This window comes from Parahoeflea halophila (assembly GCF_900220985.1).
GTDB lineage: Bacteria > Pseudomonadota > Alphaproteobacteria > Rhizobiales > Rhizobiaceae > Hoeflea > Hoeflea halophila.
This window is the reverse complement of the sequence record NZ_OCPC01000002.1, coordinates 1-55,999: the sequence shown is the minus strand read 5'-3', so window position 1 is coordinate 55,999 and position 55,999 is coordinate 1. Positions and strand designations below refer to the sequence as shown.

The window sequence follows — 55,999 nt, the reverse complement described above, 5'->3', positions numbered from 1 at the left end:
GGTCTGCGTCAGTCCCGCGATGTTCGAAGCCTCTGCCTCAGGCCCGATCACCTTCGGCGCATAGTCCCGGGCCAGAGCCGGTATGCCTTCCACATGGTCGGGGTGGTGATGGGTGATCAGCAGGTGGGTCAGTTTCCACTCGTCATCACCCAAGCGTCCGGCGACCTTCGCACCATCGGGTGCATCGATGCTAGCCGTTTCGCCGGACAGGGGGTCGTGCAGGATCACGCCGAAATTGTCCTGCCTGCAGGTAAACTGCTCGATCATGAGACTGGTCATATTGGCCACCATCGCAATAATTGAATCAACCGGCAAAGCATAACTGGCAGACAGAGTTCCGTCACCTTTGGCGGCGACAAAAAGGCACCGGCCGGTTTGCAAACCGGCAAGACATTGCTTCGAAGATGGCTTTCCCCGGCGATACGGGTGTAAGCTTGCATCCAAGATCAGCCGTTACTTTCAGGTCCGCCGCCATGCATGCAGACATTGTTGATTTGAGACAGTTTTATCATTCCCGTCTAGGCGTGGTTGCCGAGCATTCGGTTGCCATGGCGTTGTCGTCGATCTGGGCGAACCTGCCGGGGGAACGGTTGATGGGGCTTGGCTATGCGACGCCTTATCTCGACCGGTTCCGCCCCGACACCGAAAGGACCTTCGCCTTCATGCCAGCGGGCCAGGGGGCGGTGAACTGGCCTGCAGGCGGACCTTCGGCCACGGCGCTGGTCTTCGACGAGGAATTGCCCTTGCCGGACGCGTCCCTCGATCGTGTCCTGATGGTGCACTCGCTGGAATTTGCCGAGAACCCGCGAGAAACCCTGAAGGAATTGTGGCGGGTGCTGGCGCCCGGCGGGCGGCTGGTGATTGTCGCGCCCAACCGGCGGGGCATGTGGGCCCGGTTCGAGCACACCCCCTTCGGGGCCGGACGCCCCTATTCCCGGGGACAGCTGGTGACGCTCCTGCGGGAAAGCAATTTCACACCTGGCGCTTTTGCCGAAGCGCTGTTCTTTCCACCCTCGAAACGCGGCGTGGTGTTGCGAATGCAGCAGGTTTTCGAGCGGTTGGGGCGGAGGCTCTGGCCGGTTTTTTCCGGTGTCATCATTGTCGAGGCGCAGAAGCGGCTCTATCAGGGTTTGCCTGTGGCCCAGCGCGCGTCGCGGCGGGTGTTTGTCCCGGTGCTCTCGCCGCAGACCTCTCGGGCCGTGCATCGGCAAGCCAAGGCCTCCGAGACGCCGGTGTCGGCAAAGCCGCTCTCGACAAGATAGCTGCAAAGGGCTATCCCGGCGGTTCCCGCCTTGGTTCATAGCTTGCAAGGATAGCCTCGATGAGCAGCTCAGACATGCCCCGCCCCAAACCCGGCGTTATGGATATCGCGCCCTATGTGCCGGGGCGTGAGACCGTTCATGGGGTGGCCAAGGTCTACAAGCTGTCCTCCAACGAATCCCCGCTCGGGCCGAGCCCGAAGGTTGCCGAAGCGATCGCGGCAAAGAATGCGAATCTGGCGATCTATCCGGACGGTTCCGCCCATGTGCTGCGCGAGGCAATAAGCCGCGCCCATGGGCTCAACCCGAACAACATCATGTGCGGCAACGGATCGGATGAACTGCTTGGCCTGTTGTGTCAGACCTATCTGGCACCTGGCGACGAGGGCTTGTTCACCGATCATGGTTTCCTTGTCTACAAGATCCAGATCGTGGCTGCCGGTGCGACCCCGGTTTCGGTTCCCGATACCGATGATCTGACTGCCGATGTCGACAAGATCCTGGGTGCGGTGAGCGAACGGACCAAGCTGGTGTTCCTGGCCAATCCGAACAATCCGACAGGCACCTATCTCCCGGTCAATGAAGTGCGGCGGCTGCATGCGGGCCTGCCGCGGCACGTGATCCTGGTGCTCGACGCGGCCTATGCCGAATATGTCCGGCGCAATGACTACGAGGCGGGTATCGAGCTGGTGTCAAGCAACAGCAATGTGGTGATGACGCGGACGTTTTCTAAGATCCACGGGCTTGCCGGCCTGAGGATTGGCTGGATGTATGCGCCGGAAGCCATCATTGATGCTTGCAACCGGGTGCGTGGACCATTCAATGTCAATGCGCTGGCAATAACCGCGGGCACTGCTGCCATTGCCGACCGCCAGCATGTCGAGCGCGCTGTCGAGCACAATGAAAAATGGCTCGGGCGTGTGGTCGAAGCGGTCGAGGCGATCGGCCTGTCGGTAACGCCGTCGGTCGGCAACTTCATTCTCATTCACTTCCCGACCACACCCGGCAAGACCGCCGCCGAAGCCGACGAGTATCTGGCCGCACGCGGCTATGTATTGCGCCGCGTGGCGGGCTACGGCCTGCCGGATGCGCTGAGAATGACAATCGGTAGCGAGGAAGCCAATCTCGGCGTTATCGACGCGCTGAAGACCTTTATGGCCTGAAGATCATGACAAAACCGCTGTTTGAGACCATCGCGCTGATCGGCATCGGCCTCATCGGTTCGTCCCTGGCGCGCGTGATCCGCGCCGAGGGGCTGGCCGGTCATGTCGCAATTGCCACGCGAAGTGAAGCAACGCTCGAGGCCGCACGGAAGCTCGGCTTGGGCGACAGCTATTTCAGCTCGAACGCAGAAGCCGTCGCCAATGCCGATCTGGTGATAGTCTCCGTCCCCGTGGGCGCTTCGGAAGCGGTGGCGCGTGAGATCGGACCCCATCTCAAGCCGGGCGCAATCGTGACTGATGTCGGCTCGACCAAGGCCTCGGTGGTGCGGCAGATGCAGCCGCACATGCCTGAGACGGTCCATTTCATTCCCGGGCACCCGATCGCCGGTACCGAGCAGAGCGGCCCGGAAGCAGGCTTTGCACAGCTGTTCAAAGGCCGCTGGTGCATTCTGACCCCGGCGGCAGATGTCGATGCACAGGCCGTCGATCGTCTCGCCGCATTCTGGGGGGCTTGCGGGTCGACGGTCGAACGGATGGATCCGGATCATCACGACATGGTTCTGGCGATCGTCTCGCACCTGCCGCACATCATCGCCTACAACATTGTCGGGACCGCAGATGACCTGGAGGCGGTGACCCAGTCGGAGGTGATCAAGTACTCTGCGTCGGGTTTCCGCGACTTCACCCGTCTGGCGGCCTCCGACCCGGTGATGTGGCGCGACGTCTGCCTTCACAACAAGGACGCGATCCTCGAGATGCTGGCGCGGTTTTCCGAGGACCTTTCATCGCTGCAACGGGCTATCCGCTGGGGCGACGGCGACAAGCTGTTCGATTTGTTTACCCGCACCCGCGGCATTCGCCGCTCCATCATCGAAGCCGGTCAGGACACCGATGCGCCGGACTTTGGACGAAATGCCGGCAAGGCGGACGTTCCCGGAGCAGCCGAATAATCTCAAAAGGCCGGCAGCTGGCCAAGCGGGATGAAGCCGAGTGAGACCTGATTGTTGTTGATCGTCAGGGGCAGGCTCACGGCGTCATCGCCGGGCCTGGTGTCGAGCGCTGCAATCGCCGGACCGAACTGCTTGAAGAGATCGGCGGTTTTCTGGTCAAGATCCGCTGCCCGCTCGGTGAAGCGCTGAAGATCGCTGATCGTCAGTTCGAGATCGCCTGAGATCCGGTTGCCGGCGTCGATCCGGACAGGGCCAGTCAGTTCGATTGAAGTGGTTTCATCAAAACCGATCTTCAAACTGTGCAGCACCGCGTCAAATGGGCCCTGGAGCGGAACGAAGGGGATTTCGAGAAGGCTTGACCGATCCGTCAGCGTGGCTTCGAGCACGAGGGTTCTGGCCGTCAGCCCGGCAATAAGATCACTGCGCAGATCCTCGGCATAGGTGGCGAGGTCGAGGTCTGGCCCGTTGCGCCGCGCGTGGGCGGTGATCTTTTCCGCTTGAAAGCCGAACCGCCCGGCCAGCCTGGCCCAGTCCATGTCGAAATTGATGTTACGCGCCTCGACTGAACCGCGTTCAAGCCCGTTGGTCGTCGCCCGCGCACTGGCCTTGAGCACTTGCCAGTCAGCGCGCAGCGAAAGGCCGGTGGAGCTGAGCACAAAGGGGCCGTCGATCTCGGCGACTGCATGTTGCGGGCGGTAAACCTGGGCCGCCGAGCGGAAGGCGCCGGCATTGGCGCTGATTCCCTCGGCCGCATTTTCATAGCTCAAGCTTTCGCAGAACACGCCGAAGCGGAACGGGTAACCGCGGACATCCGCGCTGATGCACTCGGCGCTGGCAGCGGGTCCGGCAAGTTGCGCCAGCCTTGCGGGCAGATCGGCCTCGACCTTGGCTGCGAAAGCGTACCAACCCGCCGTCCAGAGCACTCCGCCGGCAATGATTGCGCCTGCAAGCCACATAAATTTCCGTGATACAGAGGATGAGGCGTTGGTGGCTGAGGGCATTGCGTTCTCCATGTGCGGCCTGCAATAAGGGCCAGCATGCGAATAGGTGCGGGCTGGATCTACGAGGCTGGCTGCGTGCGCACGAAACATGGGCTGGGATATGGACGATTTTTGGGTGTTTGGCTACGGATCGCTGATGTGGCGGCCAGAATTCGAACATGAGGAAGCCCGGCAGGCGCAGCTGTTTGGCTATCACCGGGCGTTATGTGTTCGCTCCTTCGTTCACCGCGGCACGCCGGAGCGGCCAGGGCTGGTGCTGGGGCTTGACCGTGGCGGTTCGTGCCACGGAGTGGCGTTCAGGGTCCGGCCCGCAAACCGGGAAATGGTGACCGCCTATCTGCGCGAACGCGAACTCGTGACCAATGTGTATCTCGAGACAATCCGCAAGGTTCGGCTGGACGATGGCCGCGCTGTCCGCGCTCTGACCTATGTGGTTGACCGGACCCACGAGCAGTATGCCGGCGCCCTGTCGATCGAGGAGGCCTATATGCAAGTCTCGGGTGCTGTGGGCCAGTCAGGCCCGAATGAGGACTATGTGATCAACACGGTCGATCACCTCAAGACGCTGCGGATCAGCGACCATCATCTTGAAGCGATCGTGCAGCGGCTTGGCAGCTGATACCTTCACCGCCCGTCACTGAAGGCGGGGATCAGAGGGCAGCGCGCCAAGCTCGCGCAAGCGGCGCTTCGCATGTTCGCGCAATGGAATTTGCGGATTGGCCTCGACGGTCTCGACCAGGAGCTTGTCGCTGGCGGTTTCCATGACCTCGACGAGCTTCTCCATGAAGGCGTCAGGATCCATGCCAGGTGCGATCGGCGGCAAAACCCGCACCTTGAAATGGCCAGGAAAGCGCAGGAACTTGCGCCGCGGCCAGAACAGGCCCGGATGCATGACCACGGGGACCACCGGGACCTGAAGGTCACGATACAGCCGGGCAATGCCGTATTTGTAATCGGGCGGAGCGCCGGCCGGCCGACGCGTACCCTCGGGATAGATGATCAGCTGGCGGCCGCTGTCGATCTCGCGCTTGGTGCGCTCCAGCACCTCGGCCATGACTTTGCCGCGGGCGCCGCGATTGACCGGGATCATCTTCATCTTCGAGACGTACTGGCCGAAAAGCGGGATCCACATCAGTTCCCGTTTGAGGATGTAGACCGGATCGTCGAGCCAGGGCAGCAAAGCATAGGCATCCCAGAAGGACTGATGCTTGGGTGCGAAAATGTAGCCGCCCTCGGGGATATTTTCGAGACCTTCGATCTCGAATGTAGTCCCGGCAATCTTCGCCTGCAGCCAGTGGTTGGCGCGCACCCAATTCTTCGGCACGCTCCAGGCTTTCTTGCGTTCAGCAAGAAAGTAATAGGGCGAGAACACGATCATCCGGACGATCAGGTTGATGTAGAATGCGAGATTGAAAAGTATGGACCGAAGGGCAAGCATCGAAAATTCCGGATTAGCATCTGGCTCGTTCAACCTGTCAGACCGAGCCTTGCGTCCGGGTTACACCATCGAAGGTCGGCGGAAAACCTGCAGCGCGGGAAAAATCATTCAAGCCTGGCGGATATCGGCTCTCTGCCTGCAGCATCAGCACGCAACCCGCTGCCTGGCTTGGCGCCACTCCAGTAGCGCAGCCGGGCGAGCGAGTACTTGGCATATTCCATGAACAGCGTGCGCAAGGCGATCGGGTCGGACAGCCAGGTCTCGGTTTTCAGATCCGTGTGGGTGACAGGATAGGCCAGAAACGTGACGTCGGGGCTTGCCTGGGAGAGCTCCAGAAGGCTGCGCGGCATGTGGTAATTGTTGGTCACCACCAGAATGCGGTCATAGTTCCGCTGGCGTATCCAACCGGCGGTTTCATTGGCGTTGCCGATGGTATCGAGCGCTTCGTAACCGATGTCGACACAGCAGTCGAAAGTGGCCAGTTTGGTCCCGGTCGCGCGGCGCAAGGCGGCGCTGCTGGTGGATGGATTGACGCCCGAGATCAGCAACCGTTCGCCAACGCCCTCTTCCAGGAGCGCCAGGGCCTGATCGATTCGCTGATACCCGCCTGTGAGGACCACGATTGCGTCGACCTCGCTGGGAATGCCGGTTGCCTTCAATTCGGAGATCGTGTCGGTGAACCGGAAAAATCCCATTGCAATCAACGCCACCGCGACAATGGCTGCAACCGTGGCAATGCGCAGGCCATGGTCACCCACCCGCCGCAGACGATGCAACGCGCCCGTCTTGGCAGTCGCGGCCGGGGCCGGTTCAGATTGTGCGTTGTCCACGCTCATGATCCATGAATACCTTGAGATTCCGGCAAGGACCAGTCGGATTTGCGGCAAAAGCCGGGCAAGCTAACCTATTTCTGCGAGTGAGGGATCGGCGCGCTGACGGTCAATCTCGCGGATGGTGCGGATGACGGTCAGTCGGGTCGTTACGGCGGTCATCGCGGAGATGAGGATGACGATGCCGACGATACCGAAATAGCCCGCACCGCTCAGGGTGAAACGGCCGAACAGGGCTGTGACCTGATCGTTCAAGGCGGTTGCCATCGAATTGGATTGCCATGCGGCAAGCAGAAGAAAACCGAGCGCAGCTACGCTGCCGCCGGCAGCCGCACCCTTAAGGCCGATCAACAGAAAGCGCTTCTGGAACTCGGCGCCGATAAAGCTGGTTTCTGCGCCGACGAAATGCAGAACCTCGACGATGTGACGATTTCCGGCCATGACGCCGCGGGTGGCGAAGATGACCGTCAGCATGGTGGTGGCAAACATCAGCGTCAGGATGCCGACCCCGATGAGGACCGTGATCCGAGCCATCGAAATCAGGCGGTTGGCCCAGGCCCTGTGATCATCGAGCACCGCGGCAGGAACTGCCTCGGCAAGCTTCTGCCGGATGGCCGCAAAGTCCGGGGGGGCGGTCTCGTCGATGGTGACGATCACCAGCCGTGGCACCGGCAGTTCGTCCATGTCGAACCCTTCGCCGAGCCAAGGCTCCAGGAGCCGGGAGGTGGCGGCACGGTCGACAATGTCGGCACTCAGCGTGCCGGGGAAGGAAAGAGCGATGGTTCTGGCCTCCGAGAGCGCGGTCTCCATCTCAAGCCCGTCATCGGGCTTGATCTGGATGGTGATTTCGCGGGAGACATCGCTCTGCCAGGCTTCGGCCTTTTCCTGCACCATGGTAACCGCACCGAGGGTCAGCGCACAGAGAAATGACATGATGGCGATGACCACCATCAGAGCACGGCCGGAGACATTGACCGGCGGAACGATCGGCGCCATCGGGCGCAAGCTGACCAGGCGGTCCCGCTTCGGATCGGCGCGGCGCTTGCTGCGGTTTTGGTTGGTTGCGCGCTCAGTCATGGATGTCGAGCCGCCCTCCCGTCAGAATCATCCGGCGTGCATCGACCCGGTCCATCAGGGTCAGGTCGTGGGTTGCGATCACGACGGCGGTTCCGAGCCGGTTGAGTTCGGTAAACAGGTTCAGCAGGCGCCTTGCCATCGGCGGGTCGACGTTGCCGGTGGGCTCGTCGGCAAGCAGCACCTCGGGCTGATCGATCAAGGCGCGGGCGATGGCGACCCGCTGTTTCTCCCCGCCCGAGAGGACCGGAGGGAGCACGTTGATGCGCTCGCCAAGTCCGACCCATTTGAGCAGCTCGATCACGTCGGAGCGATAGCTTGCCTCATCCTTGCCGCGCACGCGCAACGGCAGGGCGACGTTTTCGTAGGTGGTCATGTGGTCAAGCAGCCGGAAATCCTGAAATACGATTCCGATGCGTCGGCGCAACAGGGGCAACTCCTCGCCGGGGATAACGGCAATGTCGCGGCCGAACATGCGAATCAGTCCACGTGTCGGTTTGAGCGACATGAAAAGAAGCCGCATTAACGTGGTCTTGCCTGCGCCGGAGGGGCCGGTGAGAAACTGGAACGATCCCTTGGGGATGTCGAAAGTGAGGTCACGAAGGACCTCGGGGCCCATCCCGTAACGCAAACCGACATTTTCGAAATGGATCAACAGTCACTTCCTGTCCTGGTGGTGGTTTTGCGCAGCGACCGTCCGCACACTCGCCGGGCATGGTTAATGCCGCGTTAATACGTCCGCCTTGCGGGCTGGTACACGCGGCTTGTTCGCCAAGCGTTAACCATTTTCATTTACGGATCGGTAAGAGATGTTTCAATGCCCCCGGGCAGCGCGGGGGCGGAAAAGGAGTGCATGATGGGCGTTTCACATCGCGCGGCACATGCCATTGAGCCGGGAACCGCTGACCTGCTGATGCCGGAGCGAACCAGGCAACCTCGGATAAAGCGTGTCCGCGATGTCGAGGACGCCAGTTTCGAAGCGATTTCCGCGCCTCGTGACCTGTTTTTGACACGCTCGAACACTGCTCGATCCGGCAATGTTTTCAAATCCCGACTGGTGCAGCCCGAAGCTGATGGTCCGGTGCCGCGCGATTTTGCGGTGAGAACGATGTCCCAGGGGGAGCGTCTCGATGTGTTCAGTCATGCGAAAGCCACGGTCCGGGTGGGCCGGACGATATCACAGGGGATGTTGCTTGCCTTCTTGATCTCAGCCATGGCGGCAGGGATTGCCTTCTGGCTGGCTGGCGGCCATGCGCTGATTGCGGAGGCCGGCAACCTGAAGCAGGGCCACAGGATCAGCACGACGGCTCAGGTGGTTGGAACCCCGGCTGCGGTTCTGCCCGATCCGGTGGTTACCTCGGCTGTTCCGCTGGAAACGCCACCGGCCTCGGCAGGTGGTTACACCGCGGCGCTGCCGCGCCCCGCCCGGATTGAGCGCGCGGGGTCTATCCTGATGATTCGGCCGGCCGGCAATTGAGCAACGGCCCGCTTTAACGGCGCCTTGTTGCCGTCGCAATTCTGTAAAACCTGATCGCCACCATGCCGCGGACCGGGGTTTGCAAGATCAAAGTGCTTCCAATTGCGAGCGAAGGGCTCTAGGAGTGGGCGCTCACACTAGACGGAATGTCCTGGAGAGCGCGAATGCCGGTTGTGCGCGGAAAAAACATCGAACCCCTGTTTACGCCGGATGTGATTGCGGCCCGCAATCGCGCCATGGCGAAAGAGATCGCCGCCAGCCCGAAAAAAGATCTGCTGGTGATTTCCATCCTCAAGGGATCGTTCATTTTTGCAGCCGATCTGATCCGTGCCCTGCACGATGCCGGGCTTGCGCCGGAGGTCGAGTTCATCACGCTGTCGAGCTATGGCCGTGGAACCACCAGCCAGGGCGTTAAGATCATCAAGGACATCGACAGCGACGTGAAGGGGCGTGATGTCCTGCTGATCGACGATATTCTCGAATCTGGCCGCACGCTGCGATTCGCCCGCGATCTGATGTATGAACGTGGTGCCAATCACGTGGATATTGCGGTGTTGCTCGACAAACGCTCCCGCCGCGAGGGCAATCTCGATGCCGACTATGTCGGTTTTGAATGCCCGGATTATTTCGTCGTCGGCTATGGAATGGACGTGGCCTACGCTTTCCGCGAGCTGCCGTTTGTCGGCGTGGTCAAGGGCGACGCTTGAGCCGGTTACGCGGCAGCGACCAGGTGACGGACGCTGTCAAAATGCGTAATGTGTTCATCTTGCGGCAAGATTTGCGTCCTAGTTTCCTCTCCTGAACAAGGGAAGAACACCATGGCAAAGATTCTGATCGCCGAAGACGAAGACTCGCTCAGGCGCTTTGTGGCGCGGGCGCTTGTCATGGATGGGCACGAAGTGGTCGAGGCGGGTGATGGCGCCGAGGCACTGGATTACCTTCTGGAGACCAGCTTCGATCTGCTTCTTTCCGATATCCGAATGCCGGTGATGGACGGGATTGCCCTTGCCACCGCCTCGGCGGAGAACAACCCGGCTATGCCGATCCTGCTGATGACCGGCTATGCCGAACAGCGCGAGCGGGCCGAGCCGCTGATGAAGATCGTGGTCGATGTGGTGCCGAAACCATTTACGCTGCCCGACATCCGGCAAGCGGTCGCAGAGGCGCTGACCCAGCAGGCGGCCTGAGGCTCCCAGTCCTACTGCAGGTCGAGCAGGCGCTCGAGATAGCGTTTCTCCAGCTCCGGCGAGAGTTGATCACCCAGCCGCTTGCGGATGGCGTCGAGGATCTCGCGGGCGCGCTGGATATCGATTTCGTCGGGAACCTTGACCCGGCTGCCGAAATCCGGACCGGTGGTTGCCCGCGGGCGGCCCAGCGGATCGCGGTCATCCGCCGCGCGGTTTCCGTTGCGGTCCGGTCCCTGGCCCTCGGCCTCACCCTGCTCATTGCCCATGGCCTGCATCATCTGGTTCATCATGTCCTCGGCGCCCTGCCTGAGCGCCTGCAGGGCTCGGCCCTGATCGTTGAGCGCCTGACCGGTTTCTCCACCTTGAAGGTTGCCCGCGGCATCGCCCATGGCCTCTCCGGCCTCGCCAAAACCTTCCGAGGGCTGAATGCCCATGCCTTCCAGGTCGCTCTGCAATTGACCGAGGGCATCGCGGAGCTGCTGCTGGCTGCGGCCGAGCGCGCCCAGCATGTCTTCGAGTGACTGCTGGCCTTCACCCTGCTGACCCTGGTCCTGCCCCTGGCCTGGATTCTGCTGACCCTGCTGCTGGCGGTCGCGGCCTTCGCCGGACTGGCTCTGGCGTTCCCGGTCGGCGCGCATGGTTTCATCCATCAGCTGCTGCTGCTCGCGCATCAATTCGCCGAGCTTGTCCATCTGCTGGCGCATCGGGCCGCCCTGCTGTTGCTGGCGCTGCTGCCTTCCGGCCTGCAGATTGTTCATCATCCGCTGCAGTTCCTGCAGCATCTGCTGGGCCTGATCGCGGGCGCCGGAACGAGCCAGGTTCTCAATCTGGTCGAGCATGTTGTCGAGGTCGCGCTGGCGCAGCATGTTCTGGGGCATCGCCTGCTGCTCCTGGTTCTGGCTGTTTGGCGCCTGCCGGGCCAGTTCGCGCATGTATTCCTGCATGGCCTGGCGGAGTTCATCCATCAAACGGGCGATTTCTTCGTCGCTGGCGCCGTTTTCCAGAGCTTCGGCAAGCGCATTCTGGGCATCGCGCAGGCGGCGCTCCGCAAGCGACAGGTTGCCGTCCTCCATCTGCAGGGCGACGCTCCACATGTAGTCGATGGCGTCACGCAGGTCGTCTTCCGTGCGGGAATAGACGAGCCGGCCGCGGATCGATTCAAGCAACAGGTAGTGGGTCAGGTTGGGAATGGTTTCTTCCGGCGCGATGGTCAGTGCTTCGTAAAGGTCAAACACACGGCCTATGTTGTTGGCATCGAGCGCCAGCACGCCGCGCTGTTCCACCACCGCGGCTGCGAGCGGCTCTGAAAAACGCCTGCCGGGAAGCACGGTTTCAACGGTTTCGCTGCGGCCCTGCTGTCCAGCGCCGTCTGTGGCGACCAGGGTGATGCGGACTTTCTGACCGGCCAGCGGGTGTTCGGTCAGATCATGGCTTGCCACCGCGCGGTTGTCCTCCGAAGAGCGGCGCGGCAGACGCAGGCGATATCTGGGCGGATCAAACAGCGGCCGGGCGTCAGGAGAAGGGTCGGCGGCCGGAACGATTTCGGCCTCGGCGCTGGCAAGGCCGTGATCGTCTGACAACGTGTAGTCGAGTTCCAGCGCACCATTGACGGCACGGCGCGGCGTGTCGGCGAAGCTGGCAACAGGCGGTTCGTCCGCAAGCAGGTTGATGGCGAAGGCAGCCTCGGACCGGCCGGCCATGATTTTCAGTTCGCCACCGGATTTCGGTGTGATCGTCCAGCTCGAAGCACCTGCCGGCAGGACCCGGTTTGCCGTGGCGGCATCAACCGGCTCGATCGGGACCAGTGACTGGCTGTCAGCGCCCCACAGAACCTGCGCGTCTTCGGCGCTGCCGCCGACGCGGACGGTGATCTGGCTGCCTTCGATGGCGTTGACCGGTTCTCCCGGCTCGCGTTCCAGCCCGGTGAGGAAGACGGGCGGCTGGTTGACATAGGATGGCGGCGTGATCCAGGCATCGATGCGGTATTCGGCAGGCTGGGTGCCGCTGTGGCTGACAAAGGCATCGGACGGTCTGCCGGACTGTCCGGAGAACGAGTAGCCAAAAGCCACGAACAGCAACAGAGCGATGGCGACACGGATGCCCCAGGGATCTCGCTCCGGCAGGCTCGAGCGAGGAATACCGGTCTCCAGCGTGCCGATCTTCTCGGCCATCCGGCGGCGATGTTCGAGCCAGAGTGCACGGGCGAAAGGGTCTTTCGCCGCGATGGTGTCGTCCTGGGTGGTGATGGCCTGGTTGGCGATGCGGTTCTGTGCTTCGAGACGCTCGTCAATCTCGCGGACGGTCGGTTGCCGGAACCCCATGAGAGGCCGGAGCGCTGCCAGAAAGCCGAGCCCGAAAAGACCGAGGCCTGCCAGACGAAGCCAGTCTGGCACGATCCGGAAAACCCCGAACCAGGAAAGGCTCAGAAAGATGGCTGCGACACCCAGAAGCGGGGCCGCGAGGGTGAGCATGCGACCGAGCGACAGGTTCAGACGCATGCGCAGACGGGCGAACGCCACGGACCGGGGCGCTCCCTTGCCGGGGCCCACGGAACCGGAGCCATCCGAGTGGTTTCGCGTGCTGTCGGCCTTGCCTGCCATCTTACGTTCCTTCAGCGTCGGAAAAGAAGATAGCAGTCTTTGCGGCCAAGGCGAGGCAATTGCCGAAAAAGTGAAGCGCCATTGTCACCCTCCGGGGATCTTGTCCCGGAAGTGGGCGCCGGTGGCTGCAAAGCCCGGTGCTCAATCGAGCCAGTCAGGCAGTGAATCAAGACCGATCAGATCGTCATAGGATGGGCGCGGGCGAACGACGTGAAACTGATTTTCATGCACCAGTACTTCGGGAACCAGCAGCCTGGTGTTGTAGGTTCCCGCCTGCACGGCCCCATAGGCCCCGGCCGAGCCGACAGCGATCAGGTCGCCAGACTTTAACGCCGACATCTCACGGTCCCTGGCCAAGTAATCGCCGCTTTCGCACACCGGGCCGACAATATCGGCGCGGATGCGGGGTGCGTTTGCGGCTGACAGCCTGACCGGGCGGATCTCGTGCCAGGCCTCGTAGAGCGTCGGCCGGATGAGATCGTTCATGGCGGTGTCGACGATGACGAAGGTCTTGTCGCCGCCATCCTTGATGTAGATGACTTCGGACACCAGCACGCCGGCATTGGCGACAATCAGGCGGCCCGGTTCGAGGATGACCTTGCAGCCGAGATCGCGCAGCCGCGCCTTGACCATCTGGCCATAGGCATCCGGATCGGGGGGTGTCGAATTGTCGTCGCGGTAGGGCACGCCAAGGCCGCCGCCGATGTCGAAATGGTCGATGGTGTGGCCGTCGGCGCGGAGCGTGCCGATCAGTTCGACCATCAGCTTGAGGGCGTCGTCAAAGGGTTGCAGATCAGTGATCTGGCTGCCGATATGCATGTCGATGCCGGTGACACGGACGCCTTCCAGGCTGGCCGCGTGTGCATAGACGGCCCGGGCGCGCTGCCAGGAAATGCCAAACTTGTCTTCCTTCTTGCCGGTCGAGATCTTGGCATGGGTCCTGGCGTCGACATCCGGGTTGATGCGGAAGGAGATCGGCGCCACCTTGCCCATGCTCAGGGCACGGGCATTGAGCAATTCGAGCTCGGGTTCGGATTCGATGTTGAAGCAGTAGATCCCAGCAGTCAGTGCAGCATCGATCTCGCGAATGGTCTTGCCGACGCCGGAAAACATGATCTTCGAGGCGGGAATGCCTGCAGCCAGCGCGCGGCGCAATTCTCCCTCCGAGACCACGTCGACACCAGAGCCCAGCTGCGCCAGGGTCTTCAGCACCGCCTGGTTGGAATTGGCCTTCATGGCGTAGCAGACCATCGAATCGATGTCTGAGAACGCGCAGGAAAACACCTTGTAGTGGCGGCTCAGTGTCGCGGTCGAATAGCAATAGAACGGGGTGCCGACCTGGGCTGCAATGTCGGGCAGGCTGACGCCTTCGGCATGCAGGATGCCATCGCGATATTCAAAGTGGTTCACTGGGCGTGCCTATTCGAGAAGACCATCAAGGATGAAAGACCGCTCCTTGACCGGGGCGGCGGGGGCAGCTTCCTGAGCGGTGCCGGCGGGTGCTGGGGCGACGTTCGGGCGCTCCAGGTCGCCCTTGCGGCCGCACCCGGTCAGAACCGCACCGAGCAGGGCCACTGCGCAGGTCGTTTTTATCCATGGGCCGGTCGTCATTCGCTGTTCCTCGCAATAGCCCGCGGTTCGTCTGGTGCGGGAGCCAAAATACAGAATTGGGCATACAGGTTTTTGGTGCGCTGTGCACCCGGTTTGTCGCCCCGGATCCTAGACGCGGGCGCGCCACCAGGCGATTTGCTTGCGGACCTGCGACGGTGCGGTGCCGCCAAAACTCTGGCGGCTGGCTACGGAGGCATCGACGGTCAGCACGTCGAAGATACCTTCGGTGATGGCCGGATTGATGGACTGCAGGTCAGCCAATGTCAGCTCGGCAAGATCGCAGCCCTTCTGCTCGGCCATGGCGACGGCACGGCCGGTGGCGTGATGAGCGTCGCGGAATGGCAGGCCCGCCTCGCGCACCAGCCAGTCGGCCAGATCGGTTGCTGTCGAATAACCGGAGCCGGCAGCCCTGCGCATCTGGTCTGCACGGATCTCCATGTCGCTGACCATGCCAGTCATGGCTGCAAGCGACAGTTCCAGGCTTTCCGCGGCGTCGAAGACCTGCTCCTTGTCTTCCTGCATGTCCTTGGAATAGGCCAGCGGCAGGCCCTTCATGATGGTCAGCAGGCCGATCAGCGAGCCGTTGATGCGGCCGGTCTTGGCGCGGACCAGCTCAGCCGCATCGGGGTTCTTCTTCTGCGGCATGATCGAGGAGCCGGTGGAGAAGGCATCCGAAAGCCGGACAAAACCGAATTGCGGCGTCGACCAGATGACGATTTCTTCCGCCAGGCGCGACATGTGCATGGCGCAGATCGAAGCGAGCGAGAGGAACTCGAGCGCGAAATCGCGGTCGGAGACGGTGTCGATCGAGTTGCGGGTAGGTTCGCGGAAGCCAAGCGCCTTTGCGGTCATCTCGCGGTCGATGGGAAAGCCGGTGCCGGCAAGAGCTGCCGAGCCGAGCGGGCTTTCATCCATGTGCTCGATGGCGTGGCGCACACGCTGGCGGTCACGGCCGAACATCTCGACATAGGCCATGCAGTGATGGCCGAAGGTGACCGGCTGGGCCGACTGAAGATGGGTGAAGCCGGGCATGACGGTGTCGGCATACTGCTCTGCCTTGTCGAGAAAGGCAGTGATCAGCCGGGTCAGCGCAGCATCGGTGCGTCCCAGTTCTTCCTTGACCCAGAGGCGGAAGTCGAGGGCGACCTGGTCGTTGCGCGAGCGTGCCGTGTGCAACCGGCCGGCGGTCGGGCCGATCAGTTCGGCGAGGCGGGATTCGATGTTCATGTGGATGTCTTCGAGCTGACGCGAGAAGACAAACTTGCCGTTCTCGATCTCTGACAGGATCGTGTTCAGCCCGTGAGAAATCTTGTCGCAGTCCTCGGACGAAATTATGCCAGTCTTGGCAAGCATGGCCGCATGTGCGAGGGAACCGCGAATGTCCTGGGCATAGAGCTTGCGGTCGAAATCGATGCTGGCGTTGATTTCTTCCATGATGGCATCTGGTCCGGAGGCAAATCGGCCACCCCACATCTGGTTTGACGCCTGTTTGTCCTTATCTGTCGACATGAGCCTGCCTTGGAGTTTGTCATGAGCCAATCGCGCAAAAGCCTGTCCACCGGTGCCCTGGTTGCAATTGCAATCGGTCTGGGCGCCGCTGTCGGGGCAGCCGGGATATACTGGAAAGCATCGCCGTCTGGCAATGCGCCGGGGCAGGAAAGTCTGGCCTCGGCTGGCGCCGCCGCCTGCAAGGCCGATCCGGCGATGCCTGCCGCGCTCAAGCCGCTCGCCAAGGGCGAGGTGGCGGCGATGACTGTCCGCGACGAGCCGGTCGTACTTCCCGAGCTTGCTTTCGTGTCCGAGCAGGGTGAAGGGCTGACGCTGGCCGATTTTTCCGGTCAGGCTTTGCTGGTCAATCTGTGGGCGACCTGGTGTGCGCCATGCCGGGCGGAGATGCCGGCGCTGGCCGAGCTGCAGTCAGAGCTGGGCGATGAGGATTTCAAGGTGCTGGCGATCAACATCGACACCGGTGATGTCGCCAAGCCAAAGGCGTTTCTCGACGAAATCGGGGTTGCCAATCTGGGGCTTTATCGTGACGCGTCGATGGGTGTGTTCAACACGCTGAAGAAGGTAGGTCTCGCTTTCGGGCTGCCGGTGACGCTGATGATCGGCAAGGATGGCTGCATGCTGGGCGCCATGAACGGCCCTGCGGAGTGGGCCAGCGCTGACGCCAAGGCCCTGGTCGAGGGTCTCAAGGACATTTGAGGAAGCGCCGCGAGCGAAGCCTGCGTCCACGCCTTTGCAGCAATCCGGTTGGTTCCGTGCCACAAATGCCCGTGGCTTCACGAAGCGCTGGTCGCGGGGGACCGGAGGCAGGTCAGCCGCCGATGCGGCTGCGGGTATCGGCCTTACGGCGGATGTGCAGGGTCTTGGTCACGCGGGCGACGGGATCGCCGTTGTCGTTGACGATATCGACCGGCAAAGAGCGCAGATGGACGTCGCCTTCGGAACGTGTGTTGGCCCGAATGTCTTCGAGGTCCTCGTCCGTAAGCCGGAAACTGGCGGTGACTGTTCCGCGGCCGGGCCGGAGGAATTCGATCTCGCCCGATTTGTCCCAGACGGTGTAACTGCGATCGAGACTGCGCATCACCATCAGCATCCAGAACGGATCCGTCATGGCAAACAGGGAGCCGCCAAAATGGCAGCCGACATAGTTCTTGTTGTAGAAGCGCTCGCGCAGTTCGACATCCACGGCGCGAAAATCAGCGCTGATCTGGCGAATGCGGATTCCGGAAAACAGAAACGGCGGCCACAGGTTCATGCCGCGGCGCAAGGTACTGGCTTTCATCGGGCTTACCGTGTCGCAATGGGCGTCTCGCCGCGGTAATCGTAAAAGCCGCGGCCGGATTTGCGGCCCAGCCATCCAGCCTCGACATATTTGACCAGCAGGGGGCAAGGCCGGTATTTCGAATCCGATAGACCGTCGTGCAGCACCTGCATGATCGACAGGCAGGTATCGAGCCCGATGAAATCGGCGAGCTGCAGCGGCCCCATCGGGTGGTTGGCGCCAAGCTTCATGGCTGTGTCGATGGCATCGACAGATCCGACACCTTCATAGAGCGTGTAGATGGCCTCGTTGATCATCGGCAGCAGGATGCGGTTGACGATGAAGGCCGGGAAATCTTCAGCAACGGTAATGGTCTTGTCGAGCGTGTCGATAAAGCTGCGGGCCGTGTTGAAGGTGACTTCTTCGGTGGCGATGCCGCGCACCAGCTCGACCAGCTTCATCACCGGAACCGGGTTCATGAAATGAATGCCGATGAAGCGCTCCGGGCGATCGGTTGCAGAGGCAAGCCGGGTGATCGACAGCGACGATGTATTGGTGGCGAGAATGGCTTCGGGATTGAGCAGCGGGCAGAGCTGCTGATAGATCTTGCGTTTGACGGTCTCGTCTTCGGTTGCCGCCTCGATGACGAGATCCATCGCCGCAAGGCCGCTCATCTCAGGCGCGAAGCTGATCCGGGACAGGGCTGCCTCGCGTTCGGCTTCGGTTGTCTTTCCGGAAGAAACCTGCCGGGCGAGATTGCCGCTGATGGTTGCCAGCATGTCCTGAAGCGTATCTTCAGAGACGTCGTGCACGCTGACATCGTAACCCGCCATGGCGCAGACATGTGCAATGCCGCCGCCCATCTGTCCCGCGCCAATAATGCCGACACTCTTGATCTGGTTGCCCATTTGACCCGCCTGACTGATTTTAGGATGCCATCCTGTGCGCTCGCTGCAGCGCACCCAGAGCAAGAACCTAAATGGCCGGGATGGAGACGTCCAGCCCGGCCATTGATCTTGGGGTCAAATTCTGATGGTTCAGAGCGCTTTTTCAAACTCCGGCAAGGCTTCGAAGAGGTCAGCGACCAGCCCGTAGTCCGCCACCTGGAAGATCGGCGCTTCCTCGTCCTTGTTGATGGCGACGATGACCTTGGAGTCCTTCATGCCGGCAAGGTGCTGAATGGCGCCCGAAATACCGCAAGCGATGTACAGCTCGGGTGCAACGACCTTGCCGGTCTGGCCGACCTGCCAGTCGTTGGGCGCGTAGCCCGCGTCGACGGCAGCACGCGATGCACCGACGGCGGCTCCGAGCTTGTCCGCCACCGGCAGGATGACTTCCTGGAACTTCTCGGAGGAACCGAGCGCGCGGCCGCCGGAGATGATGACCTTGGCGGAGGTCAGTTCGGGACGATCGCTTTCGGCGATTGCGTCCTTGACGAAACTGGACAGGCCGGGATCGCCAGCCGAAGCGGTGCTCTCGACCGAAGCCGAGCCGCCTTCGCCCGCAGCCGAGAAAGAGGCCGTGCGAACCGTGATGACCCGCTTTGCGTCGGACGACTTGACCGTCTGCAGCGCGTTGCCGGCATAGATCGGACGCTTGAAGGTGTCCGCCGAGATGACCTCAATGATGTCGGAGATCTGCATCACGTCGAGAAGGGCCGCAACCCGCGGCATGACGTTCTTGCCACTCGTGGTGGCAGGCGCCATCAGCGTGTCGTAGCCGTCAGCCAGCGAGACAACGAGATCGGCAAGCGGTTCTGCCAGCCGGTTGGCATACTCGTCGCCCTCGGCATGCAGCACCTTGGCGACGCCATCGAGCTTCGCGGCTGCTTCGGCGGCTGCCTTGGCGTCCTTGCCAGCGACGAGGATGTGGACCTCGCCGCCGATCTGGGTGGCTGCGCTGACGGCCTTTGCGGTCTGGTCGGACAGCGAAGCGTGGTCATGTTCGGCAATAATGAGAATGGCCATGGTTTTTCTTCCTTTCCCGCGCTTACAGCACGCCTGCTTCGTTCTTGAGCTTGTCGACAAGTTCGGCAACTGAGCCGACCTTGACGCCGGCCTTGCGGCCGCCCGGCTCCTCGGTCTTGATGACCTCGAGACGCGGCGCGGTGTCGACGCCGTAATCAGCCGTGGTCTTCTTGTCGAGCGGCTTCTTCTTGGCCTTCATGATGTTGGGCAGCGAGGCATAGCGCGGCTCGTTCAGGCGCAGGTCGGTGGTGACGATTGCGGGCAGCTTCACCGAGATGGTCTGCAGACCGCCATCGACTTCACGGGTGACGTCGGCCGAACCGTCGCCGATCTCGACCTTGGAAGCGAATGTGGCCTGGCTCCAGCCGAGCAGGGCGGAGAGCATCTGGCCGGTCTGGTTGGAGTCGTCATCAATCGCCTGCTTGCCGAGGATGACCATGTCCGGGTTTTCCTCGCCGATAATCGCCTTGAGGATCTTGGCCACAGCAAGCGGTTCAACGATCCCGTCTGCTTCCACCAGGATTGCCCGGTCGGCGCCCATGGCGAGAGCCGTGCGCAAGGTTTCCTCTGCCTTGGCCGGTCCGATCGACACCGCGACCACTTCGGTCGCCTTGCCGGCTTCGCGAAGCCGCAGGGCTTCTTCGACGGCGATTTCGTCGAACGGGTTCATCGACATCTTCACATTGGCGAGATCGACGCCGCTGCCATCTGGTTTGACCCGGATCTTGACATTGTAGTCAACAACCCGCTTGACCGGCACGAGAATTTTCATCGGTTTGCCTTCCTCAATTTACTAGGCCTCATTGTTTCGGCCGTGTCCTGATGGGCCCGGAACCTCCGGCATTCAGACCATCGATCCGGTTTTTGCCTGTCCTGACGCCAACCGGATAGTCGATTGGCGACATGGATACGCGTTTTTTCTCCAAATTCAATCGCAACAGCACAGGAGATTTTGCAATGCGAGATAAATGACGTTTACGTGTTCGTCAATTTTCTACCTGACCAGCTACCGCCCCCACTTTGGAGGAGACGCTGGCGATGCTGCGTTCACAGGTTCCGGTTTCGTCGTTTTATGGACGACTGCCTTTGGACTGTCGATTCTGCGGTCGAACAATGGCACCCCTGAGCGGCGGAACACCAGAACCAGTGCCGCACCGGCAATCATGCCACCGACGTGGGCCGCCCATGACACGTCGCCGTCGATATCCGTGACCAGCATGTAAAACTGGAACACCACCCAGATCAGCAGCGGAATGAAGGCCGGCAGCGGCAGCGGAATGCGTCCGAGCACAAGAACCCAGATCCGGACCTTGGGGTGCAGCATCAGATAGGCGGTAACGATGCCGGCGACCGCACCGGATGCGCCGATCAGCGGGCTGTCGGATGTGGGCAGCATCAAACCGTGAGCGAGGGCTCCCGCGGCCGCGCAGGCGAAATAGAAAATGAGGAACTTGATATGGCCCAAGGCGTCTTCGACATTGTCGCCGAAAACCCAGAGAAAGATCATGTTCGAGCCCAGATGCAAAAGGTCTCCGTGCAGGAAACTGTAAGTGACGTAGGTGGCGTTTTCGGGGACCAGAACCAGTGACGGGGGCAGCTCGGCAATGTCGTTGACAACCGAGGGGATGAAGCCGAGGCCCAGAACGGTGGCGGTGGTAAATTCGCTGTAGGCGCCGGCGAGCTCGGTGATACCCCAGACAATCGCGTTGAGCGCGATCAGTGACCAGGTGACCCATTGCAGCCTGATGTACTTGAGATCGTTGGTATCATGCAAGGGAATGAACATCGCGAGGTATCCGTCTGGGCCAGTCCGGCGGGTGAGTGGTTGGACAGAGGCTACCTGTTCTTGCCGGGAACCCAAAGCACATCCGTTCGGCCGCGATCATTGACCCAGCGTGCGGCAACGAAAAGAAAGTCGGACAGGCGATTGGCGTAGCGGATGGCGGCCGGGTTTACGGCCTCGCCCTCCCGGTCTGAGAGTTCGACCATCAGGCGTTCCGCCCGGCGGGCCACGGTGCGGGCGTGGTGGAGATGGGCCGAGGCGGCTGTTCCGCCCGGCAGAACAAAGGAGCGAAGGGGTTCGAGATCGGCGTTGAGCTGATCGATGTCGGATTCGATGCGATCAACCTGGGCATCGACAATCCGCAAAGGCTCGTATTCCGGTTTTTCGCCGGTTTCGGGTGTTGCAAGATCGGCACCAAGGTCGAAGCAGTCGTTCTGGATGCGCATCAGCATGGCGTCGAGATCGGCATGCCCGGCCGTATGCAGCCGCGCCAGGCCGATCACAGCGTTGGTCTCGTCGATGGTGCCGTAGGCCTCGATCCGGAGATCGTATTTCGGGCGGCGGTCGCCGGCCACCAGGCCTGTCGTGCCGTCATCGCCGGTTCGGGTGTAGATCTTGTTGAGCTTGACCATGGAAGAGGCTTTCTGAAACGGGGGCAGGGCGCGGAAGGTGTTATCGCTGCGGTGTCAGGCTCAGCGACCGCCACCGGTCAGCCAGACGGTCACGACGATCAGCACCACCGCGACAAATTGCAGCAAGACGCGCATCTGCATCAGTTTGTTGGAGAGATTGCCCGAGCCGCCGCGCGCCATGTTGACGAGGCCGCGCACCAGAACGGCGGCTACGGCCATCATGACGATGATGGAAAGGACATAGGTTACGGATGACATCTGGTCGTTCCCTTGTGATGAAATACGAAGGGGAACATAGGAGCTTTTGCCCGCAAGTCCATCGGCGGTCAGGGCTCAATCCTGCCGGGCGAGAAACGGATAGAACAGCCGTGCCGGCACAAGCCTTCGCGCGATGACGCCAATTTTCGCCTCCCGAGTTACCGGGTAATGGTAGCGCGGGCGCGGTGCGGTGAGAGCCTGCCGCAACACGGCGTGGACGGCCTCGGGCCCGAGTTTGCCGCTGTCCGAGCGCTCCTGCTTTTCCAAACGGCGGAGCTGGGCCCGATAATCCTCACGATGTACCGAATTGTCGATGTCGATATGGCGGTGAAACAGCTTCAGCGCATTGGCCCTGAACCTGCTTTTGATTGCGCCGGGCTCGATCAGGCTGACATGGATGCCGGTGCCTTCCAGTTCCAGCGCGAGCGTGACCGAAAGGCCCTCAAGCGCGTGCTTGGAGGCGTTGTAGGCGCCGCGGAAGCGCATGGGAACCAGACCAAGGATCGAGGAACATTGCACGATGCGGCCATGGCCTTGCGCCCGCATCACTGGGAGCACCCGGTGGGTGAGGTCGTGCCAGCCGAAGAAGTTTGCTTCGAACTGGGCCCGTAGTGCCTCCACCGGGAGATCCTCCTCCGCGCCGACCTGGCCGTAGCCGCCATTGTTGAACAGCGCATCGCAACGTCCGCCGGTGGACTGCATGGCGCTGGCAAAAAAGGCGGCGATGCTGTCGGCGTCGGCATAGTCGAGATGATAGGCCTCGATGCCGTCACGCGTAAGGGCTCCGATGTCCTCTTGCGTTCGGGCCGAGGCGATCACATGCCAGCCCTCGGCCTTGAGTGCGCGGGCGCAGTAAGCGCCGATACCGCTCGAACTGCCGGTCACCAGAATGGTCTTTTGTTGGCTATTCTTGCTCATTTCGCGATCCACCCTGTTCCCGAGACGGTTCAGATCCCATAATCATGGCGGGCTGACAATGCCGGCCCGGTTCGTATGTCGGTCAGACAGGGAGTAAACATTGCGACGCATGCGCGCAGTCATCCTCGATGCGGTGACCCATTTCAACAATGATGATGGCTGGGCAATGGCCAGTCATGTCGCCCTGTCGATCCTGATGGCGCTGTTTCCGTTCATGATCTTCGGAACGGCGATGGCAAGTTTTCTCGGCGCCAATGCCTATGCGGACACCGCGTCGCACCTGATTTTTGATACCTGGCCTGAATCCATCGCTGCGCCGATCTCGCGCGAGGTGGTCAATGTGCTCACGATCGAACGCGGTGGATTGCTGACCGTGTCGGTGCTGGCGGCAGCGTTCTTTTCTGCCAATGGCGTGGAAGCGCTGAGGGTGTCGCTCAACCGCGCCTACCGGATGACCGAGACGCGGGCCTGGTATGTCACACGGGCCCAAAGCCTCGGGTTTGTTGTGATCGCGGTGATGGTGATCATGGCCATCAGTTTCCTGCTGGTGCTGGCTCCGCTGGCACTGAGGCTGGCGCGGCAGTTTGCGCCCTGGATGGAAACCCTGATCACCGCTGTCGATGACTGGCGCATCCTGGTCGCGGTCTCGGTACTGGTCGCGGGCCTCGTGCTGTCGCATCTGTGGCTGCCGGCAGGCAAGCGCAAGCTGCGTGACGTGATACCGGGTATCTGCGTGACGCTGATCGCCTGGATCGCCGGGGCGCTGGCCTTCGCCCGCTATCTGGAGGAATTCGCGACTTATGTTTCCACCTATGCCGGGCTCGCTTCGATCATGGTGGCGCTGGTGTTTCTCTACATCATTGCGGCGATCTTCATTCTCGGGGCCGAGATCAATGCGGCCATCCTCAAGGCGCGGGTGCGGGCGACGATCGAGCTCGAGCGCGAAAAAGCGCACGAAACCTGAGCCGCGGCACTGCCACAATCAGTCCGTGAGTCCCGCAAGGGTCAGGATATCCCCGCGGCTGGCGCCCTCATGCCGCAACGAGGCGATCGAGGTGGAGCCATCGCTCTTTGACAGTTTGCGTCCGGCATCATCGCGGACAAGCCCGTGATGATGATAGCGCGGCGCGGGCAGGCCGAGCAGGTGCTGAAGCAGCCGGTGCACGGATGTTGCGGCGAACAGGTCTTCGCCGCGGATGACGTCGGTGATGTTCTGAAGGGAGTCATCGAGCGTGACTGCGAGATGATAGCTTGCCGGAACGTCCCTTCTGGCCAGAATGACATCGCCCCACGCCCCCGGGTCCCCCCTGATTTCACCAGTTTCGCCGGATGGACCGGAGCCGTGTTCCGCCCATAAGAGGGGCTTGCCGAGGCCGTCGAGCACGGCTTGCATGTCGAGCCGCCAGGCGTGGGGCTCTCCGGCCGCGATCCTTCGCGCGCGCTCGGATGCGGACAGGGTGCGGTCCTCGCCGGGATAGTGTGGCGCGCCATCGGGATCGCGCGGCCAGACCCGGCCAGTGGCTTCGATCTCTGAGATCCGGGCCGTGGTTTCGGCGCGGCTGAGAAAGGCCGGATAGATAAGCCCGAGCTTGCGCAGTTCGGTCAGTGCCGCCTCGTATTCCGCGAAATGCTGCGACTGGCGCCGGACGGGCTCAGGCCAGTCGAGGCCGAGCCATTGAAGATCCTCAAAGATAGCTGCTTCAAACTCGGGCCGCGCGCGGGTGAAATCGATGTCTTCGATGCGCAGCAGGAAGGTGCCGTCACGGGCCTTGGCAAAACGCCAGTTGAGCACGGCCGATCTCGCGTGCCCCACATGCAGAAGGCCGTTGGGGCTGGGGGCAAATCGGACAACCGGGCCCTTGATGACTGGATTGGCTGTGGTGTTGTCAGCTGGCATGGTGTTTGATGTCGGTTCCGGGTGAGCCGCGTCACGATACATGCCGACGGCCTAAGTGCTGATCCTGATTAGCGGAATATGTGAGCCAGATCCAACCAGCAGACGGGAAAGCGGGAATGCGCCGGATCGACAGTCTCCACGATATCGCCGACGGACTGGGCGAGCTGGCGCAGGCCGATTTACGGCTGGCGCGGGCGATCGAACTTTCCGGGCCGGTGCCGCTCAGGCGCAAACCGCCCGGCTTTGCTGCACTCGCAGAGATCATCCTGTCGCAAATGGTGTCCAAGGCCAGCGCCAATGCGCTGTGGCGGAAGCTGGAACTGGCGGCAGGCGAGATCACACCGGCCGCGGTGCTTGCGCTCAGCCCCGACGCCCTGCGCGAGACCGGGCTGTCACGGGCCAAGGCCGAAACGCTGCGCCGGGTGGGCGAGGCGGTGATCTGCGGTGAACTCGACCTTGAGCACTTGTGCCGGCTCGAGGCTCGGGCTGCGATCCGCACCATTACGGCAATCAAGGGTGTGGGGCCGTGGACGGCGGAAGTCTACCTGCTGTTCTGCGCCGGTCATCCGGACGTGTTCCCTGCCGGTGATGTTGCGCTGCAAAGCGCCGCCGCGAAGATTCTGGGGCTCGAAGCCCGGCCGGGCAGCAAGGATCTTTACAGACTGGCAGAAGTCTGGAGCCCGTGGCGGGGCGTGGCAGCGCGGCTGTTGTGGGCGTATTACGCCGCCGTCATGCGCCGCGATGTGCTCCCGGTCGGGGCCGGCTGAAAGCCGGGCGTGCAGGCGAAAATGATTCGAGAATCAGGCGCTTCACATTCCTGACATGTCCAGCCTAATATGGTCACTGCAGATAGAGAATCGCTCGGGAGAATCACGTGACGATTTTTGTATCCCCGCAGTCCTTGCCGGCGCTCGTTCTGAACGCTGACTACAGGCCGCTGAGTTATTACCCCCTGTCGCTGTGGTCGTGGCAGGATGCGGTGAAGGCCGTGTTTCTCGACCGGGTGCAGATCGTGGCGGAGTATGATCAGGCAGTTTCGTCGCCGTCTTTTTCGATGCGGCTGCCCAGCGTTGTCTGCCTCAAATCCTACATCAAGCCATCGCGGTCGCCGGCGTTCACACGGTTCAATGTCTTTCTCAGGGACCGCTTCGAATGCCAGTATTGCGGCTCCAGGGACGAGCTGACATTCGATCACGTAATCCCACGCCGGTGCGGCGGCCAGACGACCTGGGATAATGTCGTGGCTGCATGCTCACCCTGCAATCTCAAGAAGGGCGGGGCCATGCCCAAGCAGGCGGGCATGATCCCGCAGCAAAAGCCCTATCAGCCCAGTGTTCAGGATCTGCACAACAACGGACGTATGTTTCCGCCCAACTTCCTGCATGAAAGCTGGATGGATTATCTCTACTGGGATGTCGAGCTGCAGCCCTGAGGTGAACTCAGCGCCTGGCCGCAGCGCGCAGGGCAATGGCAGCCAGGGCGGCGCTTGCCAGCACATTCCATCCGGCAAAGGACAGACCAAGCACGCGCAGGGCGGCGGCATCGCAGGATGGCGGCTTTTTCGAGCTGAGGTCGCCGAGCAGGGAGCCGGCATCGGTGGTCACGGCATCAGCCGATGTTGCGCAGGAGGCCGGGCCTTCCCACCAGTGCCATTCAACGCCTGAATGGTAGACACCCAGCACGAGACCATAAAGCATCAGCAACCCGCCCACTGCCAGAAGGCCGCGCACCGCCCAGGATGGACCGCCGGCCCTGGAGATGACGGCGGCAACGAGCATCAGCGGTGCGCCGATATAATAGGGAGTGCGCTGCTCGAGACACAGCGCGCAGGGAATATAGCCGCCGACATGCTCGAAACCGAGGGCCGAGCCGACCACCAGGGCCATGGCCACGGCCAGAAAAAGCGCGGAGAGGGTATGGTGAGGCCGGGTGGCAGCGGGTGTCATTGACTTGTTCCGTGTGTTCTCGTTCCGAGGGATTGTGCCGCGATAATATCGATTGAATGACGCGCACCATCTTCAGCGCTCGCATAGTGTCCCATCCAGAGGCGTTTCCAGCAGCTCAGGCCGGAGCGCCCCTGTTGAGCAGGAAACTGATCAGGAAATAGATCAGTGCCGGACCGCCGATCACGAGGATGGCGACCCAGATCAGGGCGGCGAGAAGGCCGAGAACGACAAACAGCGCGTCGCGCTCGATCAAGCCAACGGCGGTCAACGCAACGCCGATCCCCGGCACGGTGTTGGTGAGCGGCAGTGGCACCAGAATCGAGAGGCAGGGCACAATCAGCAGCGCGCCGATGATGCGGGTCGCCCGGTCGCCGGTGACGGCGGGAAACCGCGGATGCGCAAACCGCTCCAGCCAGCCGCCATAGCGCTGCGCGCGGGTGACGACATCGAGCAGCGAAGCCACCGGCAGGCGGCGCTTGCGCAAAGTCTCGGGCAACCATGGCGCCCGCCGGCCGGTAGCCATCTGGCCGGCAAGAACCACCATGGGCAGCGCCACAAGTTGCGGCAGGATATACACGAATGGCAGGCAACAGGGCAAAGCCAGAACCAGCAGCAACAGGCCGAAGGCGCGCTCTTCCATCAGATCACTCAAGGCTCCCAGGCTGATGGTTGCCTTTGCGCCGGGACCAGCCTCGGCGGATGCCTCCCGAGAATCGAGATGCGGCCTGAGGATGGCCTCGATCTTTGCAAGCGCGCCGCGCGGCGTGGGTGAAGCTTGAGATGCAGTCATGGAGCATGCGCCCTTGTTGAAGTGGGTTTCGCGGGGTGTCTTATCAGAGCGATGGGGCGCATTCCATCGCCATCAATGGAAGATGGTCAATTCCATCGCCAGCTGAATGCAGGCCAATGGATTTCGCCCGAGCTTATCTATCGGCTTGACCTGCGCGCCCGCTGATAATAATGGACTGAACCCAGTGGTTTGCCCCTTTGGCGGAATTGGTAGACGCGCCGCACTCAAAATGCGGTTCCGCAAGGAGTTCCGGTTCGAGTCCGGAAGGGGGCACCATTCACGTATCCGACACATCACCGGCCAATGCAGCCCTCCACCGTAAACGGGCGCCCGCCGCCGTTGTCTCTTCAATCCTGATCGCGCGCCTGATACAGCTTCTGTCGAGCTACAGTCGCTTTGCCACTGACCGCGTGCGGCAGGCAGGTTGGCGCGGGGCCTTGTGCAGGGATTTGCGGTGATGTTGTTGCCTGAGGGAAATACGCTTGAAGAGGTTGCGGCCCGGTTTTCCTGGGAGGTGCCGGAGTTTTTCAACATCGGCAGCGCGGTGTCGGATGCGTGGGCGGCGCGGGAGCCGGACCGGGTCTGTCTCGAACATTTCCATCCGGACCGCGCGCCTGACCGGCTGACTTATGGGGAACTGGCCCGCCGGTCGAATGCCTTTGCCCGTGGACTTGCCTCGCTGGGCGTGAGAACCGGCGACCGGGTGGCGCTGATGCTTCCACAGGGGTTCGAAACCGTGATTGCGCATGTGGCGATCTACAAGCTCGGCGCGATCGCCGTGCCGCTGGCACTGCTGTTCGGGGTGGAAGCGGTGGAACACCGGCTGTCCGCCTCCGGTGCCAGGGTGCTGGTAACGACCCCGGGGGGATGCGGCAAGATCTCCAGCATAAGGGAGCGGCTGGGCGAGCTCGACGCGGTTGTCGTTGCCGGTGGTGCGGAGGAGGATGGGGGAGCGGACGCTGACGCCGTCAGCTTCAACGGGCTTGAGAACGGCCATTCGGATGCGCCGGTCGCATTGAGAACACGGGCAGATGATCCGGCGCTGATGATCTTCACGTCGGGAACCACCGGGCCGCCCAAGGGCGCGCTGCACGGGCACCGGGTTCTGATCGGGCACATTCCGGGGGTGCAGACCCATCATGAATTCATGCCGGAGCCCGGCGACAAGCTCTGGACGCCGGCGGACTGGGCCTGGGCCGGCGGGTTGCTCAACGTGTTGCTGCCGGGATTGCTGCTCGGGGTTCCGGTGGTGTCTTCGCAGGCACAGAAGTTCGATCCGGAGCTTGCCTACCGGATCATGGCGGAGATGAATGTGCGCAATGCCTTCATCCCGCCGACGGCGCTCAGGATCATGCGCACGGTTTCAAACCCGCTGTCGCGGCATCGCCTCAACCTGCGCACGGTCGGATCCGGAGGGGAAGCCCTGGGGCGCGAGACCTATGACTGGGCGCAAAAGGTGCTTGGGCTGACGATCAACGAGTTCTACGGCCAGACCGAATGCAACCTGGTGCTGTCGTCCTCGGCAATGCTCGGTGTCAGCCGGGGCGGAGCGATCGGCAAACCGGTGCCGGGTCACGAGGTGGCGGTGATCGATGATCAGGGGCAGGTAGTGCCGGACGGCACAGCCGGGCAGATCGCGGTCAAGCGCCCCGACCCGGTGATGTTTCTCGGCTACTGGCAAAACGAGGCGGCGACGGAAGCCAAGTTCATTGGTGACTGGATGCTCACCGGCGACCAGGGCGTGCGTGACGCCGAGGGCTATTTCTCGTTTTTCGGCCGCGATGACGATGTCATCACCTCATCGGGCTACCGGATCGGACCTGGTGAAATCGAGGATTGCCTGACCGGTCATCCGGCGGTGGCGCTTGCAGCCGTGGTCGGCAAACCCGACCCGGTGCGCACCGAGATCGTCAAGGCCTATATCGTGGTGGCGCCCGGGATAGACCCGGATGCGGAGCTGACGGAATCGGTGCGGGACTGGGTCAAGACCCGGCTGTCGGCGCATGAGTATCCCCGGGAGATCGAATTTGTCGATAGCCTGCCGCTGACCACGACCGGCAAGGTGATCCGCAGGATTCTGCGCGACCAGGCCATTGCCGAGGCCAGCAAGGCATCGGTGTAGCGGCACTCAAACGCCATCGGTCACGCGCACCACCCCGAACAGGTTCAGCGGGTTTCGCCTCAGCGCTTGGCCATGCCGCGGATCTTCTCGCGCAGCAGCCGGGCGATGTTGCGGGTGTTGCGGTAGATGTGGAGCTGGGTCGCGACCTGGCGGACATCCCGGTCGTGCTTCGGGTGAAGACCAATCACCATGGTGCCCATGTTCTCCCGTTCCGACCACATGCGGCTCATGACCGGATGATCGGGCACGGCGCAGGAGTCGGTGCGTCGGATGTTGAGGTCGTCGAGGTGCCATTCGGTCAGCCGGTCGACCAGCAGTTTGCCCGGCGAATAACGGGCCCACTTCTCATTGTAGGCGGTCTTCCACGTCCAGGCCTCGCCGGAGGAGACGAAGACGATCATCGAGGCTATGGCTTCGCCGTCGAGCGCCAGCGAATGAATGCGGACGCTGTCGGTTTCAGCAAGGCTGTTGATGGCTTCGCGGGCAAAGGCGGCGCGGTAGCGGTCCGCAACCATGGAGGATTTGCGGCGGCCTTTCCAGCCGGTGTCCTCAAGGGTCAGGAATTCCTCGAGGTGATGGCGGATTTCCTCGGGCCGGCGGGCCACCAGGTAACTCAGCTCACCATGCTCTGACAAACGCCGCCATTGCCGGCGCATCTCCCGGCGATGGTGCGATGACACAGATCTGGCGAGATAGTCATCGGCGTCGAGCCTGCTTTCCAGGAACGGACGCTGCGCCTGATCGGTGACGACGACCGAGAGGTTGCGGGCCATTGCAACGGCGCGCAGCAGGCCCGCTACGGGGCCGTCGAGCCGCATGTCGGGCAGGACCAGGATACCCGGCAGGCCCAGATCCACCTGGCTGAGCGCCTCGAGCATGTTGTCGAGCGTTTCGGCGGCGTCTTCGCGGTCCAGCAGCGGCGTGCCCAGGGGGCCGAACGGGTTGGCCCATGCACGAACGATCGAGGCGCCGACGGAGAAGCCGGGCTTCTCGATGGAATAGGGCAGCAGCATGCGCATGCGCGAATGGGTGTCGGTTTCATCGCGCATCAGCATCAGGCGGATCATCCGGTCTTCCAGCCGGGGCATGGCCGGGGCCAGAAAGCGGGCGGAAAAGAAGACGTTGGGTTCAAGTGCCCGGTTGGTCAGGAAGTCGAGCTCTTCCTGCAGGTCATAGCCGGCGCGTGCGGGATAGATGGCCAGGTGCCGCCCGGGACGGCCGATGGCGACTTCGCGTTCGGGAAGTGGACGGCCGGTTTCAACATCGGCGAACTCGCCAATCATCGTGTTGGCCTGGCTTGCGACTTCTTCCTGGACGATGGGGCTGGAGGCCATGAGCTATTTCGCCTCCTGCGCAGTGTGTTCGCCGCGGGGCAGGGCGTTGGAAGCGATGAACATGGCGATGCCGAGCTGACGCCTGATGATAAGGTGAAGCAGGCCGGCCTCGATCATCATCGCTCCGGCGGTGGCGGCAGCGGCGCCGTGAAGCCCCCAGAGGGGAATCAACAACACATTGAGTCCGAGGTTCGCAGCCAGCGCGACAGCATATATGGTTGCGCATATCTTGAGCCTACCGGCCATGGTCAGAAGCACTTCGCCGGGACCAATCATCGCCTTTGTGATAATTCCGGCAAACAGGATGACCATGATCAGGTGCCCTGCCTGAAAGCTGGGCCCGAACAGCGACAGCAGAAACGGACCGGCAGCAATCACCAGGCCGCCGACCAGCAGGGAGGGCCAGAAGGTCCATTGCACTGTCTGACGTGCAAACCGCGCCAATGCGGTGCGATCGGTGCCTGACATCAGCGCCGAGAAGCGCTGGGCTGCAGCGGCCTTGACGGCAAAATAGACGAAGTGCACCAGCGCCATGGTCTTGGCCGCGGCAAAATAGACGGCCACCTTTTCAGGCGGAAGATATATGCCGACGATGATGACGTCGGCATTGGTGAGCATGAAGTAGAAGCCCTCAATCAGGAAGATCGGGAAGGCGACCATCAACCAGGTCTTGACGTGAATCTCGGCCCGCCGGGCGGGGAAGCGTCGCTGCAGCCGGGTGGTGACGACCAGAAACTGTACAAGCGTGGTGAGGTAGGTTGCGGCGAGGGCGGCGACCAGGGCGGTGTTGGCATCGGCCAGGCGCCCAACCCAGATGGCGCCGGCGACAAAACACAGGATAAGCAGGGGGCGGACAATGTAGGTCGGACTGAGCGCGTGAACGGCCCAGCCATTGGCCCGTGCCGTTCCGTCCAGCACGTCGCCCAGGGCGATCATGGGCAGCACGAAAGCGCCAATGAAGAGCGGCTGGACATAATGGGCTTCGATCTGGTCGCCCAGAAAATGGATCGCCGCGATGCCGGTGGCGGCGATCAGGGTGGCCGAAACCATCGCGAAAATTCGCGCCGTTGCAGCAAGACCGATGATCGCCTCGTCGGCGCCGGTGGTACGGTACTGCGGCAGAAAGCGGATCACGGCGGTGTGGAAACCAAGGCAGGACAGGTTGCCCAGGATAATGGCGATGACCCAGACAAACACGAACACGCCGTATTCGAAGTCCCCCATCAGGCGTGCCAGAATGATCTGCGATACGAAGGCGATTGCGGCACTGAAAATGCGAATGGCAAAGGCAGTCATGGCCATGCGCTGGGCTGCGCTGGTGTCGTCGGTTGCTGTCGCAATCGTTGAAAGACGGTCGAACACCGGCCCCAGCCGCGCCGCAAAGCGAGGCGGCAATATTCTGCCGGCTGTGTCGATCAACGTCATGGTCTGGCTTCAATCCATTTCTTGCCGGGTCACATTGCCATGGCGACGTTAAGAAACGGTTTGACCACTCATTTCAACGGGCGGGATTGGTACACGCCGGCTTGGGCCGCGACCAGAACTCCTCAACCGTGCGTATGGTGGTCAGGGCAGACGCCCATGCGGCGCAATCCGATACCGCGTGTTCCGGCATCGAAATCCTCTTGGGCACAAAAAAGCCGGGATCGAAAACGACCCCGGCTTGATCGGTCTGCATGTGCCTGCGGTCAGAAAGCGCCGTGGCAGTGCTTGTACTTCTTGCCCGATCCGCACGGACAAGGCTCGTTGCGCCCGACCTTGCCCCAGGTGGACGGATCCTCAGGATCACGGTCTTCCGGGGCCACGATTCTGTTTGCCATTTCAAAATCCGTGCGCGCGAATTCATCATCTCCGGTCGATGCGTCGATGTGGTGAGCTTCCATGCCTTCGGGCAGTTCCGGCTCAGGTGTGGTCGCCGCTTCGCGCACGATCTCCACCCGCATCAGCTGGGTCATGACGGCCTGGCGCAGATTGGCGAGCAGGGCCTGGAAGAGTTCAAACGCCTCGGACTTGTACTCCTGGAGCGGATCGCGCTGTGCATAGCCGCGGAACCCCACAACCGAGCGGAGGTGATCGAGGTTGACCAGATGTTCGCGCCATAGATGGTCAAGTGTCTGAAGAACAATAGATTTTTCAACGTAGTTGACGACTTCTGGACCAAAGCGCTCGGCTCTTTCCCTGGCATGCTTGTCCGCGGCCTCGAGAATCCGGGTGTGAATGTCGTCTTCGGCAATTCCCTCTTCTGCGGCCCATTGCTCGATCGGCAGGTCGAGGTTGAGATAGGCCTGAACGTCCTTCTTGAGGTCGGCGACGTTCCACTGTTCGGCGTAGGCGCGCTCGGGAATGTGCAGCTTGACCAGGCCGTCGACCACTTCGTGGCGCATGTCCTCGATGGTCTCGGAAATGGATTCTGCGTCCATCAATTCCTTGCGCTGCTCGAAGACGACCTTGCGCTGGTCGTTCATCACGTCGTCGAACTTGAGCAGGTTCTTGCGGATATCGAAGTTGCGTGCCTCAACCTTCTTCTGGGCCCGCTCGAGGGCCTTGTTGATCCATGGATGGATGATCGGCTCTCCGTCCTTCAGGCCGAGCGTCTTGAGCATGCCGTCCATGCGTTCGGAGCCGAAGATCCGCATCAGGTCGTCCTGCAGGGAGAGGAAGAACTTGGAACGGCCCGGGTCTCCCTGACGGCCGGAACGGCCGCGCAACTGGTTGTCGATACGGCGGCTTTCGTGGCGTTCCGTGGCCAGCACGTAAAGGCCGCCGGCTGCCAGAGCCTCGTCCTTCAGAGCCTTTATATCCGCCCGAATGAGCTTTTCCTTTTCCTCGCGCTCCGGCCCCTCGGGCATGTCGCCGAGTTCCTGGGCAATGCGCATGTCGACATTGCCGCCGAGCTGGATATCGGTGCCGCGGCCGGCCATGTTGGTGGCGATGGTTACCGCGCCGGGAACACCGGCCTGGGAAACGATATAGGCTTCCTGCTCATGATAGCGGGCGTTGAGCACCTTGAAGTCCTCGACACCGGCCTTACGGAGCAGGTCGGCCAGAATCTCGGATTTCTCAATCGAGGTGGTGCCGACCAGAACCGGCTGCTTCTTTGCACGTGACTGCTTGATGTCGTCGATAATGGCCTGGTATTTTTCCTCGACGGTGCGATAGACCTCGTCATCTTCGTCGATACGGGCGATCGGAACATTGGTCGGCACTTCAACCACTTCCAGGCCGTAGATGTCGCCAAACTCCTCGGCTTCAGTGGAGGCCGTGCCGGTCATGCCGCCGAGCTTCGAATACATACGAAAGTAGTTCTGGAAGGTGATCGATGCCAGCGTCTGGTTCTCCGGCTGGATCTTGACGCCTTCCTTGGCTTCGAGTGCCTGGTGCTGACCTTCAGAGTAGCGGCGGCCCGGCATCATGCGGCCGGTAAACTCGTCGATGATGACGATCTCGTCATTGCGGACGATGTAATCCTTGTCGCGGGTGAACAGACGGTGGGCCTTGAGCGCATTGTTTATGTGGTGGACAACCGCGACGTTCTCCACATCGTAGAGCGATTCACCCTTGAGCATGTCGGCTTCGGCCAGCATGGCCTCCAGCTTCTCTGTACCGCTTTCGGTAAATGTGGCCGAACGCTGCTTCTCATCGATTTCGTAATCTTCGGGCTCGAGCTTCTGAATCAGCGCATCGATGCTGTTGTAGAGCTCCGAACGGTCATCGAGGGGACCGGAAATGATCAGCGGCGTGCGGGCCTCGTCGACGAGAATGGAGTCGACCTCATCGACGATGGCGTAGTTGTGTCCGCGCTGGACCATCTGGGCGCGGTCATACTTCATGTTGTCGCGCAGATAGTCGAAGCCAAGCTCGTTGTTGGTCGCATAGGTGATGTCGCAGGCATAGGCCTCACGGCGTTCGTTGTCGTCCATGCCGTGGGTGATGATGCCGGTGGTCAGACCAAGGAAGCCGTAGATCCGGGACATCCACTCGGCGTCGCGCCGGGCCAGGTAGTCGTTGACGGTGACGACGTGGACGCCGTTACCGGACAGGGCATTGAGATAGACCGGCAGGGTGGCGACCAGCGTCTTGCCTTCACCGGTCTTCATTTCGGCGATGGCGTTTTCGTTGAGGATCATGCCGCCAATCAGCTGGACGTCGAAGGGACGGAGGCCGATGGCGCGGCGGGCCGCTTCGCGCACGGTTGCAAAGGCAGGAACCAGAAGATCGTCGAGCTTGGTGCCGCCGGCAATCTGTTCCCGGAATTGAACCGTCCGGGCCGCCAGTTCGGCATCGCTGAGCCCGGCAAGCTCAGGTTCCAATGCATTGATTGCGTCAATTCTTGGCTGATAGGCCCTGATCCGGCGATCATTTGACGAACCGAAAATCTTGCGGGCGATAGCGCCGAACTTGACCATAACAATGGTCCTTTCTTGAGGCTGCACGGTCTGCAGTGATTAAACCTGTGCTGGCCTGCGACCGGTGGATCTATTGGAAATCGCTGTCCGGACTGCCTTCATCCCGTGAAAGCCGTCTGGACGGACGGATGGCTGACAGATAAGAGGGGGGTCGAACGATGTCAACGGCGGCAAAGACCGTCTCAAGGTCGCCAAAATTCGAGAGCACTTGGGTGGCCATCCCCAACAAGCTTTATAATGAAAGGTCCAACCATGCGCCTATCGCAGCTCGCAGCCACACTCTTCCTGAGTTCTGTCGCATTCCTGCCGATTCACAGCCAGGCCGCCGATGAGGCAGACCCGGTGGTGGCAACGGTCGCGGGAGTTGACATTCATGAATCGGAACTGACGCTGGCGGAAGGGGACCTGGACCCCCAGTTCGCCCGCCTTCCCGACCAGCAGCGGCGTGTCGCGGCGCTTGCAGCCGTCATCGACATCAAGACGCTCGCGCGCAAGGCTGAAGCCGAGAAACTCGACCAGACCGATGAATTCAAGCGGCTGATGGCATTCCAGCGTGACCGTGCCCTGCACAATGCCCTTTTCAAGTCGGAGGTTGTCGATCCGGTCAGCGATGCCGATCTCAAGGCGCGCTACGAGAAGGAAATCGCAGCGGTTCCGGCCGAGGAGGAGGTCAGCGCCCGTCATATCCTCCTTGAGACGGAAGAGGCTGCAAAGGCGGTTATTGCCGAGCTGGATGCGGGCAAGGACTTTGCCGAACTGGCCAAGGAGAAGTCGACCGGCCCGAGCGCCGCACAAGGCGGCGATCTCGGCTTCTTCACCAAGGGCCGCATGGTTCCCGAATTTGAAGCCGTGGCTTTCACGCTCCAGGCCGGCGAATATGCCAAGGAGCCGGTGAAAACCCAGTTCGGATGGCACGTCATCAAGGTTGAGGACCGCCGGGAAGCTGCCCCGCCGGCTTTCGAACAGGTGTCAGACCAGGTCCGCCAGGTGGTGATGCGCGAACGCTATGGCGAGCTAATTCGTGCCGCCCGTGACGAGACCGAGATCAAGGTGCTCGATCCCGAGCTCAAGGAAGCCTACGACGCAGTCAGCCAGCAACAACAGCAGGAATAGGTCAGCCGCTTCCGGCAGGCCTGCCCGCATTCGAGGATTGCTTTCATGCCCACCGACATTTCGCCTCTGGCTCCCAAGTCCTATGCCGAACTGCCGCCGGTTACGGGTGTGCGGATCGAAACGGCCGCGGCCGGGATCAAGTACAAAGACCGTACCGATGTCATGCTGATGGTGTTCGACAAGCCGGCGGCTGTGGCCGGGGTCTTCACCACGTCGAAATGCCCCTCCGCTCCCGTCGATTTCTGCCGGTCGAACCTGACGGGTGGCAGGGCGAGGGCGCTGGTGGTCAATTCTGGCAATGCCAATGCCTTCACCGGCCAGAAAGGCCGCGCGGCCACCGAGCTGACCGCAAAGTCGGCCGCTGCCGCGGTCGGATGCAGCCAGGACGAAGTCTTCCTGGCGTCGACCGGTGTTATCGGCGAGCCGCTGGATGCGGGCAAGTTTGCCACGGTTCTGGATCAGATGGCGGCGTCGGCCAGCGGTGACCGCTGGCTCGACGCGGCGCGGGCGATCATGACCACCGACACCTATCCGAAGGTGGCGACGCGAACGGCGCAGATCGACGGCGTAACTGTAACACTTAACGGTATGGCGAAGGGCGCGGGCATGATTGCGCCCGACATGGCGACGATGCTGTCCTTCATCGTCACCGATGCGGCAATCGATCCGTCCGCTTTGCAGGCGATGCTGAGCCGGCATGTCGGCTCGACATTCAATGCGGTGACCGTCGACAGTGACACCTCGACATCGGATACGCTGTTGGTTTTCGCAACCGGCGCTGCCGGCGAGCATGGAGCGGGAACCATACATTCTGCTTCGGACCCGCAGGCGCGGAGTTTTTCAAAGGCTCTGGCGGATTTGATGGAAGATCTCGCCATACAGATCGTGCGCGATGGCGAAGGCGCGCGCAAGCAGGTCGAGATCACGGTGACCGGAGCGGCCTCGGCCAAGGCCGCCGGGCGGATTGCCCGCTCGATTGCCAATTCCCCGCTGGTCAAGACAGCCGTTGCCGGTGAAGATGCCAATTGGGGCCGGATCGTCATGGCGGTCGGCAAGGCCGGCGAGAAGGCCGAACGCGACAAGCTGGCGATCTGGTTCGGCGATGTGCGGGTTGCCGTCGATGGCGAACGTGATCCGGATTACAGTGAAGCTGCAGCATCCGAAGTGATGAAGCAGGAAGAGATCGCCATCCGGGTGGACCTTGGTATCGGGCGCGGCAAGGCGCGTGTCTTCACCTGCGACCTGACCAAGGCCTATGTCGAGATCAACGGTGACTATCGCAGTTGAGCGGCGCACCGGCAAACAACAACGCAGGATCAGACTTGCCGAACCTAGCAATCGTCAGAAGGCTTGAAGCCGTCGGATTCCGCGCCTGGCCGGCCGCTTCGATCCAGTATGACGGCAGTTGGCAGATTCGCCTGACTGCCGGTCATCCGTCAAAGCGGCTGAATTCGGTCAATCCGCTCGATCCGTCCGACCACGACGACATCGAAGGCAGGGTGGAGCGCGCCGCGCGCCGATTCGGTTCCTATGACCGGCCACTGGTGTTCAGGCAATCGCCACTGGCGCCACCCCCGCTTGAGGCCTATCTGGACGCGCTCGGCTGGCGCCGCTTCGACGAAACCATCGTCATGACCGGTGCGATCGAAAGCCTGGATATCGATCACGGCATGGACCATCTGCCGATGCGCGATGTCGGGCGCTATGTCGATGCTTCGATTGCCGTGCATGGCCGCGAACAGTCCCTCAAGCCGGGATTGACCGAGGTCCTGAGCGCAATACGACCACCCAGCGGATTGTTCGTGCTCGAGGAGGAGACAACCGGTCCGGTGTCGACGGCCTTGTGCGTCCATGACAACGACCTTGCGGGACTGTTCGAACTGGCAACAAGGGCAGACAAGCGGCGGTCAGGTTACGGCCGTGACGTGGTGACAGCCGCGTTACGCTGGGCCCGCCATCGCGGCGCGGAAACAGCCTGGTTGCAGGTCGAAAGCGCAAATACTGCAGCGGTGGCCCTGTATAAAGGGCTCGGTTTCGGCGAGGTCTATCGCTACGCCTACCGCCAGAAGCCGGGATACTGATTTCAATGAGCGACAAGAAAATCCTGCTGGTTGCCGCCTGTGCGCTGGTTGACGCCGACGGACGGGTGCTTCTGACCCAGCGGCCCGAAGGCAAGAAACTGGCCGGGCTGTGGGAATTTCCCGGCGGAAAAGTGGAGCCTGGCGAGACACCGGAAGCGGCCCTGATCCGCGAACTGGCCGAGGAAGTGGGCATCACGACCAAGGAAGCGTGCCTGGCGCCGCTGACATTCGCGAGTTACAGCTACGACGAGTTTCACCTGCTGATGCCGCTTTTCGTCTGCCGCCGGTTTGAAGGAACCGCCCGTGGCCTTGAGAGCCAGGCTTTGAAGTGGGTTCGCCCCCGGGACATGCGAAATTACCCGATGCCACCCGCCGATGAGCCTTTGATCCCCTACCTCATCGACCTGTTGTGAGGTGAAACCTGCAAGCCCCGCCATCCCGGATCTTGTGGGTAGCGTTAATAGAACTTCAATTCACTTGCAGCACTATCAGCTTCTGTAGCGGACCTGGAAAGGTTCTCAGTGGAGGCGTTATGGCCAACGAAGAGTTCTGGACGACAGTGATGGACAGGGATGGGCAGGACAGGCAGCCGAGGCAGTTCGGCGCAGTGCGGGTGGCCCTTCTGTTCGGAACTGCAGCAATTGCAATGGCGGCCATTCTGCCACCCATTCTTGTAGAGAAATCGCCTTCGGCGCGGGTGGCCTGGGCGCCGGAACAGTTTGACAACATCACCACCGGGTCAATTCCGGCGCGCGCGAAAACCACATCCTACACTGTTCGTAAATCAATCCTGCAGGACAATCCGGGCGCATTGTGCATCATTCGAAGCAACGGCAAGAAGTCGGGCGACTGCTGAGCGGCCCTTCCTGGCAACGCAAACGGAAACGGAATTAGGTCATGAAATCCTTGTTTTGCAGGTTCGTCGAAGACAGGTCGGGTGTAACCGCGATCGAGTATGGGCTCATCGCAGCCTTGATCGCGACGCTGCTTATCAGTGGCGCCACGGTTCTTGGCGAGGCCCTGAACGCGCGGATGGACGGCACCGCAACCCAACTCAAGGACTCCATGTAGGTTGTCCGCAGGACCTAGCGGGGCAGTTTCCGCTCGGGCGTTTTCAGCGCGTCGGCAAGACGGGTCGTCGCGGAGCCAGGCTTGAGCGGTTTCTGCTGATTTTCGTGCGGCGCCCATCCGGACAGGTGGATGATAGAAAAGCTGGCCCGGATGCGGCCGTCAGGGTCGGAGAACCGCTCCGCATAGATCTCAGCCGCCCGGAGAAAGATCTGCCGGTTGAGCGGTTTGCGGCTTCTCCCGTTCAAGACCGAAGTCATGCCCATGGCGCGAAGATCCCGCAAAAGAGCAAACATATCTGCATATCTGACGACGATTTCGTCAATGTCGACCACGGGTAAGGCGAAACCCGCACGCTGCAGCAAGGCCCCGTAGTCCCGGATATCGGCAAAGGGATGAACCCGTGCATTGGCGCCGCCGGTCAGTTCGCTTTCCGCCGCAAGCAGGGATTCGCGCAATTCGCCAAGCGTGCCTGCACCCGGGCTAGCAGCAAGTAGAAGCCCGTCCGGCTTCAGTGAGCGACGCAGCTGCACCAGCACACCAGGTGTATCATTGGTGACATGCAGCGCCAGGGGTGAGACCAGCAGATCGGCGCTGGCAGGTTCCAGCGGCACGTAATCGGGTTCGGCAAGCGCCTGCCGGCTTGCATCGACGCCGGGGACCGGGCACAGATCGACATATTTGAAATCGGCCGTCTTGCCGATTGCCCGCATTTGATCGGCCGTATGGGACAAGCCGCCATGCACCAGCACCGGGTACTCGAAATGTCGCTCGACCACGGCGAGCCGGTCCGTCATGTCCTCGGCGACGCGCCGCACAAGGAAATCCGCACCCGCCTCAAGGCCGGCCAATGCGCGCAAGCGGCGCCGGCGCAACAAGTCGTGATCAAAGATTTGGTCCATGATCGAAGTCCAAGGGTCGGTTTCGGGGCGGCAGCTGCTGCTGCCCGGGTCTGGCTCGCTTGTTGGATTAAACGGCGTTAAAGTCAACCGATGGACGAAATTGACGCATCGGATTTCAGGCACCGGGTGAAGGCAGGGTTCGGGGCTGCCCCAGCTGGTCTGATGCGGCTGGTCTACCCGCCGGTCTGTTCGGGGTGCGGGATCATGGTGGGGCAGGCGGCAGCCCTGTGCTCCGCCTGCTGGTCGACGGTCCGGTTCATCGAGCGGCCCTATTGCGAGATCACCGGACTGCCCTTCGATCATGACCGTGGTGAGGGCCTGGTTTCGCCCGAAGCGATTGCCCATCCGCCGCTCTACGCACGAGCGCGGGCAGCCGTGTTTCACGATGGCGTGGCCCGCAGGATCGTTCATGGCCTGAAATACTCGGACCGCGCCGACCTTGCCGCAATGATGGCCGCCTGGATGATCCGCGCAGGACGGGATGCTGTCGACGACAGCGATGTCATCATTGCTGTACCCTTGCATCGCGGCAGGTTGTTTGCGCGGCGTTACAACCAGTCGGCGGAGCTGGGACGGGCCGTTGCGGTTCTCTCGGGCAAGCCTTTCCTGCCGGGCGTGATGCGCAGGGTGCGGGCCACGCGGCAGCAGGTTGGCCTGGGGTTGAAGGCGAGGCAGGACAATGTCCGGGGGGCGTTCTCGATCGCGCCGGAACAGGGGCAGCGCTTGCTTGGCCTCAAGGTGCTGTTGATCGATGATGTGCTGACCACCGGCTCAACCGTGGAGGCGGCGACCCGCGCCTTGCTGCGTGCCGGTGCGGCCCAGGTCAATGTGCTGACTTTTGCTAGGGTTGCAAGCCCGGGCGAGGAAACCCTATATGCCTGAGAGGCCGAGAAGGCAGAGAGATAATCGGAGACCTGTATGGCAGACGTAATCATCTACACACGGCAGTTTTGCGGATTTTGCACCGCGGCCAAACGGTTGCTTGACACAAAGGGTGTGCGCTACACCGAACACGACGCCACGTTTTCTCCCGATCTGAAGCAGGAGATGATCGGAAAGGCCAATGGCCGGGCAACATTTCCGCAGATCTTCATAGACGGTGTCCATGTCGGCGGTTGCGACGAACTGCATGCCCTGGACAATGCCGGCAAGCTTGACCCGATGCTGACGGGAGCGTGAACCATGGGTGAACTGGTCGTCGCTGCCGTTCAGATGCGTTCGGGCGTGATGCCCGAAGCAAACATCCAGTCCATGGAAGCACTGGTGCGTGAAGCTGCGGCGCGGGGCGCGCGCTACGTGCAGACGCCTGAGATGACCGGTGCCGTGCAGAAAGACCGCAAGGGTCTTCTCAGTGTACTCAGAACCCAGGAGGACGATCCGGTGCTGAAGGCAGCGGCGTCGCTTGCCAGCGAGCTTGGCATCTATCTCCACATCGGCTCGACCGCGATCGAAGTGGGCCAGGAGATGACGGCCAATCGCGGTGCGGTGTTCGGCCCCGACGGGGCACTTCTTGCCAGTTATGACAAGATCCACATGTTCGACGTAGATCTCGACAATGGCGAGAGCTGGCGCGAAAGTGCTGTCTACCGGCCTGGTGAGGTTGCCCGCACGGTTGACCTCGACGGAGCGCGGCTGGGAATGGGTATCTGCTATGATATCCGCTTCCCGCATCTATTTCGCGACCTCGCACTGGCCGGAGCCGACATCCTTACTGCACCTGCCGCCTTCACCCGCCAGACGGGAGAGGCACATTGGCATGTGCTGCAGCGTGCCAGGGCGATCGAGAACGGAGCTTTCGTGATCTCGGCGGCTCAGGGCGGCGTGCACGAGGACGGGCGCGAAACCTATGGCCACTCGCTGATCGTCGATCCCTGGGGACGGGTGATCGCGGAAGCCAGGGGCGATGAGCCCGGCGTCATTGTCGCCAGCCTCGCACTAAATGAGGTCAAGGCTGCACGGGGCAAGGTTCCCAATCTGAAGAATGCCCGCAGCTACCGCGTTGAAAACGGCATGCAGCCGGCATCAGGCAAGACAGAGACAGGAGAGAGGGTGGCGTGATCCGCTTTTCTTTGCATTGCGACAAGGAACACGAATTCGAGGCATGGTTTTCCTCGAGCAAGGATTTTGACGGACAGGCCGAGCGCGGATTGGTCGAATGCCCGATATGCGGCTCGCGCCAGATCGGCAAGTCACTGATGGCACCGGCCGTTACAGTATCCAGAGACACATCAGCGCGGCCGCTGGCGATGGATCCGGAAAGACGCGAGATGATGCGTAAGCTGCGGGAGATGGTGCAGGCCGTCAGACAGAACTCTGAAGATGTCGGCGACCGGTTTGCCGACGAGGCGCGCAAGATCCACCATGGCGAGGCCGAGGCGCGTGGGATCATCGGCAAGGCGACCGCGGACGACGCGAAGTCGCTGATCGAGGACGGCATCGACATTGCGCCGTTGCCGGAGTTACCAGACGATTTGAGCTGAGATGCGCGCGGCCGGAACTCGTGTCGCCAGGTCTGATTTCGGCCAGCACGTGGCCCGGCTTGATGCGCCCGAGGTTCAAACCGTCTTGGGGCGCTCCAGCAGCATCATGTAATTGACGTCCATGTCGCGGGACAGGTTCCACTGATCCTGCAGGGGATTGTAGAACACCCCGGTACGGTCGGTGACATTCATTCCCGCTGCATTCAGCGGGGTCTCGATTTCTTCCGGACGCACCAGCTTTTCATACTGATGGGTGCCGCGCGGCAGCCAGCGCAGCACGTACTCCGCCCCGATGATCGCCAGCGCCCGGGCTTTCATGGTCCGGTTGATGGTGGCGACAAACATCAGCCCACCGGGTTTGACCATCTCGGCGCAGGAGTTGAGAAACAGATCGACATCGGAGACATGCTCGACAACTTCCATGTTGAGCACGACGTCGAAGCGTTCGCCGCGGGCGGCCAGTTCTTCCGACGTCACGGCCTCGTAGCTGACTTCGACGCCGCTCTGGGCTGCGTGGATAGACGCAACCTCGACATTGGTCTGCGATGCATCGGCGCCCAGCACCTCGGCGCCCATGCGCGCCATGGGCTCGGACAACAGCCCTCCACCGCAGCCGATATCAAGCAGCCGCAAGCCAGCCAGTGGCTTGTCGGATTTCGGGTCGCGGCCGAAATGTGCGGCGACATGGTCGCGGATATAAGTCAGGCGCACCGGATTGAATTTGTGCAGCGGGCGGAATTTGCCTTTCGGGTTCCACCATTCCGCCGCCAGGGCCGAAAACCGCGCGACTTCATCCTGATCGATTGTAGTCTGGGCAGCTTCGGTCATAATGCTCTCCGGTGTTGGATCTTATCCAGACAACTCGGGCGTGGGTCCCGGGTTGTCAAGAGTTGGCTATGTCGCATCAGCGATCCGGTTGCAGCCGGACAGATTATTGGCTAAGAGATCGCCACCTTCCGCTCCGGTCTCCGGGGCGGTTTTTCTTGCCCGGTTTCGGGCTTGTCAGCGGATGATACAGCATGGCCCGCATAGTGATGAAATTTGGCGGCACTTCGGTGGCCGACCTTGACCGGATCCACAATGTCGCCCGGCATGTCAAACGTGAGGTGGATGCCGGACATGAAGTGGCTGTGGTGGTGTCGGCCATGGCCGGCAAGACCAACGAGCTGGTGAACTGGGTTCAGCAGATGCCGAAGGTCGCTGGCGCCAACGCTTCTTTCTACGATGCGCGTGAATATGACACCATCGTCGCATCGGGCGAGCAGGTGTCCAGCGGATTGCTGGCCATCGCGCTGCAATCGATGGGTGTGGATGCCCGCTCCTGGCAGGGCTGGCAGATCCCAATCAAGACCGACAATGCCCATGCTGCGGCGCGCATTGTCGACATTGATGGATCGGAACTGATCCGCCGTTTCGGGATGGGGCAGGTGGCCGTCGTGGCAGGTTTCCAGGGTGTCGGCCCCGACAACCGCGTGGCAACACTCGGACGCGGCGGTTCGGACACCAGCGCGGTGGCGATCGCGGCTGCGGTGAATGCCGACCGGTGCGATATCTATACCGATGTGGATGGCGTATACACGACCGACCCACGGGTTGAGCCGAAAGCGCGGCGGATGAAAAAGATCGCGTTCGAGGAAATGCTGGAAATGGCATCTCTCGGCGCCAAGGTGCTGCAGGTGCGGTCGGTCGAGCTGGCCATGGTGCACAAGGTCAGAACCTTCGTGCGTTCGAGCTTTGACGACCCGGATGCGCCAGGAATGGGGGATCTGCTCAATCCGCCCGGAACTCTTATTTGCGACGAGGAAGAAATCGTGGAACAGGAAGTCGTTACCGGCATTGCCTACGCCAAGGATGAAGCGCAGATTTCCCTGAGACGGCTTGCTGACCGTCCTGGCGTTTCGGCGGCGATCTTTGGCCCGCTTGCAGATGCTCACATCAATGTCGACATGATCGTGCAGAACATATCCGAAGACGGATCGCGCACCGACATGACCTTTACAGTGCCATCCGGCGATGCCGACAAGGCGCTTGCAGTGCTTGAGGGCCAGAAGCAGGTGGTCGGTTACGATGTGGTTCAGAGCGAATCAGGCCTGGCCAAGGTTTCCGTCATCGGTATCGGTATGCGCAGCCACGCCGGGGTGGCCGCAACCGCGTTCAAGGCGCTTGCAGAAAAATCTATCAATATCAAGGCTATAACAACTTCTGAAATCAAGATTTCCATCCTGATTGACGGCGCTTATGCCGAGCTTGCGGTCAGGACTTTGCATTCCGTCTACGGTCTGGATAAGACTTAACCAACGGGATCAAGTTAAACGGCAAAAGCCGACCATTGCCAGCCGGCCGGGACAACTTCCGGGCGGGTCACACGAATTGGGAGAGTGAAGCGCGATGAGAGACCTTTCCGCAGGTCCGCGCGTCCTTCTCAGGCGGCTGCGCGAATTGATGGCGGAGCCCCTTGAGCCGCAGGAGCGCCTTGATCAGATTGTCCGCCAGATCGCGGCCAACATGGTTGCCGAAGTGTGCTCTTTTTACGTGCTTCGCGCCGATGGGGCGCTGGAGCTTTTTGCCACCGAAGGCCTGAACAAGGATTCGGTGCACCACGCGCAGCTGAAGATGGGGCAGGGGCTTGTCGGCACGATTGCGGCCAGTGCCCGGTCTCTCAATCTCTCCGATGCGCAGTCGCATCCTGCTTTTACCTACCTGCCGGAAACCGGTGAGGAGGTCTACAATTCCTTCATGGGGGTTCCGATCCTCAGGGCGGGCCGGTCGCTGGGTGTTCTCGTGGTGCAGAACAAGGCGCACCGGAAATACCGTGACGACGAGGTCGAGGCGCTCGAAACCACATCGATGGTGCTTGCCGAGATGATCGCTGCGGGTGAGCTCAAGCAGATCGTCCGGCCCGGGCTGGAGCTTGACCTCAACCGTCCGGTGACGATCGAGGGTGATGCCTATGGCGACGGCATCGGACTTGGCCATGTGATTCTGCATGAGCCCCGCATCGTGGTCACCGAGCTCCTCAATGACGATATCGACGCCGAACTCGAGCGGCTCGAAGAGGCTTTGGGATCGCTGCGCATATCCATCGACAACATGCTGTCGCGGCGTGATGTGTCGATGGAAGGGGAACACCGGGCTGTTCTCGAAGCCTACCGGATGTTCGCCCATGACCGCGGCTGGGTTCGCAAGCTTGAAGAAGCGATCCGCAACGGGCTGACCTGCGAAGCTGCGGTGGAGAAGGTGCAGAGCGACACACGCGCGCGCATGATCCACATGACCGACCCCTATCTGCGCGAACGGCTGCATGATTTCGATGATCTCGCCAACCGGCTGCTCCGGCAGCTGACCGGATTCGTGCCGGGCGGCAAGGGTCTGCCGCAGGATGCAATCATCGTGGCGCGCGCCATGGGCGCTGCAGAACTGCTGGATTATCCGCGCGAAGCAATCCGCGGCCTCGTGCTCGAGGAGGGCGCGGTGACAAGCCATGTGGTGATCGTTGCCCGCGCAATGGGAATACCGGTCGTCGGACAGGTGACCGGCATCGCCTCACTCGCTGAAAATCGGGACTCCATCATCGTTGATGGCGAGGATGGAGTCGTGCATCTCCGGCCGATGACGGACGTTCAGGATGCCTATGCCGACAAGGTCCGCTTCAGAGCAAAGCGGCAGGAGCAGTTCCGGGCGTTGCGCACGGTCGAGCCGAGAACACGGGATGGTCAGTACATCACCCTGCAGATGAATGCCGGCCTGCTGGTCGATCTTCCGCAACTGAGTGATTCAGGCGCCAGCGGCATCGGGCTGTTCCGGACCGAGTTGCAATTCATGATCGCCTCGACGATGCCCAAGGCCGATGAGCAGGAAAGCCTCTACCGCAGCGTGCTGCGGCAGGCCGCCGACAGTCCGGTGACCTTCCGGACTCTTGATATTGGTGGCGACAAGGTCGTGCCCTATTTCCGCTCCGCCGAAGAGGAAAACCCGGCTCTCGGGTGGCGTGCTGTCCGGCTGTCGCTGGACCGGCCTGGCCTGCTGCGGACCCAGTTGAGGGCACTCCTGAAGGCGGCTGCCGGCGCCGAGCTCAAGCTGATGCTGCCGATGATCACCGAGGTCAACGAGCTCCGGCTGGCGCGTGAACTGCTCAACAAGGAAGTCCGCCACCTTTCCCGCTTCGGATATCAGTTGCCGAAGAGCCTGCAGTTCGGGGCCATGCTCGAGGTGCCAAGTCTCCTGTGGCAACTCGATGAACTGATGGAGGAAGTGGATTTCGTCTCCGTCGGCTCCAACGATCTGTTTCAGTTCATGATGGCGGTGGATCGTGGCAATTCACGGGTCTCCGACAGGTTCGACCCTCTCGGCCGCCCGTTCCTGCGCGTGCTCAGACAGATTGTCGATGCGGCGAACCGCACCAACACATCGCTGACCCTTTGTGGCGAGATTGCCGGCAAACCGCTCTCTGCCATGGCGCTTCTGGGTATCGGGTTCCGCAATATCTCGATGTCGCCTGCGGCAATCGGGCCGGTCAAGTCGATGCTGCTGTCACTCGATCTGGGCAAGCTTGAGGAAGCGCTGCTGCCGATGATTGCCGATAAGCGTAGCGAGAAAACTGTTCGCGAATTCCTGACCGATTTCGCCGACGCCAATGGCGTGAGCCTGTAGGATCAAACATGGCGCGATTGCCGACCCAAAAAATACGTGAACTCGAACGGCGTTTCGGTGAGGTGGAGGCCCGCATGTCGGCGGGGCCGGATGCGGATACCTATGTGAAACTGGCATCCGAATATTCCGAACTGCAGCCACTTGTCGGCGAAATTCGCGAACTGGCGAAAGCCGAGGCCGAGCGTGCCGATCTGATGGCGATGCTGGCCGACAGTTCGACCGACCGCGAAATGCGGGAGATGGCGGATGAAGAGCTGAAGGCACTCAAGGCAAAGATCGAGAAGCTGGAGCAGCAGATCGAGATCATGCTTTTGCCCAAGGACGCGGCCGACGAACGCAGCGCCATCGTCGAAATTCGTGCCGGTACGGGCGGTTCGGAGGCGGCACTGTTCGCCGGTGACCTCTTCCGCATGTATGAGCGCTATGCCTCATCGCAGGGATGGCGCGTCGAGGTGCTGTCGGCGAGCGAAGGCGAAGCCGGCGGGTACAAGGAGATCATTGCCACCGTCTCAGGCAAGGGTGTGTTCGCACGGCTGAAATTCGAATCCGGTGTGCACCGGGTCCAGCGGGTGCCTGAAACCGAGTCTGGTGGTCGCATCCACACTTCGGCGGCGACCGTGGCGGTCTTGCCGGAAGCGGAAGACATCGATATCGAGGTGCGCCCGGAAGATATCCGGATCGATACGATGCGAGCATCCGGTGCCGGCGGCCAGCACGTCAACACCACCGATTCAGCGGTGCGTATCACCCATATTCCGACCGGACTGGTGGTGACGTCTTCGGAAAAATCCCAGCACCAGAACCGGGCCCGGGCAATGCAGGTACTCAGGGCGCGCCTTTATGATATGGAACGGCAGAAGGCCGATGAGGAGCGTTCGCAGTCGCGGCGCAGCCAAGTTGGCTCGGGGGACCGGTCGGAACGGATCCGGACCTACAATTTCCCGCAGGGCAGGGTGACCGACCACCGGATCAATCTTACCCTCTACAAGCTTGACCGAATGATGATGGGCGAGATCGACGAGATTGTGGATGCCCTGATTTCCGATCATCAGGCCGGCCTGCTGGCGACCCTGGGCACTTATGACCAAGCCTGACCAGGCAAGGACAACCAGCCTGGGTGAAGCCTGGCTTGCGATGCGCGCCGCGTTTCGGTCAGCCGGACTTGAGAGCGCCGATCTTGATGCCCGATTGCTGGTGGCCAATCTTGCCGGGGTGGAACCGCATCAGCTGGCGACGGCGGGCGAGATGGTGCTGACGCAGAGCATTCAGGATCGATTGGGCAAGGCGCTGCAGAAACGGCTGGACGGAATGCCCGTACACCGCATTCTGGGTTCGCGGGAATTTTACGGGCTCAAGCTGGGACTGTCCCCGGCAACGCTCGAGCCACGCCCGGATACCGAAACCCTGGTTGAATCGGTACTACCGCTGATGCGCGAAATTTCGGATGCAAAGGGAAGCTGTTCAATCGTCGATCTGGGCATCGGGACCGGCGCCATCGGCCTGGCGCTGGTTGCGGAGTGCCCCCACGCGCGATGCCTCGGTATCGATGTGTCGGCACAGGCCGTGGCGACCGCCCGCGAAAATGCCGAAGCACTTGGACTTGCAGGGCGTTACACTGCGACCACGGGGAACTGGCTCACCGGCATCGAATCCCGATTTGACCTGATCGTCTCCAATCCGCCCTATATCCCGACAGCCGACCTGGCTTCGTTGGCGCGGGACGTCATCGAACATGATCCGGTGCTGGCGCTCGATGGCGGTCCGGACGGGCTCGCGGCCTACAGGCTGATCGCAGCACAGTCAGGAAGCCGGCTGGAGAAGGACGGATACCTGGCGTTGGAGATCGGAATTGGGCAAAGCCCGGCGGTGACTGCGATTTTCCACGCGAGTAGGTTTGATCGCATTGGAGTTTTTGCCGATCTTGGAGGCGTCGACCGGGTGCTGGTGTTCAAACCGCGGGCGTGACCAATGGTGCCGGAAAAGGGCATTTCACCGCATCTTCAAGAAAAGGCTTGGAATTGCAGGCAAATATGTCTAGTTTCCCGATCAGCGCCGGATAGCAAGTCTTGAAACAGATTCGATCCGCAGTGGCTCGGCTCTCAGAACCCACAAAATTTGACGTCGGTTCGCAGGAAAGCCTCTGGCGCGGGTATCTGAATTTGAACCCATAATGGTGACGGGATCCGTGGATGATCCTTTGTCGCGGCGCAACCTGCGAGCCAGATCTTCTGGCCAAAGCGCCCAACAGATTTTTTCAGGAAAACAACCAGGTGACTATCGAATGAGGCCAGGACAGCAAAACAAGCGCGGTCGCGGACGCAGCGGAAACAACAATAATGGCGGGGGCAACCGCAAGGGCCAGAACCCGCTTTCGCGCTCCTATGACAGCTCCGGTCCCGACGTAAAGATTCGCGGAACCGCCCAGCACGTGGCGGAAAAATACATGAACCTTGCCCGCGATGCGCAAAGTTCCGGCGACCGGGTGATGGCCGAGAACTACCTGCAGCATGCAGAGCATTATAATCGGATCATCCTGACCGCTCAGGCGCAGATGCAAGAGCGCTTCCAGCGTGACGACAACCAGTCGCAGGCCCGCGAGTCGCAAGATCAGAATGATGACGATCGCGATACCGATGACGGCAATGACACCAACAGCAATTCGCAGGACCAGCGTTCCGAGCAGCAGGGCCGCCCGGAGCGTCAGTCCCGGCAGGACCGGGGCGAACGCAACGACCGCCAGGAGCGGGGTGAGCGCCAGGACCGCAAACCGCGCCCGGAGCCAAAGCAAAAGGCTGCCTATGATGCGGATGCACCTCAGCCGGTGATCGAAGGGGTTCCCGCCGAAGTCGCGATCGGAGAAGGCGCGTCTGACGAAGAAGCCGTCGCCAAGCCTGCGCCGCGCCGCCGCGGCCGGCCGAAGAGGGTGCGGGCGGAAGACAATAGCGAGGCTGCTTCAAGTTCTTCTGACGAGCAAGCGGCCGCTGCCGAACCGGCCGCTGCCGAGTAAGTGCAGATCTTTCGACTGATGACAAAACCCCGGTTGTTCCCAGCCGGGGTTTTTTATTGCGCAGCTTGGCCTTTATCGCCCAACCGTGAATACCCATATCAGGTGCATCAAACGGGCTTGCCGCTTACGGGAGCTCATCCGGACCCGCTGTCCCGCGCCGCTACAGGGCGGGACATGTAAAGGAGTAGACCATGAATATCGAAAAATACTCGGAACGCGTTCGCGGCTTCATCCAGTCGGCGCAATCCTATGCGCTGGCCGAAGGCCACCAGCAGTTCATGCCCGAGCACCTGCTCAAGGTGCTGATGGACGACGACCAAGGCATGGCGTCATCCCTGATCGAACGCGCCGGCGGCAGGCCAGCCGATGTTCGGCTTGCCAATGACGCGGCGATTGCGAAACTGCCAAAGGTCTCTGGCGGCAACGGCCAGCTTTATCTCTCGCAGCCCGTGGCCAAGGTGTTTCAGTCCGCCGAAGACGCCTCAAAGAAGGCCGGGGACAGCTTTGTCACGGTCGAACGTTTGCTTCTGGCTCTTGTGATCGAAGCGTCCTCTGAAACCTCGAAGATCCTGAAGAATGCCGGTGTGACGGCGCAGGCCCTGAACCAGACCATCAATGATATCCGCAAGGGCCGGACGGCGGACAGCGCCGGCGCCGAACAGGGCTTCGATGCCTTGAAGAAATACGCTCGCGACCTGACAGAGGCTGCGCGCGAAGGCAAGCTCGACCCGGTGATCGGCCGGGACGATGAAATCCGCCGCACAATCCAGGTGCTGTCGCGCCGGACCAAGAACAACCCTGTGCTGATCGGTGAACCCGGCGTGGGCAAGACCGCAATCGCGGAAGGCCTGGCACTCCGGATCGTCAATGGCGACGTGCCCGAATCGCTCAAGGACAAGCAGTTGATGGCGCTCGACATGGGCGCGCTGATCGCCGGGGCCAAGTACCGGGGCGAGTTCGAGGAACGGCTGAAGGCGGTGTTGTCGGAAATTCAGGCCAACAATGGCGAAATCATCCTGTTTATCGATGAGATGCACACGCTGGTCGGCGCCGGCAAGTCGGATGGGGCGATGGACGCCTCCAACCTGCTCAAGCCCGCGCTGGCGCGTGGCGAGCTGCACTGCGTCGGGGCCACCACGCTGGATGAATACCGCAAGCATGTGGAGAAAGATCCAGCGCTCGCCCGGCGGTTTCAGCCGGTGATGGTGGAGGAGCCGACTGTGGAGGACACAGTCTCGATCCTGCGCGGACTGAAGGAAAAATACGAGCAGCACCACATGGTGCGGATCAGCGACTCGGCCTTGGTGTCGGCGGCCGTGCTCTCCAACCGTTACATCACCGACCGGTTCATGCCGGACAAGGCGATTGACCTGGTGGACGAATCGGCGGCGCGGTTGAGGATGCAGGTTGATTCCAAGCCGGAGGAGCTCGACGAGCTCGACCGCCGCATCATGCAGCTGAAGATCGAGCGTGAGGCCTTGAAGAAGGAGACCGACCAGGCTTCGAAAGACAGGCTCGAGCGGCTCGACAAGGAGCTCTCGGACATCGAGGAAAAGTCTGCTGCAATGACGGCCCGGTGGCAGTCTGAGAAGCAGAAACTGGGCATGGCTGCAGAGCTGAAGCTGAAGCTGGAAGAGGCGCGCAACGAGCTTGCCATTGCCCAGCGCAACGGCGAGTACCAGCGTGCTGGTGAACTGGCCTATGCGGAGATTCCCGCGCTTGAGCGCCAGATCACGGAAGCCGAGGCGCATGAAGAAAGCGGGACGGCCGGAATGGTCGAGGAGACGGTGACGCCTGATCACATCGCCCATATCGTCTCGCGCTGGACCGGGATCCCGGTCGACCGGATGCTGGAAGGCGAGCGCGACAAGCTGCTCAGAATGGAAGACGAGATCGGCAAGCGCGTCGTTGGCCAGGGTGAAGCGGTTCAGGCCGTGTCGAAGGCTGTTCGCCGCGGGCGTGCGGGCCTGCAGGATCCGAACCGGCCGATGGGCTCGTTCATCTTTCTCGGGCCGACGGGTGTCGGCAAGACCGAGCTCACCAAGGCCCTCGCCGAGTTCCTGTTCGATGACGAGACCGCGCTGATTCGGATGGACATGTCCGAGTACATGGAGAAGCACTCGGTCTCGCGTCTGATCGGCGCGCCTCCCGGCTATGTTGGCTACGACGAAGGCGGGGCGCTGACCGAATCGGTGCGGCGCAGGCCTTACCAGGTGATTTTGTTCGATGAGATCGAAAAGGCGCATCCCGACGTCTTCAACGTGTTGTTGCAGGTGCTCGACGACGGCCGCCTGACCGATGGTCAGGGCCGGACGGTCGACTTCCGCAACACGCTGATCGTGATGACGTCGAACCTGGGGTCGGAATACCTGGCTGCACTTACCGACGATCAGGACGCGGATGCAGTGCGCGACGACGTGATGAACGTCGTGCGGTCGTCGTTCCGACCGGAATTTCTCAACCGGATCGACGAGATCATCCTGTTCCACCGCCTGCGGCGCTCTGAAATGGGCGCGATCGTCGACATCCAGCTTTCCCGGCTCGGCAAGCTGCTGGTCGACCGCAAGATCGATGTGTCGCTCGACGAGGAGGCGCGGAACTGGCTTGCCGACAAGGGCTATGATCCAGCCTATGGCGCGCGTCCCCTCAAGCGGGTGGTGCAGAAATACGTGCAGGATCCGCTGGCTGAAAAGATCCTGCTGGGCGAGGTCGGCGAAGGCAGTCACGTGTCTGTCGGCGCAGGCTCGGACCGGCTGGTGTTTTCGGTCTCGGCTGAAACGCCCTCCGATACCGACGATCAGCCGGGCGAAGCCGCCTGACTGACGAAAAGCGCGAAAAGCGGGCATGAAAGGCGGGTCTTCGGGCCCGCCTTTTCCATTTGGCAGGACGGCTGGAAACGCGCCCGTCGCGACGCCGGCCAAGTGCCCGGGGCGGGACCGGCATGACTCACCGGCGGGCCTGGACTACCGGCTGGCAACTTCCCTGTCGGCGCTCTTTATGTCGAGCAAAGCGTTGATACGGTCGCGCTCGCGGGCAAACATCGCATAGGCCTCTCCCTTGAGCGACTTGCCGTCAGGAAGTCGAATCCGCATCGGATCGACCTTGTTGCCGTTGACGATCAGTTCGTAGTGCAGATGCGGGCCGGTCGACAGGCCGGTCGAGCCGACGGTTCCGATCACCTGTCCCTGTCGCACCTTGGCGCCGGGGCTGACCCCCTTGGCGATCGAATTCTGGTGCGAATAGCTGGATTTGTAACCGTTGGCGTGACGGATGATGGTCTGGCGTCCATAGCCGCCCGAATCCCAGCCGGCCTTCTCGACCACGCCGTTGCCGGAGGCGATGATCGGCGTTCCCCTCGGCGCGGACCAGTCGACGCCCGTATGCATGCGGGAATATTTCAGGATCGGGTGACGGCGCATGCCGAAGCCGGAGCGGAACTTGCCGTTGGGCACCGGATTGCGCAACAGGAACTGTCTGGCGCTGCGGCCCTCCTCGTCATAGTAGTCGATGGAGTTGTCTTCCGGATGCTGGAAGCGGTAGAGCCGGATCGTATTGCCGCCGAACCTGGCGTTGACAAAGAGGAGCTCGGAGTCTTCCGTCGCGATGCCGCTGTCGTCGGCAACGGAAAAGAAGGCTTCGAGCGTGTCGGATGGACGCAGCTGGGACTGGAAGTCGACACTGCTGGCCAGCATACGGATGACCTGCCCGACCATGTCTTCGGACATGCCGTAAAGCAGCGCAGACCGGTAGATCCCATCATAGATGTTGGGCAGGTCACGGGCGGTCGCCACGGGGGCGGTCTCGTCAAATGCCGACCGGACCGCGGGCGTCGGCGGCGGTTCGTTGCCGATGATGAAGCCGTTGTAATCCGACAGCGCCACGGTGATCATGTGGCTGGAGTTGTGGTAAACGCTTACACGAATGATCCGTGCCGTCTCGCCGGACTGCTCGATACCGACGCGAATGACAGCCTGGGCGGGGATCTTCTCGATCTTTATCTGCCGTGACAGGGCTACCAGAGCCGCTTCATATTGCTGCGCCAAATAGCCTGCGCCATCCAGGATATCGGACAGGGCCGCGGCCTTGCGCACCGGTATGATGTCATCAACATAGTCGACGCGTTCGAACGTCTGCGGCGAGTAGGATGCCACGGAAACATTTTCGGCAATGACGCGGGCGTTGAGGCTGGCGCTGAAATCAAGTTCCAGACGGTTCGAACCAAAGCGGCGCGGATCGACATAGTTGAGCGAGGCGAACTGCACTGAGCCGTCGGTCAATACCGAGCCGTTGGTGCGGACGGTTTCCTCGGCCTCGTCCAGGGTCATCGACGCGGCGAACGGATGCCCCGGTGCCTCGAGCGGGAAGTCGACCGAGCGCAGGCTGATTTCCGAATCGACCTCGGCGCCGTAGATCACGCCGGTGCGCACACTGGAGCCCGCCTCGTCCTCGCCGGCTGAGAATATCTTGAGCGGGTTGAATTCCGGATAGGACTTGGCGGTGGCATTGGGATGGTTGGCGGCAAGCGCAATCTTGACGTGGGCAAAGGGCTGGCGCCGGACCACGTCGCGGTCGCCGTCGCGAACCATGGTGGAGACTTCCATGACGCTCTTGTCGGCCGGTTTGGCGGTGACGACCGACTGGATCAGGCGCGCGCCCTTCTCGACCGCGGCAAGGCCGCCGGCATTCAGATCTGTCGATGCCAGTGCCTCGGCGGGAATGGCCAGCTGTTCACGGCCTTCCATGGCGCCAAACAGGGCCACACCCATCAACAGGCTGGAGGTGATGCCAGTCATGAAGGTGCCCGACAGCCAGCGCAGCGAAATCTCGCGCTTGTCCGGGGGCTTGCGGCCGCCGGCCAGCAGCGGCGGTTGATCGCCCATCTGCCGTGCAAGAAAATCGTCGTTTGGCATTCGTCCTCCGGGTGGAACGTGCTGGTCTGTCCCTCTGCTCAGGCCTGTGTCACCAGTCCCGGAGCAGATGTGCCCTGCACCGGGCCATGTGTCAAATCGAAGTCGGCAAACACGCCGTTGCCTGCTGAAGCACTCACCCCTACCGGGGCGCCGCGCGGCCTTCCCAAACCTTGTAGGTCGAATTCCGGCGGCTGTATGGCAGAAAGGGCGGAAAAAGGCGCTTTATATATACACGAGACATCCATCAGCTGCCCGACGGAAAAGGTTCCAGAAAAAAATGAGAAAAATTCGATTTTGTTGAAAAAGAGTGTTGACTCATTTGGTGGGGTGCCCCTATAACCCGCTCACACAACGAGGGCGGCGCGCCGCTGGCGCCAA

General features: G+C 61.7%; 55 protein-coding genes and 1 tRNA gene (1 of these 56 cut by a window edge). 29 read left to right on the top strand and 27 right to left on the bottom strand.

Annotated elements, in window-relative coordinates:
* On the bottom strand, positions 1-279 hold the start of the coding sequence (gene gloB, locus CRO46_RS07595) for a hydroxyacylglutathione hydrolase (RefSeq protein ID WP_097107611.1). The gene continues 492 nt to the left of window position 1, outside the view; only the first 279 of its 771 coding nucleotides appear in the window; it begins with the start codon at positions 277-279; the stop codon falls past the left edge of the window.
* A 194-nt stretch (positions 280-473) separates the two neighbouring features.
* Here gloB and CRO46_RS07590 point away from each other — a divergent pair, with 194 nt between their 5' ends.
* Genes CRO46_RS07590 through CRO46_RS07580 form a run of 3 tightly spaced genes read left to right on the top strand, consistent with a single transcriptional unit; the run spans position 474 to position 3,372 of the window.
* Positions 474-1,262 (top strand): class I SAM-dependent methyltransferase, encoded by a 789-nt coding sequence (locus CRO46_RS07590; RefSeq protein ID WP_097106686.1) that lies wholly within the window; start codon positions 474-476, stop codon positions 1,260-1,262.
* 59 nt (positions 1,263-1,321) lie between these two features.
* Positions 1,322-2,422 carry a histidinol-phosphate transaminase gene (gene hisC / locus CRO46_RS07585; RefSeq protein WP_097106684.1) on the top strand — a complete coding sequence of 367 codons (1,101 nt, stop codon included), beginning with the start codon at positions 1,322-1,324 and terminating at the stop codon, positions 2,420-2,422.
* A 5-nt stretch (positions 2,423-2,427) separates the two neighbouring features.
* Positions 2,428-3,372 carry a prephenate/arogenate dehydrogenase family protein gene (locus CRO46_RS07580; RefSeq protein WP_097106683.1) on the top strand — a complete coding sequence of 315 codons (945 nt, stop codon included), beginning with the start codon at positions 2,428-2,430 and terminating at the stop codon, positions 3,370-3,372.
* A 2-nt stretch (positions 3,373-3,374) separates the two neighbouring features.
* Here the strand turns inward: CRO46_RS07580 and CRO46_RS07575 are convergent, their stop codons facing one another.
* The gene (locus tag CRO46_RS07575) at positions 3,375-4,373 is read right to left on the bottom strand and encodes a DUF2125 domain-containing protein (RefSeq protein ID WP_179758989.1); all 999 of its coding nucleotides are present in this window, start codon (positions 4,371-4,373) and stop codon (positions 3,375-3,377) included.
* A 100-nt stretch (positions 4,374-4,473) separates the two neighbouring features.
* Between CRO46_RS07575 and CRO46_RS07570 the strand changes: the two genes are divergently transcribed.
* A complete protein-coding gene (locus CRO46_RS07570; protein ID WP_097107610.1) occupies positions 4,474-4,992 on the top strand; it encodes a gamma-glutamylcyclotransferase in 519 nt (172 codons plus the stop codon).
* 15 nt (positions 4,993-5,007) lie between these two features.
* Here the strand turns inward: CRO46_RS07570 and CRO46_RS07565 are convergent, their stop codons facing one another.
* From CRO46_RS07565 to ftsE, 4 genes are all read right to left on the bottom strand, one after another.
* On the bottom strand, positions 5,008-5,811 hold the full coding sequence (locus tag CRO46_RS07565) for a lysophospholipid acyltransferase family protein (protein ID WP_097106679.1): 804 nt from the start codon (positions 5,809-5,811) through the stop codon (positions 5,008-5,010).
* Between the two features lie 104 nt (positions 5,812-5,915).
* Positions 5,916-6,647 carry a YdcF family protein gene (locus CRO46_RS07560; protein WP_244577817.1) on the bottom strand — a complete coding sequence of 244 codons (732 nt, stop codon included), beginning with the start codon at positions 6,645-6,647 and terminating at the stop codon, positions 5,916-5,918.
* 63 nt (positions 6,648-6,710) lie between these two features.
* Positions 6,711-7,718, bottom strand: coding sequence for a cell division protein FtsX (locus tag CRO46_RS07555; RefSeq protein WP_097106677.1), 1,008 nt, complete (start codon positions 7,716-7,718; stop codon positions 6,711-6,713).
* Positions 7,711-8,370, bottom strand: a complete 660-nt coding sequence (gene ftsE, locus CRO46_RS07550; RefSeq protein WP_097106675.1) for a cell division ATP-binding protein FtsE — start codon at positions 8,368-8,370, stop codon at positions 7,711-7,713. Before ftsE ends, CRO46_RS07555 begins: the two co-directional genes overlap by 8 nt.
* Before the next feature lie 201 nt (positions 8,371-8,571).
* On the opposite strand from ftsE, the gene CRO46_RS07545 reads away from it, so the two are divergent.
* The 3 genes from CRO46_RS07545 to CRO46_RS07535 all read left to right on the top strand — a co-directional run bounded on the left by CRO46_RS07545 (position 8,572) and on the right by CRO46_RS07535 (position 10,379).
* Positions 8,572-9,192 (top strand): hypothetical protein, encoded by a 621-nt coding sequence (locus tag CRO46_RS07545; protein ID WP_143438972.1) that lies wholly within the window; start codon positions 8,572-8,574, stop codon positions 9,190-9,192.
* Between the two features lie 164 nt (positions 9,193-9,356).
* Positions 9,357-9,899 (top strand): hypoxanthine phosphoribosyltransferase, encoded by a 543-nt coding sequence (hpt, locus tag CRO46_RS07540; protein WP_097106670.1) that lies wholly within the window; start codon positions 9,357-9,359, stop codon positions 9,897-9,899.
* A 111-nt stretch (positions 9,900-10,010) separates the two neighbouring features.
* Entirely contained in the window at positions 10,011-10,379 is a 369-nt protein-coding gene (locus tag CRO46_RS07535) for a response regulator (protein ID WP_097106668.1), read from the top strand.
* A gap of 11 nt (positions 10,380-10,390) precedes the next feature.
* On the opposite strand, the gene CRO46_RS07530 is transcribed toward CRO46_RS07535, so the two are convergent.
* The 4 genes from CRO46_RS07530 to argH form a co-directional block, all read right to left on the bottom strand.
* The gene (locus CRO46_RS07530) at positions 10,391-12,979 is read right to left on the bottom strand and encodes a TIGR02302 family protein (RefSeq protein WP_097106666.1); all 2,589 of its coding nucleotides are present in this window, start codon (positions 12,977-12,979) and stop codon (positions 10,391-10,393) included.
* A 141-nt stretch (positions 12,980-13,120) separates the two neighbouring features.
* Positions 13,121-14,389 (bottom strand): diaminopimelate decarboxylase, encoded by a 1,269-nt coding sequence (gene lysA / locus CRO46_RS07525; RefSeq protein WP_097106664.1) that lies wholly within the window; start codon positions 14,387-14,389, stop codon positions 13,121-13,123.
* 9 nt (positions 14,390-14,398) lie between these two features.
* Positions 14,399-14,590, bottom strand: a complete 192-nt coding sequence (gene lptM, locus CRO46_RS07520) for an LPS translocon maturation chaperone LptM (RefSeq protein WP_097106662.1) — start codon at positions 14,588-14,590, stop codon at positions 14,399-14,401.
* Positions 14,591-14,698: 108 nt separating this feature from the next.
* Complete coding sequence (gene argH / locus CRO46_RS07515) at positions 14,699-16,099, bottom strand: argininosuccinate lyase (protein ID WP_097106660.1); 1,401 nt, start codon at positions 16,097-16,099, stop codon at positions 14,699-14,701.
* A gap of 21 nt (positions 16,100-16,120) precedes the next feature.
* Between argH and tlpA the strand changes: the two genes are divergently transcribed.
* On the top strand, positions 16,121-16,795 hold the full coding sequence (gene tlpA / locus CRO46_RS07510) for a thiol:disulfide interchange protein TlpA (RefSeq protein WP_097106658.1): 675 nt from the start codon (positions 16,121-16,123) through the stop codon (positions 16,793-16,795).
* A gap of 112 nt (positions 16,796-16,907) precedes the next feature.
* Here the strand turns inward: tlpA and CRO46_RS07505 are convergent, their stop codons facing one another.
* The 8 genes from CRO46_RS07505 to CRO46_RS07470 form a co-directional block, all read right to left on the bottom strand.
* A complete protein-coding gene (locus CRO46_RS07505; RefSeq protein ID WP_097106656.1) occupies positions 16,908-17,378 on the bottom strand; it encodes a DUF4442 domain-containing protein in 471 nt (156 codons plus the stop codon).
* A gap of 5 nt (positions 17,379-17,383) precedes the next feature.
* A complete protein-coding gene (locus CRO46_RS07500; protein WP_097106654.1) occupies positions 17,384-18,265 on the bottom strand; it encodes a 3-hydroxybutyryl-CoA dehydrogenase in 882 nt (293 codons plus the stop codon).
* A 129-nt stretch (positions 18,266-18,394) separates the two neighbouring features.
* Positions 18,395-19,324 carry an electron transfer flavoprotein subunit alpha/FixB family protein gene (locus CRO46_RS07495; RefSeq protein WP_097106651.1) on the bottom strand — a complete coding sequence of 310 codons (930 nt, stop codon included), beginning with the start codon at positions 19,322-19,324 and terminating at the stop codon, positions 18,395-18,397.
* A gap of 22 nt (positions 19,325-19,346) precedes the next feature.
* On the bottom strand, positions 19,347-20,096 hold the full coding sequence (locus CRO46_RS07490; RefSeq protein WP_097106649.1) for an electron transfer flavoprotein subunit beta/FixA family protein: 750 nt from the start codon (positions 20,094-20,096) through the stop codon (positions 19,347-19,349).
* A gap of 234 nt (positions 20,097-20,330) precedes the next feature.
* The gene (locus tag CRO46_RS07485) at positions 20,331-21,110 is read right to left on the bottom strand and encodes a rhomboid family intramembrane serine protease (protein WP_097106647.1); all 780 of its coding nucleotides are present in this window, start codon (positions 21,108-21,110) and stop codon (positions 20,331-20,333) included.
* Between the two features lie 50 nt (positions 21,111-21,160).
* Positions 21,161-21,739, bottom strand: coding sequence for a cob(I)yrinic acid a,c-diamide adenosyltransferase (locus CRO46_RS07480; RefSeq protein ID WP_097106646.1), 579 nt, complete (start codon positions 21,737-21,739; stop codon positions 21,161-21,163).
* A gap of 60 nt (positions 21,740-21,799) precedes the next feature.
* Positions 21,800-21,997 (bottom strand): twin transmembrane helix small protein, encoded by a 198-nt coding sequence (locus CRO46_RS07475; RefSeq protein ID WP_097106645.1) that lies wholly within the window; start codon positions 21,995-21,997, stop codon positions 21,800-21,802.
* 75 nt (positions 21,998-22,072) lie between these two features.
* Positions 22,073-22,915: an SDR family oxidoreductase gene (locus CRO46_RS07470; protein WP_097106643.1), complete on the bottom strand. Its 843-nt coding sequence runs from the start codon at positions 22,913-22,915 to the stop codon at positions 22,073-22,075.
* A 109-nt stretch (positions 22,916-23,024) separates the two neighbouring features.
* Between CRO46_RS07470 and CRO46_RS07465 the strand changes: the two genes are divergently transcribed.
* Positions 23,025-23,879, top strand: a complete 855-nt coding sequence (locus CRO46_RS07465; RefSeq protein ID WP_097106642.1) for a YihY/virulence factor BrkB family protein — start codon at positions 23,025-23,027, stop codon at positions 23,877-23,879.
* Between the two features lie 18 nt (positions 23,880-23,897).
* Here CRO46_RS07465 and gluQRS read toward each other — a convergent pair whose 3' ends face one another.
* Entirely contained in the window at positions 23,898-24,812 is a 915-nt protein-coding gene (gluQRS, locus tag CRO46_RS07460) for a tRNA glutamyl-Q(34) synthetase GluQRS (protein ID WP_097106641.1), read from the bottom strand.
* A gap of 116 nt (positions 24,813-24,928) precedes the next feature.
* Here gluQRS and CRO46_RS07455 point away from each other — a divergent pair, with 116 nt between their 5' ends.
* On the top strand, positions 24,929-25,579 hold the full coding sequence (locus CRO46_RS07455) for a DNA-3-methyladenine glycosylase family protein (RefSeq protein ID WP_097106639.1): 651 nt from the start codon (positions 24,929-24,931) through the stop codon (positions 25,577-25,579).
* Positions 25,580-25,686: 107 nt separating this feature from the next.
* Positions 25,687-26,244, top strand: a complete 558-nt coding sequence (locus tag CRO46_RS07450) for an HNH endonuclease (RefSeq protein ID WP_097106638.1) — start codon at positions 25,687-25,689, stop codon at positions 26,242-26,244.
* Between the two features lie 7 nt (positions 26,245-26,251).
* On the opposite strand, the gene CRO46_RS07445 is transcribed toward CRO46_RS07450, so the two are convergent.
* Together CRO46_RS07445 and CRO46_RS07440 are read right to left on the bottom strand one after the other, a co-directional pair.
* The gene (locus CRO46_RS07445) at positions 26,252-26,758 is read right to left on the bottom strand and encodes a disulfide bond formation protein B (protein WP_097106636.1); all 507 of its coding nucleotides are present in this window, start codon (positions 26,756-26,758) and stop codon (positions 26,252-26,254) included.
* Between the two features lie 115 nt (positions 26,759-26,873).
* Complete coding sequence (locus CRO46_RS07440) at positions 26,874-27,548, bottom strand: exopolysaccharide biosynthesis protein (RefSeq protein WP_097106635.1); 675 nt, start codon at positions 27,546-27,548, stop codon at positions 26,874-26,876.
* A 191-nt stretch (positions 27,549-27,739) separates the two neighbouring features.
* On the opposite strand from CRO46_RS07440, the gene CRO46_RS07435 reads away from it, so the two are divergent.
* Both CRO46_RS07435 and CRO46_RS07430 read left to right on the top strand, forming a co-directional pair.
* A tRNA-Leu gene (locus CRO46_RS07435) sits at positions 27,740-27,824 on the top strand.
* A gap of 181 nt (positions 27,825-28,005) precedes the next feature.
* Positions 28,006-29,670, top strand: a complete 1,665-nt coding sequence (locus CRO46_RS07430; RefSeq protein ID WP_097107607.1) for an AMP-binding protein — start codon at positions 28,006-28,008, stop codon at positions 29,668-29,670.
* A gap of 59 nt (positions 29,671-29,729) precedes the next feature.
* Here CRO46_RS07430 and CRO46_RS07425 read toward each other — a convergent pair whose 3' ends face one another.
* From CRO46_RS07425 to secA, 3 genes are all read right to left on the bottom strand, one after another.
* A complete protein-coding gene (locus CRO46_RS07425; RefSeq protein WP_097106634.1) occupies positions 29,730-31,004 on the bottom strand; it encodes a GNAT family N-acetyltransferase in 1,275 nt (424 codons plus the stop codon).
* Positions 31,005-31,007: 3 nt separating this feature from the next.
* Positions 31,008-32,429 carry a lipopolysaccharide biosynthesis protein gene (locus CRO46_RS07420; protein WP_097106633.1) on the bottom strand — a complete coding sequence of 474 codons (1,422 nt, stop codon included), beginning with the start codon at positions 32,427-32,429 and terminating at the stop codon, positions 31,008-31,010.
* Between the two features lie 263 nt (positions 32,430-32,692).
* Complete coding sequence (gene secA, locus CRO46_RS07410) at positions 32,693-35,410, bottom strand: preprotein translocase subunit SecA (protein WP_097106629.1); 2,718 nt, start codon at positions 35,408-35,410, stop codon at positions 32,693-32,695.
* A gap of 252 nt (positions 35,411-35,662) precedes the next feature.
* On the opposite strand from secA, the gene CRO46_RS07405 reads away from it, so the two are divergent.
* The 6 genes from CRO46_RS07405 to CRO46_RS07380 all read left to right on the top strand — a co-directional run bounded on the left by CRO46_RS07405 (position 35,663) and on the right by CRO46_RS07380 (position 39,675).
* Positions 35,663-36,523: a peptidylprolyl isomerase gene (locus CRO46_RS07405; RefSeq protein ID WP_097106628.1), complete on the top strand. Its 861-nt coding sequence runs from the start codon at positions 35,663-35,665 to the stop codon at positions 36,521-36,523.
* Positions 36,524-36,568: 45 nt separating this feature from the next.
* Positions 36,569-37,810 (top strand): bifunctional glutamate N-acetyltransferase/amino-acid acetyltransferase ArgJ, encoded by a 1,242-nt coding sequence (argJ, locus tag CRO46_RS07400; protein ID WP_097106627.1) that lies wholly within the window; start codon positions 36,569-36,571, stop codon positions 37,808-37,810.
* A 35-nt stretch (positions 37,811-37,845) separates the two neighbouring features.
* Positions 37,846-38,604 (top strand): GNAT family N-acetyltransferase, encoded by a 759-nt coding sequence (locus tag CRO46_RS07395; RefSeq protein ID WP_097107605.1) that lies wholly within the window; start codon positions 37,846-37,848, stop codon positions 38,602-38,604.
* A 5-nt stretch (positions 38,605-38,609) separates the two neighbouring features.
* Positions 38,610-39,017, top strand: a complete 408-nt coding sequence (mutT, locus tag CRO46_RS07390; protein ID WP_097106625.1) for an 8-oxo-dGTP diphosphatase MutT — start codon at positions 38,610-38,612, stop codon at positions 39,015-39,017.
* Between the two features lie 119 nt (positions 39,018-39,136).
* Positions 39,137-39,460, top strand: a complete 324-nt coding sequence (locus CRO46_RS07385; RefSeq protein ID WP_097106624.1) for a hypothetical protein — start codon at positions 39,137-39,139, stop codon at positions 39,458-39,460.
* Positions 39,461-39,501: 41 nt separating this feature from the next.
* Positions 39,502-39,675, top strand: coding sequence for a Flp family type IVb pilin (locus CRO46_RS07380; protein WP_097106622.1), 174 nt, complete (start codon positions 39,502-39,504; stop codon positions 39,673-39,675).
* 14 nt (positions 39,676-39,689) lie between these two features.
* Here the strand turns inward: CRO46_RS07380 and CRO46_RS07375 are convergent, their stop codons facing one another.
* Entirely contained in the window at positions 39,690-40,574 is an 885-nt protein-coding gene (locus tag CRO46_RS07375) for a methyltransferase domain-containing protein (RefSeq protein WP_097106621.1), read from the bottom strand.
* A gap of 162 nt (positions 40,575-40,736) precedes the next feature.
* Here CRO46_RS07375 and CRO46_RS07370 point away from each other — a divergent pair, with 162 nt between their 5' ends.
* Genes CRO46_RS07370 through CRO46_RS07355 form a run of 4 tightly spaced genes read left to right on the top strand, consistent with a single transcriptional unit; the run spans position 40,737 to position 43,054 of the window.
* Positions 40,737-41,456: a ComF family protein gene (locus CRO46_RS07370; protein WP_097107603.1), complete on the top strand. Its 720-nt coding sequence runs from the start codon at positions 40,737-40,739 to the stop codon at positions 41,454-41,456.
* A 36-nt stretch (positions 41,457-41,492) separates the two neighbouring features.
* Complete coding sequence (gene grxC, locus CRO46_RS07365) at positions 41,493-41,753, top strand: glutaredoxin 3 (RefSeq protein WP_097106619.1); 261 nt, start codon at positions 41,493-41,495, stop codon at positions 41,751-41,753.
* A 3-nt stretch (positions 41,754-41,756) separates the two neighbouring features.
* Positions 41,757-42,632: a carbon-nitrogen hydrolase family protein gene (locus tag CRO46_RS07360; protein WP_097106618.1), complete on the top strand. Its 876-nt coding sequence runs from the start codon at positions 41,757-41,759 to the stop codon at positions 42,630-42,632.
* A complete protein-coding gene (locus CRO46_RS07355) occupies positions 42,629-43,054 on the top strand; it encodes a DUF1178 family protein (protein ID WP_097106616.1) in 426 nt (141 codons plus the stop codon). Before CRO46_RS07360 ends, CRO46_RS07355 begins: the two co-directional genes overlap by 4 nt.
* Before the next feature lie 75 nt (positions 43,055-43,129).
* Here the strand turns inward: CRO46_RS07355 and ubiG are convergent, their stop codons facing one another.
* On the bottom strand, positions 43,130-43,882 hold the full coding sequence (gene ubiG / locus CRO46_RS07350; RefSeq protein WP_097106614.1) for a bifunctional 2-polyprenyl-6-hydroxyphenol methylase/3-demethylubiquinol 3-O-methyltransferase UbiG: 753 nt from the start codon (positions 43,880-43,882) through the stop codon (positions 43,130-43,132).
* Between the two features lie 191 nt (positions 43,883-44,073).
* On the opposite strand from ubiG, the gene CRO46_RS07345 reads away from it, so the two are divergent.
* From CRO46_RS07345 to clpB, 6 genes are all read left to right on the top strand, one after another.
* A complete protein-coding gene (locus CRO46_RS07345; RefSeq protein WP_097106613.1) occupies positions 44,074-45,348 on the top strand; it encodes an aspartate kinase in 1,275 nt (424 codons plus the stop codon).
* A 94-nt stretch (positions 45,349-45,442) separates the two neighbouring features.
* Complete coding sequence (ptsP, locus tag CRO46_RS07340) at positions 45,443-47,704, top strand: phosphoenolpyruvate--protein phosphotransferase (protein ID WP_097106611.1); 2,262 nt, start codon at positions 45,443-45,445, stop codon at positions 47,702-47,704.
* An 8-nt stretch (positions 47,705-47,712) separates the two neighbouring features.
* The gene (gene prfA, locus CRO46_RS07335; RefSeq protein WP_097106610.1) at positions 47,713-48,798 is read left to right on the top strand and encodes a peptide chain release factor 1; all 1,086 of its coding nucleotides are present in this window, start codon (positions 47,713-47,715) and stop codon (positions 48,796-48,798) included.
* Positions 48,785-49,669: a peptide chain release factor N(5)-glutamine methyltransferase gene (gene prmC / locus CRO46_RS07330; protein ID WP_244577815.1), complete on the top strand. Its 885-nt coding sequence runs from the start codon at positions 48,785-48,787 to the stop codon at positions 49,667-49,669. The genes prfA and prmC overlap by 14 nt, the downstream gene beginning before the upstream one ends.
* 316 nt (positions 49,670-49,985) lie before the next feature.
* Positions 49,986-50,711 carry a DUF4167 domain-containing protein gene (locus CRO46_RS07325; protein WP_097106608.1) on the top strand — a complete coding sequence of 242 codons (726 nt, stop codon included), beginning with the start codon at positions 49,986-49,988 and terminating at the stop codon, positions 50,709-50,711.
* A 191-nt stretch (positions 50,712-50,902) separates the two neighbouring features.
* Complete coding sequence (gene clpB, locus CRO46_RS07320; RefSeq protein WP_097106607.1) at positions 50,903-53,530, top strand: ATP-dependent chaperone ClpB; 2,628 nt, start codon at positions 50,903-50,905, stop codon at positions 53,528-53,530.
* A gap of 144 nt (positions 53,531-53,674) precedes the next feature.
* On the opposite strand, the gene CRO46_RS07315 is transcribed toward clpB, so the two are convergent.
* On the bottom strand, positions 53,675-55,621 hold the full coding sequence (locus CRO46_RS07315) for a M23 family metallopeptidase (protein WP_097106606.1): 1,947 nt from the start codon (positions 55,619-55,621) through the stop codon (positions 53,675-53,677).
* Positions 55,622-55,999 lie beyond the last annotated feature (378 nt).

Coding starts and splice junctions, on each gene's coding strand:
- CRO46_RS07590 (WP_097106686.1), top strand. CDS start 474: ATGCATGCAGACATTGTTGATTTGAGACAGTTTTATCATTCCCGTCTA.
- hisC (WP_097106684.1), top strand. CDS start 1,322: ATGAGCAGCTCAGACATGCCCCGCCCCAAACCCGGCGTTATGGATATC.
- CRO46_RS07580 (WP_097106683.1), top strand. CDS start 2,428: ATGACAAAACCGCTGTTTGAGACCATCGCGCTGATCGGCATCGGCCTC.
- CRO46_RS07575 (WP_179758989.1), bottom strand. CDS start 4,373: ATGCCCTCAGCCACCAACGCCTCATCCTCTGTATCACGGAAATTTATG.
- CRO46_RS07570 (WP_097107610.1), top strand. CDS start 4,474: ATGGACGATTTTTGGGTGTTTGGCTACGGATCGCTGATGTGGCGGCCA.
- CRO46_RS07565 (WP_097106679.1), bottom strand. CDS start 5,811: ATGCTTGCCCTTCGGTCCATACTTTTCAATCTCGCATTCTACATCAAC.
- CRO46_RS07560 (WP_244577817.1), bottom strand. CDS start 6,647: ATGAGCGTGGACAACGCACAATCTGAACCGGCCCCGGCCGCGACTGCC.
- CRO46_RS07555 (WP_097106677.1), bottom strand. CDS start 7,718: ATGACTGAGCGCGCAACCAACCAAAACCGCAGCAAGCGCCGCGCCGAT.
- CRO46_RS07545 (WP_143438972.1), top strand. CDS start 8,572: ATGGGCGTTTCACATCGCGCGGCACATGCCATTGAGCCGGGAACCGCT.
- hpt (WP_097106670.1), top strand. CDS start 9,357: ATGCCGGTTGTGCGCGGAAAAAACATCGAACCCCTGTTTACGCCGGAT.
- CRO46_RS07535 (WP_097106668.1), top strand. CDS start 10,011: ATGGCAAAGATTCTGATCGCCGAAGACGAAGACTCGCTCAGGCGCTTT.
- CRO46_RS07530 (WP_097106666.1), bottom strand. CDS start 12,979: ATGGCAGGCAAGGCCGACAGCACGCGAAACCACTCGGATGGCTCCGGT.
- lptM (WP_097106662.1), bottom strand. CDS start 14,590: ATGACGACCGGCCCATGGATAAAAACGACCTGCGCAGTGGCCCTGCTC.
- argH (WP_097106660.1), bottom strand. CDS start 16,099: ATGTCGACAGATAAGGACAAACAGGCGTCAAACCAGATGTGGGGTGGC.
- tlpA (WP_097106658.1), top strand. CDS start 16,121: ATGAGCCAATCGCGCAAAAGCCTGTCCACCGGTGCCCTGGTTGCAATT.
- CRO46_RS07505 (WP_097106656.1), bottom strand. CDS start 17,378: ATGAAAGCCAGTACCTTGCGCCGCGGCATGAACCTGTGGCCGCCGTTT.
- CRO46_RS07500 (WP_097106654.1), bottom strand. CDS start 18,265: ATGGGCAACCAGATCAAGAGTGTCGGCATTATTGGCGCGGGACAGATG.
- CRO46_RS07495 (WP_097106651.1), bottom strand. CDS start 19,324: ATGGCCATTCTCATTATTGCCGAACATGACCACGCTTCGCTGTCCGAC.
- CRO46_RS07490 (WP_097106649.1), bottom strand. CDS start 20,096: ATGAAAATTCTCGTGCCGGTCAAGCGGGTTGTTGACTACAATGTCAAG.
- CRO46_RS07485 (WP_097106647.1), bottom strand. CDS start 21,110: ATGTTCATTCCCTTGCATGATACCAACGATCTCAAGTACATCAGGCTG.
- CRO46_RS07480 (WP_097106646.1), bottom strand. CDS start 21,739: ATGGTCAAGCTCAACAAGATCTACACCCGAACCGGCGATGACGGCACG.
- CRO46_RS07475 (WP_097106645.1), bottom strand. CDS start 21,997: ATGTCATCCGTAACCTATGTCCTTTCCATCATCGTCATGATGGCCGTA.
- CRO46_RS07470 (WP_097106643.1), bottom strand. CDS start 22,915: ATGAGCAAGAATAGCCAACAAAAGACCATTCTGGTGACCGGCAGTTCG.
- CRO46_RS07465 (WP_097106642.1), top strand. CDS start 23,025: ATGCGCGCAGTCATCCTCGATGCGGTGACCCATTTCAACAATGATGAT.
- gluQRS (WP_097106641.1), bottom strand. CDS start 24,812: ATGCCAGCTGACAACACCACAGCCAATCCAGTCATCAAGGGCCCGGTT.
- CRO46_RS07455 (WP_097106639.1), top strand. CDS start 24,929: ATGCGCCGGATCGACAGTCTCCACGATATCGCCGACGGACTGGGCGAG.
- CRO46_RS07445 (WP_097106636.1), bottom strand. CDS start 26,758: ATGACACCCGCTGCCACCCGGCCTCACCATACCCTCTCCGCGCTTTTT.
- CRO46_RS07440 (WP_097106635.1), bottom strand. CDS start 27,548: ATGACTGCATCTCAAGCTTCACCCACGCCGCGCGGCGCGCTTGCAAAG.
- CRO46_RS07430 (WP_097107607.1), top strand. CDS start 28,006: ATGTTGTTGCCTGAGGGAAATACGCTTGAAGAGGTTGCGGCCCGGTTT.
- CRO46_RS07425 (WP_097106634.1), bottom strand. CDS start 31,004: ATGGCCTCCAGCCCCATCGTCCAGGAAGAAGTCGCAAGCCAGGCCAAC.
- CRO46_RS07420 (WP_097106633.1), bottom strand. CDS start 32,429: ATGACGTTGATCGACACAGCCGGCAGAATATTGCCGCCTCGCTTTGCG.
- secA (WP_097106629.1), bottom strand. CDS start 35,410: ATGGTCAAGTTCGGCGCTATCGCCCGCAAGATTTTCGGTTCGTCAAAT.
- CRO46_RS07405 (WP_097106628.1), top strand. CDS start 35,663: ATGCGCCTATCGCAGCTCGCAGCCACACTCTTCCTGAGTTCTGTCGCA.
- argJ (WP_097106627.1), top strand. CDS start 36,569: ATGCCCACCGACATTTCGCCTCTGGCTCCCAAGTCCTATGCCGAACTG.
- mutT (WP_097106625.1), top strand. CDS start 38,610: ATGAGCGACAAGAAAATCCTGCTGGTTGCCGCCTGTGCGCTGGTTGAC.
- CRO46_RS07385 (WP_097106624.1), top strand. CDS start 39,137: ATGGCCAACGAAGAGTTCTGGACGACAGTGATGGACAGGGATGGGCAG.
- CRO46_RS07380 (WP_097106622.1), top strand. CDS start 39,502: ATGAAATCCTTGTTTTGCAGGTTCGTCGAAGACAGGTCGGGTGTAACC.
- CRO46_RS07375 (WP_097106621.1), bottom strand. CDS start 40,574: ATGGACCAAATCTTTGATCACGACTTGTTGCGCCGGCGCCGCTTGCGC.
- CRO46_RS07370 (WP_097107603.1), top strand. CDS start 40,737: ATGCGGCTGGTCTACCCGCCGGTCTGTTCGGGGTGCGGGATCATGGTG.
- grxC (WP_097106619.1), top strand. CDS start 41,493: ATGGCAGACGTAATCATCTACACACGGCAGTTTTGCGGATTTTGCACC.
- CRO46_RS07360 (WP_097106618.1), top strand. CDS start 41,757: ATGGGTGAACTGGTCGTCGCTGCCGTTCAGATGCGTTCGGGCGTGATG.
- ubiG (WP_097106614.1), bottom strand. CDS start 43,882: ATGACCGAAGCTGCCCAGACTACAATCGATCAGGATGAAGTCGCGCGG.
- CRO46_RS07345 (WP_097106613.1), top strand. CDS start 44,074: ATGGCCCGCATAGTGATGAAATTTGGCGGCACTTCGGTGGCCGACCTT.
- ptsP (WP_097106611.1), top strand. CDS start 45,443: ATGAGAGACCTTTCCGCAGGTCCGCGCGTCCTTCTCAGGCGGCTGCGC.
- prfA (WP_097106610.1), top strand. CDS start 47,713: ATGGCGCGATTGCCGACCCAAAAAATACGTGAACTCGAACGGCGTTTC.
- prmC (WP_244577815.1), top strand. CDS start 48,785: ATGACCAAGCCTGACCAGGCAAGGACAACCAGCCTGGGTGAAGCCTGG.
- CRO46_RS07325 (WP_097106608.1), top strand. CDS start 49,986: ATGAGGCCAGGACAGCAAAACAAGCGCGGTCGCGGACGCAGCGGAAAC.
- clpB (WP_097106607.1), top strand. CDS start 50,903: ATGAATATCGAAAAATACTCGGAACGCGTTCGCGGCTTCATCCAGTCG.
- CRO46_RS07315 (WP_097106606.1), bottom strand. CDS start 55,621: ATGCCAAACGACGATTTTCTTGCACGGCAGATGGGCGATCAACCGCCG.